Source organism: Alicycliphilus denitrificans, assembly GCF_044792555.1.
GTDB classification, from domain to species: Bacteria; Pseudomonadota; Gammaproteobacteria; order Burkholderiales; family Burkholderiaceae_C; genus Alicycliphilus; species Alicycliphilus denitrificans_A.
Window position 1 is genome coordinate 3659060 of the sequence record NZ_CP126238.1, and the last position, 56762, is coordinate 3715821.

At 65.5% G+C, this 56762-nt stretch carries 52 protein-coding genes (2 of these 52 running past the window's edge); 11 read left to right on the forward strand and 41 right to left on the reverse strand.

All coding sequences use genetic code 11. The features are described from left to right. Positions 1 to 1507, forward strand: partial view of a cation acetate symporter gene (locus tag P7644_RS17355; protein WP_404300486.1) — the 3' portion only. Its footprint begins 230 nt before the window's first position; 1507 of the gene's 1737 nt are visible here — the last part of the coding sequence; its start codon lies beyond the left edge, outside the window; the stop codon is at positions 1505 to 1507. Positions 1508 to 1632: 125 nt separating this feature from the next. Here P7644_RS17355 and P7644_RS17360 read toward each other — a convergent pair whose 3' ends face one another. The 12 genes from P7644_RS17360 to P7644_RS17415 form a co-directional block, all read right to left on the reverse strand. Next, positions 1633 to 2298: a 3'-5' exonuclease gene (locus P7644_RS17360; protein ID WP_404300487.1), complete on the reverse strand. Its 666-nt coding sequence runs from the start codon at positions 2296 to 2298 to the stop codon at positions 1633 to 1635. After that, positions 2295 to 4118: a DUF294 nucleotidyltransferase-like domain-containing protein gene (locus tag P7644_RS17365; RefSeq protein WP_404300488.1), complete on the reverse strand. Its 1824-nt coding sequence runs from the start codon at positions 4116 to 4118 to the stop codon at positions 2295 to 2297. The genes P7644_RS17360 and P7644_RS17365 overlap by 4 nt, the downstream gene beginning before the upstream one ends. Before the next feature lie 22 nt (positions 4119 to 4140). Next, a complete protein-coding gene (locus tag P7644_RS17370) occupies positions 4141 to 4782 on the reverse strand; it encodes a DsbA family protein (protein ID WP_404300489.1) in 642 nt (213 codons plus the stop codon). Beyond that, entirely contained in the window at positions 4779 to 5036 is a 258-nt protein-coding gene (locus tag P7644_RS17375; RefSeq protein WP_404300491.1) for a DUF1289 domain-containing protein, read from the reverse strand. The genes P7644_RS17370 and P7644_RS17375 overlap by 4 nt, the downstream gene beginning before the upstream one ends. Continuing rightward, a complete protein-coding gene (locus P7644_RS17380; RefSeq protein WP_404300492.1) occupies positions 5033 to 5530 on the reverse strand; it encodes a YbaK/EbsC family protein in 498 nt (165 codons plus the stop codon). Before P7644_RS17380 ends, P7644_RS17375 begins: the two co-directional genes overlap by 4 nt. A gap of 5 nt (positions 5531 to 5535) precedes the next feature. After that, positions 5536 to 6444 (reverse strand): hydroxymethylglutaryl-CoA lyase, encoded by a 909-nt coding sequence (locus P7644_RS17385; protein WP_404300493.1) that lies wholly within the window; start codon positions 6442 to 6444, stop codon positions 5536 to 5538. A 42-nt stretch (positions 6445 to 6486) separates the two neighbouring features. Continuing rightward, positions 6487 to 7407 carry a 2-hydroxyacid dehydrogenase gene (locus tag P7644_RS17390; protein ID WP_404300494.1) on the reverse strand — a complete coding sequence of 307 codons (921 nt, stop codon included), beginning with the start codon at positions 7405 to 7407 and terminating at the stop codon, positions 6487 to 6489. Between the two features lie 39 nt (positions 7408 to 7446). Then, entirely contained in the window at positions 7447 to 9468 is a 2022-nt protein-coding gene (locus P7644_RS17395; RefSeq protein ID WP_404300495.1) for an acetyl-CoA carboxylase biotin carboxylase subunit, read from the reverse strand. Next, entirely contained in the window at positions 9469 to 10188 is a 720-nt protein-coding gene (locus P7644_RS17400; protein ID WP_404300496.1) for a DUF4126 domain-containing protein, read from the reverse strand. 18 nt (positions 10189 to 10206) lie between these two features. Continuing rightward, positions 10207 to 10992 (reverse strand): enoyl-CoA hydratase/isomerase family protein, encoded by a 786-nt coding sequence (locus P7644_RS17405; RefSeq protein ID WP_404300497.1) that lies wholly within the window; start codon positions 10990 to 10992, stop codon positions 10207 to 10209. Between the two features lie 179 nt (positions 10993 to 11171). After that, positions 11172 to 12776 (reverse strand): carboxyl transferase domain-containing protein, encoded by a 1605-nt coding sequence (locus P7644_RS17410; protein ID WP_404300498.1) that lies wholly within the window; start codon positions 12774 to 12776, stop codon positions 11172 to 11174. Continuing rightward, on the reverse strand, positions 12773 to 14485 hold the full coding sequence (locus P7644_RS17415; RefSeq protein ID WP_404300499.1) for an AMP-binding protein: 1713 nt from the start codon (positions 14483 to 14485) through the stop codon (positions 12773 to 12775). The genes P7644_RS17410 and P7644_RS17415 overlap by 4 nt, the downstream gene beginning before the upstream one ends. Positions 14486 to 14629: 144 nt before the next feature. Here P7644_RS17415 and P7644_RS17420 point away from each other — a divergent pair, with 144 nt between their 5' ends. From P7644_RS17420 to P7644_RS17455, 8 genes are all read left to right on the forward strand, one after another. Beyond that, on the forward strand, positions 14630 to 15676 hold the full coding sequence (locus P7644_RS17420; RefSeq protein WP_404300500.1) for an AraC family transcriptional regulator: 1047 nt from the start codon (positions 14630 to 14632) through the stop codon (positions 15674 to 15676). 173 nt (positions 15677 to 15849) lie between these two features. Then, the gene (locus tag P7644_RS17425; protein WP_404300501.1) at positions 15850 to 17376 is read left to right on the forward strand and encodes an aldehyde dehydrogenase family protein; all 1527 of its coding nucleotides are present in this window, start codon (positions 15850 to 15852) and stop codon (positions 17374 to 17376) included. Between the two features lie 114 nt (positions 17377 to 17490). Beyond that, a complete protein-coding gene (locus tag P7644_RS17430; protein WP_404300502.1) occupies positions 17491 to 19638 on the forward strand; it encodes a TonB-dependent receptor domain-containing protein in 2148 nt (715 codons plus the stop codon). A 516-nt stretch (positions 19639 to 20154) separates the two neighbouring features. Continuing rightward, positions 20155 to 22149 (forward strand): sigma-54-dependent Fis family transcriptional regulator, encoded by a 1995-nt coding sequence (locus P7644_RS17435; protein ID WP_404300503.1) that lies wholly within the window; start codon positions 20155 to 20157, stop codon positions 22147 to 22149. A gap of 195 nt (positions 22150 to 22344) precedes the next feature. Further along, a complete protein-coding gene (locus P7644_RS17440) occupies positions 22345 to 22896 on the forward strand; it encodes a cytochrome b (RefSeq protein ID WP_404300504.1) in 552 nt (183 codons plus the stop codon). 148 nt (positions 22897 to 23044) lie between these two features. Continuing rightward, positions 23045 to 24064, forward strand: a complete 1020-nt coding sequence (locus tag P7644_RS17445) for a beta-propeller fold lactonase family protein (RefSeq protein WP_404300505.1) — start codon at positions 23045 to 23047, stop codon at positions 24062 to 24064. A gap of 80 nt (positions 24065 to 24144) precedes the next feature. After that, positions 24145 to 25332 carry a branched-chain amino acid ABC transporter substrate-binding protein gene (locus P7644_RS17450; protein WP_404300506.1) on the forward strand — a complete coding sequence of 396 codons (1188 nt, stop codon included), beginning with the start codon at positions 24145 to 24147 and terminating at the stop codon, positions 25330 to 25332. Between the two features lie 175 nt (positions 25333 to 25507). Then, positions 25508 to 26299, forward strand: a complete 792-nt coding sequence (locus P7644_RS17455; protein ID WP_404300507.1) for a quinoprotein dehydrogenase-associated SoxYZ-like carrier — start codon at positions 25508 to 25510, stop codon at positions 26297 to 26299. Between the two features lie 257 nt (positions 26300 to 26556). On the opposite strand, the gene P7644_RS17460 is transcribed toward P7644_RS17455, so the two are convergent. The 27 genes from P7644_RS17460 to P7644_RS17590 all read right to left on the reverse strand — a co-directional run bounded on the left by P7644_RS17460 (position 26557) and on the right by P7644_RS17590 (position 53163). Beyond that, on the reverse strand, positions 26557 to 26802 hold the full coding sequence (locus tag P7644_RS17460) for a DUF2274 domain-containing protein (RefSeq protein ID WP_404300508.1): 246 nt from the start codon (positions 26800 to 26802) through the stop codon (positions 26557 to 26559). Beyond that, positions 26799 to 28070, reverse strand: coding sequence for a TrbI/VirB10 family protein (locus P7644_RS17465; RefSeq protein WP_404300509.1), 1272 nt, complete (start codon positions 28068 to 28070; stop codon positions 26799 to 26801). Before P7644_RS17465 ends, P7644_RS17460 begins: the two co-directional genes overlap by 4 nt. A gap of 2 nt (positions 28071 to 28072) precedes the next feature. Next, a complete protein-coding gene (trbG, locus tag P7644_RS17470) occupies positions 28073 to 29065 on the reverse strand; it encodes a P-type conjugative transfer protein TrbG (protein ID WP_404300510.1) in 993 nt (330 codons plus the stop codon). After that, positions 29062 to 29766 carry a conjugal transfer protein TrbF gene (gene trbF, locus P7644_RS17475; protein ID WP_092699355.1) on the reverse strand — a complete coding sequence of 235 codons (705 nt, stop codon included), beginning with the start codon at positions 29764 to 29766 and terminating at the stop codon, positions 29062 to 29064. Before trbF ends, trbG begins: the two co-directional genes overlap by 4 nt. An 11-nt stretch (positions 29767 to 29777) precedes the next feature. Further along, the gene (trbL, locus tag P7644_RS17480; RefSeq protein ID WP_404300511.1) at positions 29778 to 31097 is read right to left on the reverse strand and encodes a P-type conjugative transfer protein TrbL; all 1320 of its coding nucleotides are present in this window, start codon (positions 31095 to 31097) and stop codon (positions 29778 to 29780) included. 12 nt (positions 31098 to 31109) lie between these two features. Beyond that, positions 31110 to 31865 (reverse strand): P-type conjugative transfer protein TrbJ, encoded by a 756-nt coding sequence (trbJ, locus tag P7644_RS17485; RefSeq protein WP_404300512.1) that lies wholly within the window; start codon positions 31863 to 31865, stop codon positions 31110 to 31112. Next, the gene (gene trbE / locus P7644_RS17490; RefSeq protein ID WP_404300514.1) at positions 31862 to 34294 is read right to left on the reverse strand and encodes a conjugal transfer protein TrbE; all 2433 of its coding nucleotides are present in this window, start codon (positions 34292 to 34294) and stop codon (positions 31862 to 31864) included. The genes trbJ and trbE overlap by 4 nt, the downstream gene beginning before the upstream one ends. A 15-nt stretch (positions 34295 to 34309) precedes the next feature. After that, the gene (locus P7644_RS17495; protein WP_003103993.1) at positions 34310 to 34582 is read right to left on the reverse strand and encodes a VirB3 family type IV secretion system protein; all 273 of its coding nucleotides are present in this window, start codon (positions 34580 to 34582) and stop codon (positions 34310 to 34312) included. Further along, complete coding sequence (locus P7644_RS17500; RefSeq protein ID WP_404300515.1) at positions 34579 to 34971, reverse strand: TrbC/VirB2 family protein; 393 nt, start codon at positions 34969 to 34971, stop codon at positions 34579 to 34581. Before P7644_RS17500 ends, P7644_RS17495 begins: the two co-directional genes overlap by 4 nt. Beyond that, positions 34968 to 36017 (reverse strand): P-type conjugative transfer ATPase TrbB, encoded by a 1050-nt coding sequence (trbB, locus tag P7644_RS17505; protein WP_404300516.1) that lies wholly within the window; start codon positions 36015 to 36017, stop codon positions 34968 to 34970. Before trbB ends, P7644_RS17500 begins: the two co-directional genes overlap by 4 nt. Further along, the gene (locus P7644_RS17510; RefSeq protein WP_404300517.1) at positions 36014 to 36478 is read right to left on the reverse strand and encodes a CopG family transcriptional regulator; all 465 of its coding nucleotides are present in this window, start codon (positions 36476 to 36478) and stop codon (positions 36014 to 36016) included. Before P7644_RS17510 ends, trbB begins: the two co-directional genes overlap by 4 nt. Next, entirely contained in the window at positions 36475 to 38484 is a 2010-nt protein-coding gene (locus P7644_RS17515) for a conjugal transfer protein TraG (protein ID WP_404300518.1), read from the reverse strand. Before P7644_RS17515 ends, P7644_RS17510 begins: the two co-directional genes overlap by 4 nt. 217 nt (positions 38485 to 38701) lie before the next feature. Beyond that, complete coding sequence (locus P7644_RS17520) at positions 38702 to 38932, reverse strand: EexN family lipoprotein (protein ID WP_404300519.1); 231 nt, start codon at positions 38930 to 38932, stop codon at positions 38702 to 38704. A gap of 24 nt (positions 38933 to 38956) precedes the next feature. After that, on the reverse strand, positions 38957 to 39871 hold the full coding sequence (locus P7644_RS17525; RefSeq protein ID WP_404300520.1) for a LysR family transcriptional regulator: 915 nt from the start codon (positions 39869 to 39871) through the stop codon (positions 38957 to 38959). Positions 39872 to 39888: 17 nt separating this feature from the next. Continuing rightward, positions 39889 to 40821, reverse strand: coding sequence for an electron transfer flavoprotein subunit alpha/FixB family protein (locus tag P7644_RS17530; RefSeq protein WP_404300521.1), 933 nt, complete (start codon positions 40819 to 40821; stop codon positions 39889 to 39891). Between the two features lie 13 nt (positions 40822 to 40834). Beyond that, positions 40835 to 41584 carry an electron transfer flavoprotein subunit beta/FixA family protein gene (locus P7644_RS17535; protein ID WP_404300522.1) on the reverse strand — a complete coding sequence of 250 codons (750 nt, stop codon included), beginning with the start codon at positions 41582 to 41584 and terminating at the stop codon, positions 40835 to 40837. A gap of 79 nt (positions 41585 to 41663) precedes the next feature. Beyond that, complete coding sequence (gene pcaF / locus P7644_RS17540; RefSeq protein ID WP_404300523.1) at positions 41664 to 42872, reverse strand: 3-oxoadipyl-CoA thiolase; 1209 nt, start codon at positions 42870 to 42872, stop codon at positions 41664 to 41666. A 13-nt stretch (positions 42873 to 42885) separates the two neighbouring features. After that, positions 42886 to 44934 (reverse strand): 3-hydroxyacyl-CoA dehydrogenase NAD-binding domain-containing protein, encoded by a 2049-nt coding sequence (locus P7644_RS17545; protein ID WP_404300524.1) that lies wholly within the window; start codon positions 44932 to 44934, stop codon positions 42886 to 42888. A gap of 8 nt (positions 44935 to 44942) precedes the next feature. Continuing rightward, positions 44943 to 46103: an acyl-CoA dehydrogenase family protein gene (locus tag P7644_RS17550; RefSeq protein ID WP_404300525.1), complete on the reverse strand. Its 1161-nt coding sequence runs from the start codon at positions 46101 to 46103 to the stop codon at positions 44943 to 44945. Positions 46104 to 46135: 32 nt separating this feature from the next. Further along, positions 46136 to 47104, reverse strand: coding sequence for a Bug family tripartite tricarboxylate transporter substrate binding protein (locus P7644_RS17555; RefSeq protein ID WP_404300526.1), 969 nt, complete (start codon positions 47102 to 47104; stop codon positions 46136 to 46138). An 89-nt stretch (positions 47105 to 47193) separates the two neighbouring features. Next, complete coding sequence (locus P7644_RS17560) at positions 47194 to 47661, reverse strand: VOC family protein (protein ID WP_404300527.1); 468 nt, start codon at positions 47659 to 47661, stop codon at positions 47194 to 47196. Positions 47662 to 47700: 39 nt separating this feature from the next. After that, entirely contained in the window at positions 47701 to 49317 is a 1617-nt protein-coding gene (locus P7644_RS17565; RefSeq protein ID WP_404300528.1) for an AMP-binding protein, read from the reverse strand. A gap of 220 nt (positions 49318 to 49537) precedes the next feature. Next, entirely contained in the window at positions 49538 to 50440 is a 903-nt protein-coding gene (locus P7644_RS17570; RefSeq protein ID WP_404300529.1) for a LysR substrate-binding domain-containing protein, read from the reverse strand. A 37-nt stretch (positions 50441 to 50477) separates the two neighbouring features. Continuing rightward, on the reverse strand, positions 50478 to 51134 hold the full coding sequence (locus tag P7644_RS17575) for a 3-oxoacid CoA-transferase subunit B (RefSeq protein ID WP_404300530.1): 657 nt from the start codon (positions 51132 to 51134) through the stop codon (positions 50478 to 50480). Further along, on the reverse strand, positions 51131 to 51832 hold the full coding sequence (locus P7644_RS17580; RefSeq protein ID WP_404300531.1) for a 3-oxoacid CoA-transferase subunit A: 702 nt from the start codon (positions 51830 to 51832) through the stop codon (positions 51131 to 51133). The genes P7644_RS17575 and P7644_RS17580 overlap by 4 nt, the downstream gene beginning before the upstream one ends. Positions 51833 to 51850: 18 nt before the next feature. Then, positions 51851 to 52171: a putative quinol monooxygenase gene (locus P7644_RS17585; RefSeq protein WP_404300532.1), complete on the reverse strand. Its 321-nt coding sequence runs from the start codon at positions 52169 to 52171 to the stop codon at positions 51851 to 51853. 35 nt (positions 52172 to 52206) lie between these two features. After that, complete coding sequence (locus P7644_RS17590; RefSeq protein WP_404300533.1) at positions 52207 to 53163, reverse strand: Bug family tripartite tricarboxylate transporter substrate binding protein; 957 nt, start codon at positions 53161 to 53163, stop codon at positions 52207 to 52209. A gap of 312 nt (positions 53164 to 53475) precedes the next feature. On the opposite strand from P7644_RS17590, the gene P7644_RS17595 reads away from it, so the two are divergent. Then, positions 53476 to 54402 carry a LysR family transcriptional regulator gene (locus P7644_RS17595; protein ID WP_404300534.1) on the forward strand — a complete coding sequence of 309 codons (927 nt, stop codon included), beginning with the start codon at positions 53476 to 53478 and terminating at the stop codon, positions 54400 to 54402. On the opposite strand, the gene P7644_RS17600 is transcribed toward P7644_RS17595, so the two are convergent. Continuing rightward, positions 54399 to 55319, reverse strand: coding sequence for a LysR family transcriptional regulator (locus P7644_RS17600; protein WP_404303245.1), 921 nt, complete (start codon positions 55317 to 55319; stop codon positions 54399 to 54401). The two genes, P7644_RS17595 and P7644_RS17600, sit on opposite strands and share 4 nt — an antisense overlap. 86 nt (positions 55320 to 55405) lie before the next feature. Beyond that, positions 55406 to 55564, reverse strand: a complete 159-nt coding sequence (locus tag P7644_RS17605; protein WP_404300535.1) for a hypothetical protein — start codon at positions 55562 to 55564, stop codon at positions 55406 to 55408. Between the two features lie 118 nt (positions 55565 to 55682). Here P7644_RS17605 and P7644_RS17610 point away from each other — a divergent pair, with 118 nt between their 5' ends. Further along, positions 55683 to 56762: the 5' portion of a CaiB/BaiF CoA transferase family protein gene (locus P7644_RS17610; RefSeq protein ID WP_404300536.1), read on the forward strand. 81 nt of this gene lie beyond the right edge of the window; only the first 1080 of its 1161 coding nucleotides appear in the window; it begins with the start codon at positions 55683 to 55685; its stop codon lies beyond the right edge, outside the window.

A 56762-nucleotide genomic window follows, 5' to 3' on the forward strand; every position in this document is an offset into this window, starting at 1 on the left:
CACGGGTTTTCAGAACGGCCTGGCGATTGCCGGCGACTACATGTCGGCCGCGTCCTTCCTGGGCATTTCGGCGGCCGTGATGGCCTCGGGCTATGACGGCCTGATCTACTCCATCGGCTTCCTCGTGGGCTGGCCCATCATCACCTTCCTGATGGCCGACCGGCTGCGCAACCTGGGCAAGTTCACCTTTGCCGACGTGGCCGGCTACCGCTTCGCGCAGGCGCCGATCCGCATGTTCGCGGCCTCGGGCACGCTGATCGTGGTCGCGTTCTACCTGATCGCGCAGATGGTCGGCGCGGGCCAGCTCATCAAGCTGCTGTTCGGCCTGGAGTACTGGATGGCGGTGGTCATTGTCGGCGCTCTGATGATGGTCTACGTGCTGTTCGGCGGCATGACGGCCACCACCTGGGTGCAGATCATCAAGGCCGTGCTGCTGCTGGCGGGCGTGAGCTTCATGGCCTTCATGGTGCTGGCCAACTACGGCTTCAGCCCCGAGGCGCTGTTCGCCAAGGGCGTGGAGGTGCGCACGCAGATCGCCGCCAACGCCGGCAAGACGCCCGAAGAGGCAGCCAAGGCCGGCCTGGCCATCATGGGCCCGGGCGGCTTCATCAAGGACCCGATCTCGGCCATCTCCTTCGGCATGGCGCTGATGTTCGGCACGGCCGGCCTGCCGCACATCCTGATGCGCTTCTTCACCGTGCCCAACGCCAAGGAGGCACGCAAGTCCGTGGGCTGGGCCACGGTGTGGATCGGCTACTTCTACATCCTGATCTTCATCATCGGCTTCGGCGCCATCACCATGGTGCTGACCAACCCAGAGATGGCCGACACCGTCAAGGGCGTGATCAAGGGCGGCGCGGGCACGGCCAACATGGCGGCGGTGCTGGTGGCCAAGAGCGTGGGCGGCAACATCTTCTACGGCTTCATCTCCGCCGTGGCCTTTGCCACCATCCTGGCCGTGGTCGCGGGCCTGACGCTGTCCGGGGCCTCCGCCGTGTCGCACGACCTGTACTCCACCGTGATCAAGAAGGGCAAGGCCGACAGCGCCGCCGAACTCAAGGTGTCGCGCATGACCACCCTGGCCCTGGGCGTGATCGCCGTGCTGCTGGGCATCCTGTTCGAGAAGCAGAACATCGCCTTCATGGTCTCGCTGGCCTTCGCCATTGCCGCCTCGGCCAACTTCCCGGCGCTGATCCTGTCGATTCTGTGGAAGGACTGCACCACGCGCGGCGCGGTGACCGGCGGCTTCCTGGGTCTGATCTCCTCCGTGGGCCTGACCATCGTCTCGCCCTCGGTGTGGGAGGCGACACTGGGCAATCCCGCGGGCTCGGCCCTGTTCCCCTACTCGTCGCCGGCCCTGTTCTCCATGACCATCGGCTTCGTCGGCGTGTGGCTGTTCTCGATCACCGACAAGAGCGCCCGCGCGGCCAAGGATCGTGCCGCCTTCCCGGCGCAGCAGGTGCGCTCGGAGACCGGCCTGGGCGCTGCCGGCGCATCGGGCCACTGAGCGATAATGGAAAGAGGGGCCAACAGGCCCCTGAAACCAAAACCGGGCCTCACAAGGGCCCGGTTTTTTGCTCTCTTAACAATAGCTGTCAGCGCATACAGACAGGACGTTTCAGCCTGTTTTAATCAAACTCCTCCGCGCAGGCGCCGCAGCTTGATGAAGGCCATGGCCGCCATCACCGCGTCGTTGAGCGCGTCATGCGCCTCGCGCTCGGGCAGTCCCAGATCCTGCATCAAGGTGGAAAAGCGCAGGTCTATCCCGGCATTGGCCTGCTGCTGGTAGGGCGGCAATTGCTTGAACTTGTAGTCGTAGTACAGGGCCGATACCTCGATCTTGGGCTGCGGCAGGCCCATCCCTAAGAGCGGCCAGATGGCGCGGTTGAGCATGGCCACGTCGAATTCGAGGTAGTAGCCCACCAGCGGGCGGCTGCCGATGAAGCGCATCAGCTGGCGCATGGCCTCATCCTTGGGCAGGCCGCCCGCCAGGTCTCTGCTGCGCAGGCGGTGGATGCGCACGCTGTCGGCGCTGACGCCTTTTTCCGGGCGAATCAGCAGCTCCAGGCGCTCGCTGGTCAGGATGCGCTCGCCCACGATGCGCACCGCGCCCACGGAGATGATTTCGTCGCTGCGCGTATTGAGCCCGGTGGTTTCGCAATCGAGCGCCACCCACTCCTCGTGCGGCGGCGGATCGAACATGGGGGCGAATTCGGGCTCGCCCAGGTGGTACACCAGCCACCAGCGGCGCAGCCGCTCCCACCACAGCGGTGCCAGCTTGCTGTAGTGCCGGCTCATACGGCGTCCATGCGCAGGCGCTGGTGCAGCAGGGCCTTGAAGCGCTTGACCACGGACAGCGTGTCCTTGAGCAGGTCGCGCTGCAGGCTGGTGAGCTTGGCCGGGTCGACGTTGCCGGTGACGCCGCGCTGCAGCTCCAGCTCGTCCAGGCCGGCCTGCAGGCGCAGCTCCATCAAGAAGTGCAGGCCTTGCAGCAGCTCCTGGCCCAGGGCCGCATCGAGCTGGCCCTCGGCCTGCAGTGCGGCAATGCGCTCGGCCGTACCCGTGGCGTTGATGCGCCGTGCCAGCGCCAGGCTGCGCACCCCATGGACGATGGGAAAGATGCCGGCCTTCTTCAGGTTGACGAGCGTGACATCTTCCAGCCCCAACAGCCGGCCCCACCACCCCGCCGGGCCGCCAAAGGCGTCGATGGCCAGGGCAAAGCGGGCCACCAGGGCGTCGTTTTCCGCGCCCAGCTGGAACAGCCGCTGGCGCACGGCGCTCAGCAACTGGGCGTCGCCGGCGACGGCATGGGCGTCCAGGAAGATGGCCAGGTGCATCAGGCTGTCGCCCTCGGGCTTGAACAGCCAGTCGCGCACCCTGTCGCCAAACTCGCTCACCGTGCCGCGCCAGGCCGGGTTGCTGAGCATGATGCGGCCCGGGCACTCGGGGTAGCCGAAGCCGGCCAGCGCCTGGGAGAAGCGTTCGCAAATCGCCTGCAGGTCGGCCGGCGGCTCGTAGCCGTCGCGCAACAGCAGGCCGTTGTCCTGGTCGGTCTTCAAGAGCTGCTCGCCGCGCCCCTCGCTGCCCATCACGAACAGGCAGCTGTTGGCCACGAGATCGCGCGGCGCAATCATCTGCCAGGCGCGCTCGAACAGGCGCGCATTGAGCTGCGCCACCAGCTGCGCCACCAGCGCAATGCGCGTGCCGCTGCGATGCAGCACGGCCACCAGGCGCGTGACCTGGGCGGCGGCCTGCTCCAGCGCAGCCAGGTCGCGCGCCTGCTCGATATGCACCGTGATCAGGTGCGACTGGTTGGCCAGGAAGCTGAACAGGTCCAGCGCCTCCAGGATGCCCAGCACCTGGCCGCCCTCGCCCAGCACCGCCAGCCGGTGCACGCGCGCGCGCAGCAGCAGGGCCATGGCGTCGCCCAGCTGGTCGCTGGCGCGCACGGTGACCAGCGGGTGGCTGGCCAGCTCGCCCACGGTGATCTGCGCCAAGGGGCGGCCGTCGAGGATGGCGCGCTGCAGCGTGGTGTTGGAGAAAAGCCCCAGCCCATCGGGCACGTCGGGCAGGCCGCTGACCAGCACGCTGGTGGTGCGCTGCTCCTGGAACAGGCGCACCACGGAGACGATGTCGGTGCCCGCATCGACCACATGCGCCGGGCGCAGGAAGGCCTGGTCCACGCGCGTGAGCGTGAGCGACTGCATCTCGTGCTGCTCGGCGCGCTGCGCCAGGGTGCTGAGCTTCTGCCCCAGGTCGGAAAACAGCAGCGCGCCAAAGTTGCGGTTGCGTGCGATCAGCTCCATGACGGTGGCGCGCGCCAGCTGGTAGGCGAGCAGCTCCTCGGCCACGGTGAAGCGGCTGCTGACGCGGCCCGCCACCAGCCCGCGGCCGTCGAAGCAGTCGTCCGGCCCATAGGTGGCCAGCACCTCGTCGCCCTCGGCCTGGGTGACATAGCCCTTGATGATGACGAACAGGTGCGCGGGCGCATCGCCCATGTCCAGCACCACGGCGCCCTCGGGGTAGTAGGCAATGTCCACGCTGCCCCGCACCAGCGCCCGCTCCTCGGCGCTGAGACAGTCAAACGGCGAGGCAGAAAAGTTGAAGGCGTTGGGCATGGGCAAGACTCCTGCCCGCGATTCAAGCGCCCAGGCCTTGCGGCACGCTTGCAGCGCGCTCCCAATGTTGCGCAAACCACGCATCGCCGTCCAGGCAGGCACGCAGCATGGGCAGGCTGTCCAGGCCCCAGAACAGGCGGCCGTCGACCTCGAACGCGGGCACGCCGAACACGCCGCGCGCGGCCGCGGCCTCGGTGTTCTCGCGCAGCAGGCGTTTGGCACGCTCGGGGGCGTCATCATCGGTGCGCAGCTGCTCGGCCAGCTGGGCGCGCAGCGCATCGAGCCGCGCCGGATCCAGCGCATCCGCCCCGCCCTGCCAGACATGGCGCAGGATGGCGCCGGCGACGAAGCGGTTGATGAGGCCGTCGTCGCTGCATTCCAGCGCCAGGCGCAGCAGCGGCAGCGGCGGGAACGGGTGGCGCGCCGGCATGTCCAGCCCCACGCCCAGGCTGTGGCCCAGCCAAGTGACATGGCGGTAGGTCCAGTCGCGTTTCGGCGCTATGCCCGCGGGGCCGGGGTTGGTGTGCTGTTTCAGCAGCGCACCCAGCAGCACGGGGCGGTAGCTCAGGCGGTAGGACAGCCCCTCCAGCCGCTGCGGCAGCTGCTCGAAGGCCAGCCAGGCGTAGGGCGAGACGAAGTCCAGATAAAAGGTAATTTCCTTCATGCCAGTTCCTCGGGAAGCGCCAGGCCGGCGCGGCGCAGGGCGGCGGCCCAGATGGCGCGGCGCTCGTCATTGTCCGCCTTCGACCAGGCGCGGATGTCGTCCAGCGAGCGAAAGCAGCCTTCGCAATGGCTGCGGTCGGGCGTCATGCGGCACACCGAGACGCAGGGCGATGGCACTGTTTCTTTTTCAGATAGAAATTGGCCTTTAGCGCTTATCTGAAAAGCGCGTGCAGCTAGCATTTGCATAGTACTCATAACTCTTTCACCACATCCGCCAGCGGGGCCCCCGTGAGCAGCTGCAGGTCCTGCGGGCGCAGCTGGAACACGCCATGGGGGTGGCCGGCCGCGGCCCAGACCACCTCGAAGCGCAGCAGCTCGCGGTCGATCAGCGTGACCGGTGGCTGGACGTGGGCCAGGGGCGAGACGCCGCCGATGGAAAAACCGGTGCGCGCCTTGACGAACTCGGCGTCGGCCCGGCCCGTCTTACCCACCAGCGCGTCCACCTTTTTCTCATCCACGCGCCGGTCGCCCGAGGTGATCACGAGCACGGCGGCGTCGTCCGCCTTGCGCCGGAAGATGATGCTCTTGGCGATCTGGCCCACGGCGATGCCCAGCGCGTCGGCCGCCTGCTGGGCCGTGCGGCAGGCGTCGTCCAGCATGACCGGTGCATGCGCATGGCCGGCGGCCTGCAGAGCGGCGGCCACGCGGCGCACGCCCTCGGGCAGCGCCATCAGTTCGGCTCCACACATGGCGCTCACCCCGCGCGCTTGTTCAGCAGCGCCACCGCCACGCGCGACTGGGGCTTGCGGCTCAGGAACTCGCTGATGTAGGCGCCGGCATCGACCAGCTTGTCCAGGTCAATGCCCGTGTCTATGCCCATGCCCTGCAGCATGTAGACCAGGTCCTCGGTGGCCACGTTGCCGGTGGCGCCCTTGGCGTAGGGGCAGCCGCCCAGGCCGGCGATGGAGGACTGGAAGTTCCACACGCCCAGTTCCAGCGCCGCCAGGGTGTTGGCCAGAGCCTGGCCGTAGGTGTCGTGGAAATGGCCGGAGATCTCGTCCATGGCGTAGTGCCGGGCCGTGGCCTCTATGGCGCGCTGCACCTTGATGGGCGTACCCACGCCTATGGTGTCGGCTACGTCCACGCGCTCTACGCCTATGCTTTTCATCAGGCCCGCCAGGTAGGCCACGCGCTCGGGGGCGATGTCGCCCTCGTAGGGGCAGCCCACGGTGCAGCTCATGGCACCGCGCACGGCCACGCCGGCGGCCAGCGCGGCCTGCACCACGGGGGCAAAGCGCTCGATGCTCTCGGCAATGCTGCAATTGATGTTCTTCTGGCTGAAGGCCTCGCTGGCGGCGCCAAAGACCACGATCTCATCGGGCTTGTCGGCGGCGGCGGCCTCCCAGCCCTTGAGGTTGGGCGTGAGCACCGAGTAGCGCACGCCGGCCTGGCGCGCGATGCCGGCCATGACCTCGTGGTTGTCGGCCATCTGCGGCACCCATTTCGGGCTCACGTAGCTGGTGACCTCGATCTCCTTGAGGCCCGCGTCCTGCAGGCGGTGCACCAAGGCTATCTTGACCTCGGCCGGCACGGGCGTTTTTTCGTTCTGCAGGCCGTCGCGCGGGCCGACGTCGATGATGCGGACTTGGGATGGATAAGGCATGGCGGCTCTCTTGATGAAGGTGAAGTGGGAGGGCGAATCGAATCAATACCCGCGCTCAAGGCTCACGACGCCGGCAATCGCCTCGCCGCGCGCCAGCGCCGCGATCTTGCCGGCTATCTGCGCGATGCTTTCACCCCGCAGCGTGCGCGCCGAGGTATGGGGCGTGAGCGTGATTTTCGGGTGCGTCCAGAACGGGTGACCGGCGGGCAGCGGCTCGGTGCGGAACACGTCCAGCGTGGCGCCCGCCACATGGCCGCCGTCCAGCAGGGCCAGCAGGTCTTCGTCCACCAGATGCGCACCGCGTGCCACGTTGATCACATAGGCGCCGGGCATGAGGCGCGAGAGCGTGCCCTGGTTCATGATGTCCCGCGTCTCGGGCGTGAGCGGCAGCAGGTTCACCAGCACGCGGCTGGCGGCCAGGAAGTCATTCAAGCCCTGGGCGCCATGAAAGCACTGCACGCCCGCGACCTGCCTTGGAGCACGGCTCCAGCCGCGCACCGGAAAGTCGAACTGCGCCACCGCGCGCGCCACGCGCTCGCCCAGCACCCCCAGGCCCATCACGCCCACGGGGAAGTCCCGGCGCTCGCGCGGCTTGCGGTAGCTCCAGCGGCCGGCGCGTGCGCCGGCCTCGTACGCGTCGAACTCGCGGAAATGGCGTATCAGCGCATGGCACACATACTCAGCCATCTGCACCGCCATGCCGGCATCGTCGAGCCGCACCACGCGCATGGCGGGCGGCAGGCGCAGTTTCAGCAGCGCGTCCACGCCCGCGCCGATGTTGAACAGCGCCTTCAGGCCCGGCTGCTCGTCGATGAACTGCTGGGGCGGTGCCCAGACCACGGCGTAATCCGCCTGGGGCGCGCCGGGTTGCCAGAGAGTGATGTCGGCCTGGGGCAGGGCCTCGGCCAGGCCCTGCAACCAGGGCTCGGCCTTGGTGTCGGTACAGCAAAAGGTGATCTTCATGGCACCTGAGCGTACCGCGCTTGGGCCTGGCGCGTGCGTTCAAGCGGCACAAAGCCTGAGCAGCTCTGCGCCTTCCGTCACCTGGTCGCCGGGCGCGTAGAGCAGCTCTGCCACCACGCCGTCGGCCGGCGCGGCGATGGTGTGCTCCATCTTCATGGCCTCCATCACCGCCAGCGCCTGGCCCTTGGCCACCTTGTCGCCGGCCTGCACGGCGAACGACACCACCTTGCCCGGCATGGGGGCCGTGAGGCGCCCGCCCTCGCTGGCTGCCTCGCCCGCATGGGCCAGCAGGTCCAGCGCCTCGATGCGCGTGGCGCCGCGCGGCGTGAACACATGGTCGCTCTCGCCCTGGGCGTAGACCATGGCCTGCGTGCGCTGGCCCGCATACTGCAGGTCCATGGCGCCGCCGGCCGCGGGTACAAAGGCCAGGGTTCCGCTCACCGCCCCCTCGCCCTCGCCCACCTGCAGGCCGTAGCCATCGCCCCGCGCGTAGGTCAGCCAAGCCTTGGCGTGCTGGCCGCCGAAGTCGAACTCGAAGCGGCGCCGGCACGGAACCAGCGAGCGCCAGCCGTCGCGCTGGCTGAAGGGGTTCGCGCCCTGCCCGGCCTGCTCGCGCAGCAGCTGGCTGGCCACGGCAGCGGCGGCGGCCAGCGGCAGGCCGACCTTCTCCTGGCCGAACAGCGCGGCCTCCTCGCGCTGGATCAGCGCGGTGTCGAGCCTGGCCTGCGTGAACGCGCCGCTTTGCACCACATGGCGCAGGAACTGCACATTGGTCGCCAGGCCCACGATATGGGTCTGGGCCAGCGCGCCGTCCAGCCGCGCCAGCGCCTGCTCGCGCGTGTCGCCATGCACGATGAGCTTGGCGATCATGCTGTCGTAGAAGGGGCTGATTGCGTCGCCCTCGCGCACCCCGTCGTCCACGCGCACCGTGCCGCGTGCAAAGCTGGTGCAGGCGGGCTTGCGGTAGACGTTGAGGCGGCCGGTGGCGGGCAGGAAGTTGTTGTCGGGGTTCTCGGCGCAGATGCGCGCCTCGATGGCGTGGCCGATGATCCTCAGCTCGTCCTGGCGCTTGGGCAAAGGCTGGCCGCTGGCCACGCGCAACTGCCACTCCACCAGGTCTTCGCCGGTGATGGCCTCGGTCACCGGGTGCTCCACCTGCAGGCGGGTGTTCATCTCCATGAAGTAGAACTTCATGGCCTCGGGCTGGTCGTAGCCGCCCGGCTGCTCCACGATGAACTCCACCGTGCCCGCGCCCACATAGCCCACGGCCTGGGCCGCGGCCACCGCCGCCTGGCCCATCTTCTGGCGCAGTGCCTCGGTCATGCCCGGCGCGGGGGCCTCTTCGAGCACCTTCTGGTGGCGCCGCTGCACGGAGCAGTCGCGCTCGAACAGGTAGACGCAGTTGCCTTGGCTGTCGCCGAACACCTGGATCTCGATGTGGCGCGGGCGCAGCACGTATTTCTCGACCAGCACGGCGTCGTTGCCAAAGCTGTTGCTGGCCTCGCGCTGGCAGCTGGCCAGCGCGGCGGCGAAGTCCTCGCTTTTCTCGACCAGGCGCATGCCCTTGCCGCCGCCGCCGGCGCTGGCCTTGATGAGCACGGGGTAGCCAATGGCGTCGGCCTCGCGCTGCAGCAGCTGCGGGTCCTGGTCCTCGCCCTGGTAGCCGGGCACCAGCGGCACGCCGGCCTTGGCCATCAGGCGCTTGGACTCGGCCTTCAGGCCCATGGCTGAAATAGCGGACGCGGGCGGGCCGATGAAGACCAGGCCGGCGTCGGCGCAGGCCTGGGCGAAGTCCTCGTTCTCGGACAGGAAGCCATAGCCGGGGTGAATCGCCTGGGCGCCCGTGGCCTTCGCGGCGTCGATGATGCGCTCCCAGCGCAGGTAGCTGTCCTTGGGCGCGCTGGCGCCGATGTGCACGGCCTCGTCACAGGCGGCCACATGCTTGGCCTGGGCATCGGCGTCGGAATACACGGCGACAGTCTTCACGCCCATGCGGCGGGCGGTGGCGGCGACGCGGCAAGCGATCTCCCCACGATTGGCAATCAGGATTTTCTGGAACATTCAGGCCACCTTGGCAGAAGCGGAAAACAGGGAGGAAACGCGCCGCAGCACGGCACGCAGGAACTTGAAAAGCACGGCCAGCAGCAGCGCCGATAGCAGCAGCGCCACCACCAGTGCGATGCCGAACGCCAGCGGATGCTGGGTGGCCAGCCAGACCACCCCCAGCACCAGGCCGTCCTCGAAGAAGGACAGCCCCCAGTTGGAAAACGGCTCGGGCGAGGTGTTGGCCGCCGCGCGCGCCGTCATCTTCGTGGCCAGCGCCGAGGCCGACAGCGTGCCGCCCAGCAGCCCCGCGGCCACGGCCATGCCGGCGTTGTCGGCGCCGAACACGCCGGCCGCCAGCAGCGCGCCGGCCGGCACGCGGATGAAGGCGTGCACCGCATCCCAGGCGCTGTCGAACCAGGGCAGCTTGTCGGCAAAGAACTCGACCAGCAGCATGAAGCCGCTGGCCATCAGCACCACGGGATGCTGCAGCATGGCCAGCCCCGGCGGCAAGGCCAGCCAGCCCAGCGCGCCCATGCCGCCCACCAAGAACACCACGGCATACAGCCGCAGGCCGCTGGCCCAGCCCAGCGCCGCGGCCAGGGCCAGCAGGCCGGGCATGTCCAGCTGCTGCGTGACGCGCGCCGCCCCTTCGGCCACCGCCTGCGCGGTGCCCGCGTCGACGTGCAGGCCCACGCTGTGGAGCCACTGCACGATCTGGGACCTGAGGGCGTCCATGGCGGCAACCAGCGGCGATCAGGCCAGCCAGGAAGGCTTGCGCTTTTGCAGGAAGGACTGCACGCCCTCGCGCCCCTCGTCGCTGGCACGGATGTCGGCGATGCCCGCCACCGTGGCGGCGATCAGGCCGGCGTTGATCTCGCGCTCGGCCACGTCCAGCACCAGCCTTTTGCAAGCGCGCATGGCATTCGGGCTGGCACCGGCCAGAGCCTTGACCAGGGCTTCCACCCGGGCGTCGAGCTGATCCGCTGCCACCACCTCATGCACGAAGCCGATGCGCAGCGCCTCGGCCGCGTCGAAACGCTCGGCCGTCAGAAAGTAGCGGTGCGCCGCACGCGCGCCCATGGCGCGGATGACATAGGGGCTGATGGTGGCGGGGATCAGGCCGATCTTCACCTCGCTGAGGCAATAGCCCGCCGTGTCCACGCTCACCGCCATGTCGCAGGCCGCGACCAGGCCCATGCCACCGGCGTACACGTCGCCCTGCACGCGGGCTATGGTTGGCTTGGGGCATTCGTAGATCACGCGCAGCATCTCGGCGAGCTTGCCCGCGTCGGCGATGTTCTCGTCACGCGTGTAGTCGGCCATGCGGCGCATCCAGTTCAGGTTGGCGCCGGCGCAGAACGCCGGGCCCTCGGCCGCCAGCACCACAGCGCGCACCTCGGCGCGCGCGCCCACCTCGGTGAAGGCGGCCGTGATCTCGGCGATGACCTCGTCGCTGAAGGCGTTGCGCACCTCGGGCTGGGTCAGGGTGATGCGCGCCACGGCGCCTTCATACGCGATGACCAGGTTAGGTTTACTCATGGTGTTCACCTCAAAAATTCAATGTACCAAGCGCCATCCACGGGCTATGAAACTGTCGCGGCCCAGGCCAGCGCCCCCGCGCAAGGGCCGCCCCGCCGCGCTGGGGGCGTCCCCCTCCCGCCTCGCGCAGCGAGGCGAGAGAGGGGGAAGGCGCGAAGCGACTCAGGGGGTGTTTCATTTCACATGCGGAACACGCCGAACTTCACCTCGGGGATAGGCGCGTGGCGCGATGCGGCCAGGGCCAGGGCCAGCACGCGGCGCGTGTCGGCCGGGTCGATGATGCCGTCGTCCCACAGCCGCGCCGTGGCGTAGTAGGGGTGGCCCTGCTTTTCGTACTGCTGGCGGATCGGGGACTTGAAGGCCTCCTCCTCCTCGGCGCTCCACTGGCCGCCCTTGAGCTCGATACCGTCGCGCTTGACGGTGGCCAGCACGCTGGCGGCCTGCTCGCCGCCCATCACGCTGATGCGCGCGTTGGGCCACATCCACAGGAAGCGCGGGCTGTAAGCGCGGCCGCACATGCCGTAGTTGCCGGCGCCAAAGCTGCCGCCGATGATGATGGTGAACTTCGGCACGTTGGCCGTGGCCACGGCCGTGACCATCTTCGCGCCGTGACGCGCGATGCCCTCGTTCTCGTACTTGCGCCCGACCATGAAGCCGGTGATGTTCTGCAGGAAGATGAGCGGTATCTTGCGCTGGCAGCACAGCTCGATGAAGTGCGCACCCTTTTGCGCCGACTCGCTGAACAGGATGCCGTTGTTGGCGACGATGCCCACGGCCATGCCCTCGATGCGCGCGAAGCCGCAGACCAGGGTGGCGCCGTAGCGCGCCTTGAACTCGTCGAACTCGCTACCATCGACGACACGGGCGATGATTTCGCGCACGTCAAAGGGCTTGCGCGTATCGACGGGGATCACGCCATACAGCTCGCTTGCTTCATATTTAGGAGCTACTGGCGCTTTATCGACAGGCGTTACAGGCTGATTTCTATTCAAATTACCCACGGCGGCGCGCGCCAGCGCCAGCGCGTGCAGGTCGCTTTGCGCCAGGTGGTCGGCCACGCCGGACAGGCGCGTGTGCACGTCGCCACCGCCCAGATCCTCGCTGCTGACGACCTCGCCCGTGGCGGCCTTCACCAGCGGCGGGCCGCCCAGGAAGATGGTGCCCTGGTTCTTGACGATGATGGTCTCGTCGCTCATCGCCGGCACATAGGCGCCGCCGGCCGTGCAGCTGCCCATGACCACGGCGATCTGGGCAATGCCCTGCGCGCTCATGTTGGCCTGGTTGTAGAAGATGCGGCCGAAGTGGTCGCGGTCCGGGAAGACCTCGTCCTGGTTGGGCAGGTTGGCGCCGCCCGAATCCACCAGGTAGATGCAGGGCAGGCGGTTGGCTTCAGCGATTTCCTGCGCGCGCAGGTGCTTCTTCACCGTCATGGGGTAGTAGGTGCCGCCCTTCACCGTGGCGTCGTTGCACACGATCATGCAGTCGATGCCGCTGACCCGGCCGATGCCGGCGATCAGGCCGGCGCCGGGGGCGTCGTTGCCGTACATGTTGAGCGCGGCCAGCGGCGCGATCTCCAGGAAGGGCGTGCCGGGGTCCAGCAGCATCTCCACGCGCTCGCGCGGCAGCAGCTTGCCGCGCGCCACATGCTTGGCGCGCGCGGCCTCGCCGCCGCCCTGGGCCACGTGCTCCACATGCTGGCGCAGGTCTTCGACCACGGCACGCATGGCGGCGGCGTTGGCCTGGAATTCCGCCGAGCGCGGATTGAGTTGGGATTCGAGAATCATGCGGTTTTGCCTTCCTGTAGGCCGAGCTCATCCTTCATGGTGTCTCGGATTTTGAATTTCTGGATCTTGCCGGTCACCGTCATCGGAAAGCCGGTGACGAAGCGGATGTAGCGCGGCACCTTGTAGTGTGCGATCTGACCCTTGCAGAAGGCGCGGATGTCGTCCTCTGTCGGACTGGTGCCGGGCTTGGCGATGATCCAGGCGCACAGCTCCTCGCCGTATTTCTCGTCGGGCACGCCCACCACCTGCACGTCCTGCACCTGCGGGTGGCGGTAGAGGAATTCCTCGATCTCGCGCGGGTACAGGTTTTCGCCGCCGCGGATCACCATGTCCTTGATGCGGCCGACGATATTCACGTAGCCCTCTGCATCCATGGTGGCCAGGTCGCCGGTGTGCATCCATCCCTCGGCGTCGATGGCCTCGCGCGTCTTCTCGGCGTCGCCCCAGTAGCCATGCATGACCGAGTAGCCGCGCGTGCACAGCTCGCCGCGCTCGCCGCGCGGCACGACGGCGCCGCTCTCGGGGTCGATGATCTTCACCTCCAGGTGCGGCTGCACCCGGCCCACGGTAGACACGCGCTTTTCCAGGGGCGTGTCGGCATCGCTCTGGCAGCTCACGGGGCTGGTCTCGGTCATGCCGTAGGCAATCGTCACCTCGGCCATGTGCATGTCGCCCTGCACGCGCTTCATGACCTCGATCGGGCAGGGGCTGCCGGCCATGATGCCGGTGCGCAGGCTGCTGAGATCGAACTCGGCAAAGCGCGGGTGGTCCAGCTCGGCAATGAACATGGTGGGCACGCCATGCAGGCCGGTGCAGCGCTCGGCCTGCACCGTCTCCAGCACCGAGAGGGGGTCGAAGCCGTCGTTCGGGTAGACGATAGTGCTGCCATGCGTAAGGCAGGCCAGGTTGCCCAGCACCATGCCGAAGCAGTGGTACAGCGGCACGGGAATGCACAGCCGGTCGGCGGGCGTCAGAAGCATGCACTCGCCGATGAAGAAGCCGTTGTTCAGGATGTTGCGGTGCGTCAGCGTGGCGCCCTTGGGGAAGCCCGTGGTGCCGCTGGTGAACTGGATGTTGATGGGGTCGCTGTTCTTCAGCGTGGCGCCAATGGCGTCTATGCGTGCATCGCCCGCGTCGCCGCGCGCCATCAGCTCGGAAAAACGCAGCATGCCGGGCTGGTCCTCGCCCTGCCCTGCGACATCGATCCAGACCACGGTGCGCAGCGTGGGCAGGCGCCTGGCGGCCAGCAGGCCGGGCCGGCACAGCGCGAGCTCGGGCGCCAACTCGCGCAGCATGCCCAGATAGTCGCTGGTCTTGAACTGCGGCATGGTCACCAAGGCCTTGCAGCCGACCTTGTTCAGGGCGTACTCCACCTCGGCCGTGCGGTATGCCGGGTTGATGTTCACCAGGATCAAGCCCACCTGCGCCGTGGCCAGCTGCATCAGCACCCATTCGGCGTTGTTGTGCGACCAGATGCCGATGCGGTCGCCCGGCGCAAGGCCCAGGCCCAGCAGGGCGCTGGCCAGCCGGCGCACCGCCTGGTGCAGGCCGGCATAGCTGTAGCGCTGGCCCTGGTGGCGGCTGACCAGGGCCTCGTGATGAGGCTGGCGGCGCGCCATGCCGGCGAAGAAGTCGCCGATGGTGGCCTCGATCAGCGGGGCGTCGGTGGCGCCACGCGCATAGCTGGCCGATGGGTTGGCAAGGTCCATGTACTTGATCTCCTGGGCTGTGCAAGGGCGCATGCGCGCCCATCCGGCAATGGGCTCAAAGCATACGCCGCAGGCCGTCGGGGACAAACACCGATAAGGGCCACCAAGGTTGCAAATTGCGCCAGACCTATGCAGACTCGCACCATGCCCCGAACCGCCCAGCCTGCACCCGCCAGCAGCACACCCAAGGCCGCCACCCCTATGGCCTTTGCACAGGCCATCGTGCGCGCCTACACGGTGCGCGGCATGGATCCCGCAGGAGCCTTGAGCCAGTCACAAATCACGCCAGCACAACTGCAGGATACCAAGGCCTGCATCACCAGCGGGCAGATGGAGGTACTGTCCGCCGCCGCCATGCGCGAGCTCGACGACGAAGCCCTGGGCTGGTTCTCGCGCCGCCTGCCCTGGGGCAGTTACGGCATGCTGGCGCGCGCCTCGCTCAGCGCGCCCACGCTGGGCCTGGCGCTGGCGCGCTGGTGCCGCCACCACGCGCTGCTGACGGACGACATCCTGCTGCAGCTGACGAGCGAGGGCGAGCACACCCGTCTGGCCATCACCGAGCGGCGTGACCTGGGCGAGCTGCGCGAGTTCTGCCTGGTGTCCATGCTGCGCAATGCGCTGGGCCTGGCCAGCTGGTTCATCGACTCACGCCTGCCGGTGCTGGCGGCCGAATTCCCCTTTGCCGCGCCGCCGCACGCGCCAGCCTATGCCGTGCTGTTCAGCGGCCCCACGCGCTTTGGCGCGCCGCATGCGGCCGTGCAGTTCGATGCGCGCTACCTGGCCCTGCCGCTCACGCGCGACGAGGCCGCCATGAAGCAGATGCTGCAGCACGCGCTGCCGCTCACGGTGCGCCAGTACCGGCGCGACCGCCTGCTGGTCGCGCGCGTGCGCCAGCTGCTGGCCACGGCGCCGGACGCCGCACACAACGCCCAGCTGCTGGCCGAGCGGCTGCATGTGTCGCCGCGCACGCTGCACCGCCAGCTCAAGGAGGAAGGCGCGTCGCTGCAGGTGCTCAAGGATGAGGTGCGCCAGGGCCGCGCCATCGAGCTGCTGCGGCGCACGCCCCGCCCCATCAAGCAGGTGGCCGAGGCAGCGGGTTTTGCCAGCGAGAAGAGCTTTATCCGTGCCTTTCGCGGCTGGACGGGTCAGTCGCCGGCAGATTTCCGGCGCCAGGCGCGCGCGCCGGCTTGAGCAGCATCGCGGTGTCACAAGCCTGCACACCATTGGCCCAATCTGGAGCATCCGGCGCCATGAACTGTGACACGGCGCCCGTCCGCCCCCCTGTGCAAGCGGGTTGGCACGAAGCTTGATTACTCCTTGCACAGCCGGCCCATCTACCCCGGCCCACCCTCAAGGAGACCCAAATGGACATGTTTGAACTCAAGCGCTTCAACCTCGATATCGCTTACCCCTATCGCCAGAAATACGACAACTTCATCGGCGGCAAATGGGTGACACCGGTGGCCGGGCGCTACTTCAACAACGTCTCGCCGATCACCGGCAAGCCCTTTTGCCAGGTTGCCCAGTCCGACGCCGCCGACGTGAACCTGGCGCTGGACGCGGCCCACGCCGCCCAGGCCAAGTGGGGCAAGACCTCGGCGGCCGAGCGCTCGGGCATCCTGCTGAAGATCGCCGACCGCATGGAGCAGAACCTGGAACTGCTGGCGATTGCCGAGACCATCGACAACGGCAAACCGCTGCGCGAGACCATGGCCGCCGACCTGCCGCTGGGCATCGACCATTTCCGCTACTTCGCCGGCTGCATCCGCGCCCAGGAAGGCACGATCTCCGAGATCGACGCCAACACCGTGGCCTACCACTTCCATGAGCCCATGGGTGTGGTCGGCCAGATCATTCCCTGGAACTTCCCCATCCTCATGGCCTGCTGGAAGCTGGCACCGGCCCTGGCCGCAGGTTGCAGCGTGGTGCTGAAGCCCGCCGAGCAGACGCCGGCCTCCATCATGGTGCTGATGGAGCTGATTGCCGACCTGCTGCCCCCGGGCGTGCTGAACATCGTCAACGGCTACGGCAAAGAGGCAGGCGAGGCCCTGGCCACCAGCAAGCGCATCGCAAAAATCGCCTTCACCGGCTCCACCCCGGTGGGCCAGCGCATCCTGCACGCCGCCGCCGACAACCTCATCCCCTCCACCGTAGAGCTGGGCGGCAAGAGCCCCAACATCTTCTTTGCCGACGTCATGGACGCCGATGACGAGTTCTTCGACAAGGCGCTGGAGGGCTTTTCCATGTTCGCGCTGAACCAGGGGGAGGTCTGTACCTGCCCCTCGCGCATCCTGGTGCAGGAATCGATCTACGAGCGCTTCATGGAACGCGCCGTGGCCCGTGTGCAGGCCATGAAGCAGGGCCACCCGCTGGACAAGAGCACCATGGTGGGCGCACAGGTGTCGCAGCAGCAGCTCGACCGCATCCTGGGCTATGTGGACATCGGCCGCCAGGAAGGCGCCCGGTGCCTGACGGGCGGCGAGCGCCTGCGCGCCGGCGGCGAGATCAACGACGGCTTCTTCGTCAAGCCCACGCTCTTGTACGGCCAGAACGACATGCGCGTGTTCCAGGAGGAAATCTTCGGCCCCGTGGCCTCGGTGACGACCTTCAAGGACGCAGAGGACGCGATCCGCATCGCCAACGACACCGAGTACGGCCTGGGCGCCGGCGTATGGAGCCGCAATGGCTCGGTGGCCTACCACATGGGCCGCGCCATCCAGGCCGGCCGCGTGTGGACCAACTGCTACCACCTGTACCCCGCGCACGCGGCCTTCGGCGGCTACAAGAAGTCGGGCATCGGCCGCGAGACGCACAAGCTGGCCCTGTCCAATTACCAGCAAACCAAGAACCTGCTGGTCAGCTACAACCCCAAGGCGCTGGGCTTCTTCTAAACGCCCCGCCACCCGGCCCCGCTCACGGGTCGGGCCTTTTCATGGCAGGGCCAGGCCAGTGAGGGACGGTTGCGCCCTGCTCCTTCTTCACCGCATTGGAGCGAAGGATCTTCCATGCATGTCGCCCGCTTATGCCCAGCCACCGGCTGGCCCCTGCGCCTGTCCACCCTGGCCAGCCTGATGCTGCTGGCGCAGGGTGCAGCCGCGCAATCCGGCGCTGCCGCGGCGCCCCAGGCCCTGCCCGATGTCACCGTGCGCAGCACCCTGGTGCAGTCGCCCCTGGATTACGCCCCGGCCTCGGTCACCATCGTCGATGGCGACAGGCTACGCGACCGCCAGTGGCAGGTGAACCTGTCCGAATCGCTGTCCGGCACGCCCGGCCTGCTGCTGCAAAACCGCCAGAACTACGCCCAGGATCTGCAGCTGTCCATACGCGGCCACGGTGCGCGTTCCATGTTCGGCGTGCGCGGCGTGCAGATCTTTGTGGACGGCATCCCCGCCACCATGCCCGACGGCCAGGGTCAGACGAACAACATCGACCTGCAATCGGTGGAGCGCATCGAGGTGCTGCGCGGGCCCTATTCAACGCTGTACGGCAACGCCTCGGGCGGCGTCATCAACGCCTATAGCGCGCGCGGCGAGGGCAGCCCCAGCATCGACAGCAGCTTCGCCATGGGCAGCAACGGGCAAAAGCGCCTGGGCCTCAAGGCCCAGGGCGAACGCCAGGGCGTGGGCTATGTGGTCAGCGCCAGCCGCTTCCTGACCGATGGCTACCGCCCGCAAAGCGCGGCCGACAAGAACCTGTTCAACGCCCGCCTGGACACCGATCCCAGCGAGCACAGCCACCTGATGCTGGTGGCCAACCATGTGAACGTGGATGCGCTCGATCCCGGCGGCGCCGCCCCCGCCGAGTGGGCGGCCAACGGCCGCGCCGTGGCGCCGGGGCCGCTGAACTTCAACATGCGCAAGAACATGCGCCAGAGCCAGGTCGGCCTGGCCTACGACTACCGCGTGGACGCCAGCAATGCGCTGCGCCTCATGGTCTATGCCGGCCAGCGCAGCATCACCCAGTACCAGTCCACACCCGTGGCGGTGCAAGCCCCCGCCACCAGCGCCGGCGGCGTGATCGACCTGGGGCGCGACTATGGCGGCCTGGACCTGCGCTGGGCGCACAGCACCGAGGCGGGCGGCAGTCCCCTGAGCCTGGTGCTGGGCCTGACCGCGAACCTGGTGGAGGAAGACCGCCAGGGCTACGACAACTTCCTGGGCAGCCAGCTGGGCGTGAAGGGCAAGCTGCGCCGCGACGAGCGCAACACGCTGAGCAACGCCGACCCCTACCTGCAGGCCAGCTGGGCCTTCGCGCCGCACTGGAAGCTCGACGCCGGCCTGCGCTGGAGCCACGTGAAGTTCGTCTCGCGCGACCATTACATCGCCCCCGGCAACAGCGACGACAGCGGCGACACGCGCTTTCGGCGCTGGCTGCCCATGCTGTCGCTGCAGCGCGAGCTGAACGCGGGCACCCAGGTCTACGCCTCGCTCGGCGGCGGCATGGAGACGCCCACCTTCAACGAAATCTCCTACCGCCCCGGCGGCCTGCCGGGCCTGAACTTCGGCCTGCAGCCCGCCACCTCCACCAGCGCCGAGATCGGCCTGCGCCAGCGCTTTGCCGGCGAAGCACTGCGCGGCCAATGGTCGGCGGCGCTATTTCACACCAGCACCAGGAACGAAATCGTCACCGCAGAGAACATCGGCGGGCGCAGCAGCTTTCGCAATGCCGGGCGCACGCGCCGCCAGGGCGCGGAGCTCGCGACCCAGCTGTGGCTGGCGCGCCAGTGGCAGCTGAACGCCGCGCTCACCGTGCTGGACGCCAAGCTGCGCGATGGCTTCTGCAACTCCGCGGGCGCCAGTTGCGTGCCCGCCGGCAAGCGCATCGCCGGCACGGCCCGCACCCAGGCCGCCATCGGGCTGGACTGGCGCCCCCACGGCGACTGGCGCCTAGGAGCCGATTGGCGCCATGTCAGCGCCATTGCCGCCAACGACAGCAACAGCATCGAGGCCCCCAGCTACGGCGTGCTGGCCCTGAGCGCCGGCTACACCCGGCAATGGGGCCCGTGGAAGCTCAATGCCTTTGCGCGCATCGACAACCTGGCGGACAAGAAATACGTCGGCTCCGTCATCGTCAACGAAAGCAATGGCCGCTACTACGAGGCCGCACCGGGGCGGCAATGGATGGCGGGCATGAGCCTGGGGTATCAGTTCTGATGCGCCCTCATGCCAGCTTGATGACTATTATTTTCATAGCTGTTAACGTTTCACACACAAGGGCTAGTGGCTATTTTTCTTTGTATCGACCACAAAAAAGACTCGCCATGGCCCAACCTGCGGGGGCGTGCATGGGCACGGCCTTCATCCCCACCCTACTGCCCAAGGGCGTGGTAGAAGACATTGAACAATCGGCATAGGGTGCCTCCCTTGTAGGAGGCACCCTCACACCCCTCACACGCGCCCCGGTGCTGTCCCAGTTTGCGCCACGGCGTGCCATCGGACGCAGCCCATGGCCGCAGACATGTCACAGCATGGAGCACCACGCGGCACAGTTTGGGCATATTTCTTGCTACAACCCTACAGAGGTTCCGGGTTGCCAAGCACCCATACCATCTGGACAATTTTGGCTCTTGCCAACGAGCAGACAGCCACCCCTTGAGCACATGCCAACCGGGCAAGGGGAGACCAAGAAAGTCCACTGGAACAACGTCCTTCCAGATCCAGGAGACAAACATGGACACCACGCTGGGCCGGCCGGCCCACATGACCGTGCAAGCACCGTCGGAGCCAGACGCTCACACCGTCATCGACGAGGCGCACCAGCGCTCCAAAGCCTTTGGCGTGTCCACCGACGACCAGCCCGATTTCACGACCCTGGCGCTCAGCCATTTGAAGACCGTCCTGGAAGAGAACCGCTTCCTTTTTCAACATGCCGTGCCGGTGATGGAGACACTGTACGGGCAGATCGCCAACACCCACAGCATGGTGCTGCTGAACTCGGCCCAGGGCATGGTGCTGCACGCCATGGGCGACAACGACTTCCTGGAAAAGGCCAACCGCGTGGCCCTGGTGCCCGGCATGGACTGGAGCGAGAAGACCAAGGGCACGAACGCCATCGGCACGGCGCTTTCCGCCCAGCAGGCCGTCACCGTGCATGGCGACCAGCATTTCATGAGCGCCAACCAGGCGCTGACCTGCTCGTGCGCGCCGATCCTCGACCCCTACGGGCAGATCGTCGGCGCGCTGGACGTGACGGGCGACCACCGCAGCTACCACCAGCACACACTGGCGCTGGTGCGCATGTCGGCGCAGATGATAGAGAACCACATGTTCGCGGGCAGCTTCCCGAAGGCGGTGCGCGTGCATTTCCATTCGCGTCCGGAATTTTTGGGCACGCTGGTCGAAGGCATTGCGGCCTTCACGCCCGAGGGGCGCTTTCTCTCGGCCAACCGCAGCGCGCAGTTCCAGCTCGGCATGTCGTTCGGCGCCCTGCAGGCCCACACCTTTTCCTCGCTGTTCAACCTGCCCATGTCGGCGCTGTTCGAGCTCTTCGGCAGCTCCAGCAGCGCACCTCGCCAGCTGTGCCTGCACAACGGCGTGTCCGTCTGGTGCCGCACCGAGATCAAGCCCTCCGGGCCCTGGGCCACGCCCATCGTCTCGCCGCTGGCCGGGGGCGATGCAGTCCCGGCGCGCAGCACCGCGGCGCGCAAGGCACAGCTGTCCTCGCTGCAATACCTGGACACGGGCGACGCGCAGCTCTCGGCCGTCATCACCAAGCTGCGCAAGGTGGTCGATCGCGACATTCCGGTAATGATCCTGGGCGAGACCGGCTCGGGCAAGGACCTGCTGGCGCAGGCCATACACAACGATTCGGCGCGCGCGCGCCAGCCCTTCGTGGCCGTCAACTGCGCCTCCATTCCCGACACGCTGATCGAGGCCGAGCTCTTCGGCTACGAGGAAGGCGCCTTCACCGGCGCGCGCAAGAAGGGAGCGGCCGGCAAGATCCTGCAGGCCCATGGCGGCACGCTGTTCCTCGACGAGATCGGCGACATGCCCAAGCACCTGCAGGCGCGGCTGCTGCGCGTGCTGCAGGAGCGCAAGGTCAGCCCCCTGGGCGCGGCCAAGGAGGTGGAGGTGGATGTCACCGTCATCAGCGCCACGCACAAGAACCTCAAGGAGCTGATCGCGCGCGGCGACTTCCGCGAAGACCTGTACTACCGCCTGAACGGCCTGGTGGTGCGCCTGCCCGCCCTGCGCGAGCGCAGCGACTTCGAGGCCGTGGTGAAGAAGCTGCTGCACTCGCTGTGCGAGAGCTGCGCCAACATCACGATTGCGCCGCAGGTCATGGAGCTGCTGCAGGCCTACCACTGGCCGGGCAATGTGCGCCAGCTGCACAACCTGCTGCGCACGGCGGCGGTGATGGTGGACGATGACCGCACCATCCGCATGCAGCACCTGCCCGATGATTTCCTCGACGAGCTGCGCGCTCCCATGCGCCCCATGGCCGCCACCCCCGTGCAACAGGCAGAACCGCCCCTGATGCCCAGCGTGGGCGCGCCAACCGTGGCGGACGACAACCACAGCCTGCAGGACGTGACCATCAACGCCATGGCACAGATATTGCGGCTGCACAAGGGCAATGTGTCGGCAGCGGCCAAGGCGTTGGGCGTTTCGCGCAACACCATTTACCGCAAGAGAAACCTGCTGCCGCCCGATCTGCTCGATTGATGGGCCCCACCTGGGCCGCTTGTGCAGTGTTTGATGCTTGATGGAACCCATAAAACCGATGAATTTTTGGTCTGGGCAAGGCGCAAACCGCAGCGATAGCCATAGCTATCGCGAGGATTTGCAACGCCGCCCAGGCCGAAAAGGCGCGGTTTTATGTTCCAGATAGCGTCGAACACTGCACTAGGGAGGTTTTCCATGCAGCCGCTCCGATACGACCGTTTTTCCGTCCTCCTGCATTGGCTCATGGCCGTGCTGATCGTGGGGCAGATCGCCCTGGGCCTGTGGATGACCGGGCTGCCCAAGGACGGCAGCGGCCTGCGCGCGGCGTGGTTCAACGTGCACAAGTCATGGGGCATGGTGCTGGGCCTGCTCATCGCCGTGCGCCTGGCCTGGGCGCTGCTGCGCCCGCGCGTGGCGCCGCCGCCCGCGGCCCGCCCCCTGCAGGCGCTGGCCGCGGGCACCCACCGGCTGCTGTATGCGCTGATGCTGGTCATGCCCTGGTCGGGTTTTTTCGGCTCGGTGTTTTCCGGCTATCCCATCCGGTTCTTCGGCATGCCGCTGCCCAAGCTCGCCGAACGCTGGGACAGCGCCAAGGAACTGCTCGGCAGCGTGCACCAGTGGTCGGCCGCGGCCCTGATGCTGCTCATCGCCCTGCATGTGCTGGCCTTCCTGTACCACCAGTTCATCGTGAAAGACGCCTTGCTGCAGCGCATGCGATGGTCCGGCACGGACCGGACCACCCCATAGGCATGGAACTTGTATGCCCGCAGCCACACGGGCACGAACGCGCAAGCGGTGCGCTGGCGGCGGTGAACACCTGTTCCACAGTGAAACACTTTCTGTGCCCCCCCTGCGGCGCATGCCCGTGCCCTGCAAACCAACCGGAGACATCTTCATGGCAAGCACAGCCCCGCCGCCGAACCACCGGCCACACCGCCTGCGAACGCGGGCCTCGGCCCTGCTGGCACTGGCAACTCTGGCATCCGCCCTGGCGGCACATGCCGCAGGCGTGCCTGACAGGGTCTACGTCTCCAACGAGAAAGACCACAAGCTGCAGGTGTTCAACACCCGGGGGGACCGCCTGGGCGAGATCGACATCTGCCAGCGCCCGCGCCACATGATGTTCCTGCCCGGACACGCCCAGATCATCGTCAGCTGCGGCGACAGCGACCAGCTGGGCATCGTCGACGTGGCCACGGGCAAGCTCACCGGCACCGTGCCGGTGGGCGAGAGCCCGGAAATCTTCGACCTCAGTCCCGACGGAAAGATCGCCTACGTGTCGATCGAGGACAACAACGTCCTGGCGGCCTACGACATCGCAAGCAAGAAGCCCCTGTTCCAGGTGCCGACCGGCAAGGAGCCCGAGGGCGTGCTCGTCACGGCCGACGGCCAATTCGCCTACGTCACCTCGGAGGCAGCCGACGCGGTGTACCTCATCGACCTGGCGCAGCAGAAAGTCGCCAAGACCATCAAGACCGGCAAGCGCCCGCGCCGCCTGGTGCTGCGAGCCGGGGCCAACGAGCTGTGGGTGACGAACGAGCTGGAGGCCTCGGTGGCCGTGATCGACACCACCAGCCAGCAAGTCAAGCACAAGATCGCCTTCACGGTGGAGGGCGTGCCCGCGACCGACATCACCCCCGTGGGCATGGCCGTCAGCCCCGACGGCGCCAGCGTCTGGGTGGGCCTGGGCCGCGCCAACCGCGTGGCGCGGGTGAACGCGGCGGACCAGACCGTCACGCACCAGGTCCCCGTGGGCAGGCGCGCCTGGGGCCTGGCCATGCACCCCGACGGCAAGACGCTGTATGTGGCCAACGGACTGTCGGACGAGCTGACGCTGGTCGACACGGCGGCGGCCAAGCCACTGCGCACCGTGCCCACGGGGCGCACGCCCTCCAGCGTGCTGGTCGAGCCATGAGGAATGCGCCCCCACGCTCCACCGCTGCGCGGATCGCTGCCCCCCGGGGGGCCGTTTTTTCATCTTGGGGCGGCCCGGCGATGAAAAAGGCGCTGCACCTCATAGGTGTCTGCACTGTGTTGGCCTGCTGCCCGCCGCTGCAGGCCGCCGCCGCGCGCAAGGTGACGCTGGCCGTCATCTCCGTGGCCGACGACGCGCGCTATGCCAAGCGGCGCGTGGAGCTCGCCTACCCCGGCCAGCCCCAGGGGCGGGCCCTGCAGGGCGTGGAGCTGGCGGTGCAGGACACGGCGCTGGAGCTGCAGGAGGCCGGCGTGGAGCTGAGTGTGCGCGACATGGTGCTGCCCAGCGCGGCCGGCCTGCCCCAGGCGCTGCAGGAACTCAAGGCGGCCCAGGTCGGGCACATCGTCGCCGACCTGCCCGAGGGGCCGCTGCGCGAGCTGGTGCATGACGCCCCCGCCATCCTCGGGGAGGTGATGATTTTCAACACGGGCCTGCCCGAAGACAGCCTGCGCGCCGACGACTGCGCCGGCAGCCTGCTGCACACCGCCCCCAGCCGCCAGATGGAGGCGGACGCCCTGGCCCAGTTCCTTGCGGTGCGCCAGTGGCGCAAGCTGCTGGTGCTGCAGGGCGCGCAGCCCGGCGACGCGCCGCTGGCGACGGCCTGGGCCCGCGCGCTGCAGCGCCACGGCCTGGAGGCCGTGCAGACGCGGCCCTTCAAGCTCAGCGGCGAGGCGCATGAGCGCGACCTGTCCAATGTGCGCAAGCTCACCAGCGAGCCCGGCTACGACGTGGTGGCCGTGCTGGACAGCGACGGCGAATTCGCACGCGGCGTGCCCTATGCCACGCAATGGCCGCGCCCGGTCGCCGGCACGGCGGGCCTGGTGGCGCAGGCCTGGCACCCGCAGTGGCAGCGCTATGGCGGAATGCAGCTCAACCGGCGCTTTCGCAAGCACGCTCAGCGCCCCATGCAAGGCCAGGACTGGTCCGCCTGGATGGCGGGCAAGGCCGTGGCCGCCGTGCTCGTGGACGGCCCCCAGGCCACGGTGGCGCAGCAGCTGCGCAAGCTGCGCGGCGGCGCGGTCTTCCTCGATGGCTTCAAGGGCCAGCGCCTGTCGTTCCGCGCCTGGGACGGGCAGTTGCGCCAGCCCGTTTTGCTGTCCCACGGCGACGCCGTGGCCGGTATGGCCCCCATGGGCGAATGGCTACGCACCAGCGAGGCGCTGGACACCCTGGGCATGGATGCGGCCCAAAGCACTTGCAAAAATTAAGCAAAAAAACCCTGATTAGGCACATGCCTCAGATCACCATCATTCCGGCGAAAGCCGAAATGACGTGGCGTTTGTTGACCGAGTGCTGTCTGAGATATGTCGCTAATTAGACAAAAATGGCTCTAGCCCTTGTCCATCAAGCGTTAGAAGCTATGAAAAACGAAGGAAACCGGCCATGGCAAAGCGCCGCGACGTACTGCTGACAGGGTTGTGGGGCATGGCGGCCCTGCCCGCGTGGGCCGCTGACGACCCCACGGGGGGCGACCCCCTCGGCTCCATGCAATGGCCGGATCTGCGCCGGAAATACGCGCAGGACGCCCCCTTGCGCTTCACCGACGCGGTGCTGGTGCGCACGCCCGCATTCGCCGACGACGCGCTCAACGTCCCGCTGCAAATCGACGCCAGGGCCCTGCAGGCGGTGGGCGGGGGCATCGCGCGCATGGTCGTCATCGCCGACCGCAACCCCATCCGCGAAGTCCTGGCGTTCGAGCCGCTGCAGGCCCTGCCCCTGCTGGCGTTCCGCATCCGGCTGGAGCAGGCCTCGCCCGTACGCTGCCTGGTGCAGACGCGCGACGGGCATTGGCACGTGGGCGGGGCCATGGTGCAGGCCGCTGGTGGCGGATGCACGGTACCCGGCGTGACGCGCGCCGACGGCTCGTGGAGCAAGACGCTGAACCAGGTGCATGCGCGCTTCTTCAGCAACCTCGCCGAAGGCACGCGGCGCCTGCGGGTGCAGATCATGCACCCCATGGACACCGGCCTGGTGGCGGGCGTGCCCGCGCTGTACATCGAGCAGCTCGAACTCCTGGACGCGGCGCAGCAGCCCTGGTGGCGCATGCAATTGCACGAGCCGGTTTCAGAGAACCCGTTGATCACCCTGGAGATGCCGCTGCAGGGCCCCAAGACGTTCCGCCTGCTCGGCCAGGACAACAACGGCAACCGTATCGATGCGCAGGTGCCCGCATGAAAAATGTCCGTTGTCAAGCCTTTGATGCAGACTTGCAGCGAAGCAAAAGGTCATATGGGGCAATAGGTTAGAAAAGATTCTGGCCACTGCGGGCTCTTGCCACCTTTTGAGCTAGGTGCCACATGGGCGCTTCGCGGCAGCAAACGCAGGGGCATCGCAGCAGGCAAGATCGTAGCGCCAGCTTGTCGCCATCCTCGTCCACAAGCGAAAGTGCAGCCCATGGGCTGCGCTTTCGGCGTGGTGCGATGGCCAGGTCATCAGGGCTGTTTCGGTGGGACAACCTTGACCGTCGTTCCTTTCCTGAATCCACGATCCCCAGCCATGAAAGCATCGAGCATGTGCGGGATCAACGTAGCCGCATCGACCGCTTCGCCATAGGTCTGCGCGTGCAGCGCTGCATAGCGGTCGAGATCTGTTTTCAGACGGGCTGGACATGTGAAGGTCATCTTCGTGGAATCCAAGCGGGGAAGCGGCCCCAGGCGGAGTTTCTTCGTCGTGCTCATCGAGTTCTCCCGAGTTGATAGAACATCGGCTGATAGGGGCGCAACACCAAATCGCGGGCCACGACCAGCCGCACCGGCAGACCCGGACGTGCCGTCAGCGTCGGCTGGATGTTCATGTTGCGCCGGGTGATCTCCTGGCCGACCTGGTTGATGCTGTCCTGGGCGCTGTCGCGCCCGGCGATGACGATGCGGTTACCGTCCTGGCGGTTCTCCGGCGCGGCCAACTCGGCGCCGATGCCCAGCAGCGTGGTCAGCGCCGCGCCCGCGAAGACGCGGCCCCAGTGCCAGTCCACGTCGTCTTCCAGGCCCGCATAGCCGGCCGGATCGGTGCCCACAAGGTTGTCGAGTGTCAGCGATGACGTGTCAGGCAGGATGACCCGGTTCCACACCACCTGCACGCGGCTCTGCCCGTAGCTCACCTGGCTGTTGTAGCGCCCGAGGATGCGCGATCCCTGCGGGATCAGCAGGAACTTGCCCGTGGCCGTGTCAAAGACCGGCTCCGTCACCGTGGCGATCACGTCGCCCGGCAAGTCCGACTTGATACCCGTCACCAGCGCCCCCGAGATCACCGTGCCGGCCATGACCTGATACGGCGACGCAGGCGACTTCAGGTCGCCGGAATTGCGGGTTTCCGTGGAACCGGCTTTCAGGAACGCCTCTTTCTGATCCTGCCCGTTCTGCGTGGTGGCCGGGTCAGCGCGCGGCGCTGCCGTCGAGGCCGGCCCGGCGGCGAGCGGATCGAAGGCAGCAAGCGTGCTTGCAGCACCAGGTGCCTCTGGCGCCGCCTGCGCCACCGTGGCGGCGGCTTGACCTTGGCGACCCGAGCGGAAGAACACCGACGAAGCCGCCGCAGCCTCTGCCTCCTTGCGCAAGGCGTCGTTCGGATCGTGGCCGGGGGCTGCGTAAGCGGCTACGGTCGGCTGCTGCGAATTCACGATGGCCGGGCCGAGGTCTCCCGGCAGCGGCGGCCCGAGCTCCGGCACCTTCGGCAGCTTGGAGTAGTCGGCCGGCAGGCCGTCCAGCCCTTCGGACTTCGAGATGCGATCGACGTTGTAAAGCTCGGTCTGCTCACCTGCGCCGCGCCGGTGCGGCTGCAATGACCAGATCGTGGCCCCAAGCACGGCGACGGACAGACCGCCGACGAGGACAGCCAGTGTGCGCCGGTTCAGGCGCGTGACCGCGCGCGGCTGGGCGCGCAGCGCCACCGCCTCGGGCGTCACCTTGCCCGCCTGCGGCGTGGCGAGGTTGGGTGTGTCGTCCTGGCTCATGGTCAGTTCCTCCGCGCTACGCCATCCGTGCGCTCGATGCGCACCACATCGCCCTTGTTGGCACCGAGGCGAAGTTCGGCGGCGCCGAACAGCCGATCCACGATGTAGTACGGTGAGCGGAAGCGGTAATTGACCAGTTGTCCGTCGCCCTCCGGCCCGATCACAAACAACGGCGGCAGCTCGCCCTGGGCGATGCCGGCCGGGAACTGGATGTAGACCTTCTCTCCGTCATCGAAGGCGCGCAGCGGCTTCCACGGCGGATTGCTGCCCCTGATGTCGTAGCGGAAGCGGATCTTCTCCAGCGACAGGCCGGCATCCACCGGTGCAGCGGCGCTGGCGGCCTGCGCCTGGCGCTGCAAGGCCAGCATCTTGCCCTTGGGATACTCCCAGGACACCGACGCCATCCACGTCTTCTCGGTCGAGGTCAGCTCCAGCAGGTAAGTGCGACGGCTGGTCGTGATGACCAGATTGGTCTTCAATCCCGAGCGGATCGGCTTGACCATCACATTGACCCGCAGCGCATCGCCGCTGCCGCTCAACGTGTCGCCCACGATCCAGCGCACCGTGTCGCCTGCCGCTACCGTCACCAGTTCCTCGCCCGGCTGTAGCGCGATCACGGTCACGCGGCCCAGGGCCGCGTAGACCTGATAGAGCGCGCCGTCCGTAAAGGGCCAGACCTGAATCGCATTGACGTAGCCCTCTCGCGTGGGCGCGACGCGGGCCTCGGTGTTCGCCCGCGACACGCGCACCTTCTCGTCGGTCGGCTCCGGCGCGGGCTTGACGTCTTCTGCCTGGGGTGCTGGCTTCAACTGCGCCGGCATCGGCAGCACCTCAGGCATGGCGACCACCTCCACCGGCGCAGGCGGCTCGGGCAGCGGCTGGGCCTGCACCGGCTCATCGAGCGAGATGGCCGGCGGCGGCTTGCCCTGGCTGGCGCAGCCCGCCAAGGCGGCGAACATCAACGGCACAGTGGATTTACGGAAAAGATCATTCATGGCTTTGCTCCTTCATTCGCTTCCAGCTCACGGCTCCACGACAAGCCGTTGACGTAAATGCCCAGAGGGTTCTTGCGCACGCGCTGCTCGGTGCGCGGGGTTTGCAGCACCGTGGAAATCACCGCGTTCCAGCGCTCGGTGCGGTCCAGCGCACCGTTCACAAAGCGCGTCTCCGTCCAGCGCACGTTGAAGGATTGCTCGCTGGCGCGGGTCACGCTGCTGATCTGCACCGTCACCGACTCCTTGCCGATGCGCGCGAACGGATCGTTCACGCGGGCGTACTCGTTGAGCACCACCGCGCCCTTGTCGGTCGTGTAGTCGTAGGCATCGAGCCAGTTCTGCCGCACCACCACCGGGTCGATGGACAGTGAGCGCACCAGGCCGATGAAGCGGCCCAGGTGGTAGGCCACCTGGGCATCGCTGGGCCGGTACGGCGTGGCGGCTTCGCCCACGGCGCGCACCTGGCCCGCGTTGTCCACCTCGATGACGTAGGGCGTCACGATGGACTGCGCCGAACGCCAGACCAGCCCGCCTGCCATCAGCACGGCCAAGGTGAGACAGCCAAAGGCCATGAAACGCCAGTTCTTCGCCTGCACGCGGGCCGAGCCAATGCGCTCGTCCCAGACCTGAGCAGCGGATTGGTACGGTGTGGCAGGCTGCGGTGTGTCGGCATAGCGCACCTGCGGTCGTTTGAATCGCATGGGAGTTCTCCTTATGAATCGGAATCACGCAGGCTTGGCCCCTGGCTGGAGCTGCCACCGTCGCCGCCGCGCAGCGCGTGGGCGGTGGTCGTTGCGGCGTGGGTAAGCTGCTGTCTGCGATGCAGGCGCTGGGCCCAGGCGGGCTGTTCAGCCGCTGCGGGCGAATCTGCGGCACCCGCGCTGGACACCGATGCCTCATCAGGTCGGAATGCCGAGGCCATGCGCTCCTTCATTGAGCGCGCTCCATCCGCCACCTTCTGACCTGCAGCCTGCGCGCCGGCTTTGGCCACGTTGCCCACACCCGCGGCGGCGTCCTTGATGCCGCCCCCTGCGGCAGTGGAGCCTTCAGCGAAAGCAGCCTTGGCACCACGCGCACCGCTGGCTGCAAGCCGCGCTGCGCCAGGAGCCATGCGTGCGCCGGCGGCCACCGCGCCAGCGGTGCCGGCAGCAGCGGCGCCAACGCCAATGGCGGCGCCTGCCGCACCCAGCGTTGCTCCAGCCATGGCTCCAGCACCAAGCTGTGGCCCACCAGATACCAGCCCGGTGGCGATGCCAGGCCCAAAGATGCCCAGTGCAAGCATGGAGAGCGAGGCCAGCATGATGACCAGTGCCTGGTCAATGGAGGGCTCGGCCCCTGCGGGAATGTTGAACTCCGAGAAAAGCCCGGTTCCAATCCCCACGATGACCGCCAGCACCAGCACCTTGATGCCCGAGGACACCACGTTGCCCAATACCTTCTCCGCCAGGAAGGCGGTCTTGTTCCAGAGGGCGAACGGCACCAGCACGAAGCCCGCGAGCGTGGTCAGCTTGAACTCGATCAGCGTCACGAAGAGCTGCACTGCCAGCACAAAAAAGCACAGGATGACGATGCCCCAGGCGAGGAACAGCACCACGATGGAGGTGATGTTGACGAATACCTCCGGGAAGCCGGCCATCTGCCTGATTTGGTCAAGGATGGGGGCTGCCGCGTCGATGCCGGTCTTGGCGAGGCGGCCCGGCTGCAGGAAGTTGCCTATGCTCAAGCTGGAGCCGCTGGCCGTCAGGCCCAGCCCGGCGAAAGAGCGGAACACGACGCCCGCCAGCGTGTTGAAGTTTCCGATGATGTAGGCGAAGGCACCCACATACAGCACCTTGCGCAGCAGCCGGGCGATCACGTCCTCACCCTGGCCGCTGGCATGGCCCAGCGCCCAGAACAACCCGGCCAGCGTCATGTCGATGACGATCAGCGTGGCGGTCAGGAACGCGACTTCGCCCTGCAGCAAACCAAAGCCCGAGTCGATGTAGCGCGAGAAGGTATCGAGGAAGCGGTCAATGACCGCAACGTCGTTCATGGCTCGGCCCTGTCAAGGGCTGTAGAAGTTGACGGTCTGCGGCGTATACGGCGTGCCCGAGCCCAGGAAGCGCCGCGTGACTTCCCGCCCGCGCTCGGTGGCCGCCGCCTGCCGCGCCAGTTCCAGCGACGCGGCGCGATCCTGCGTGATCTGCAGCCGCTGGGTCTGGATCGCCTGCTTGGCCTGCAGGGCCAGCAGCTGGTTCATGGCCTGCATTGCCTGCAATGCGCCTACGGCCGATTGGCTCTTGCCCACCAGGTCGGCCAGCACGCCTTCGTCGTCGCTCAGGTTCTGCGAAGCCTGAGCCTGCATCTGCATGGTGGTCTGCAGCCCATTGAGCGTGTTTTTCCAGCGTTCCTGGGCATCGCGGTACATCTGGTCGCCGCTCACCGTGGCCGCGTACTGCTCGGGATACAGCCGCTTGAGCTCCTTGTCCAGGTTCGCCACGTCGTAGGCCAGCCCCTTGGCCTGCTCGATCAGCCGCTGCGTCAATGCCAGGTTGTTGCGCAGACGGTTCACCACGCTGAACGGCAGGCTGGCCAGATTGCGGGCCTGATTGATCAACATCTGGGCTTCGTTCTGAAGCTGCTTGATCTGGTTGTTGATCTGCTCCAGCGTGCGGATCGCCGTCAGCGTGTTCTGCACCAAGTTGGTCGGGTCGAACACGATGTCGCCCGCGCCGAACAAGGCATGGGCGGGCTGCACGGCGCCGATGGCGAGCGTGCAGGCCACGGCCAGGGCGGCGAGCTTGGAGGTATGGGGTTTCATGGCGATTTCTCCTGTAGTTGCGAGGAAGGAAAAGAAGGCAGCAGGTCGGCCGCCCAATCGAGGCCGCGATGGCGCAGCCAGGCGCCCGTGAAGCCGGGCACGCCGGCGTCCAGCAGCACGCGATCTATGTCGCGCTGGTCTTGCGGCGTGGAAGCGCCCGCAAATGCCAGCGCCGCCGGCCCCAGGTCGAGGTCGAACAGGCGGTTGCCGAGGCGGGATTGGTAGTAGTAGTCGCGCTTGGGCTGCGCGGTGGCGACGATTTCGATCTGCCGCCTGTTGAGGCCGAAGCCCTCGTAGATCGTGCGAATCTGCGGTTCGGTGGCCTGCGGGTTGGGCAAGAAAATCCGACTCGCGCAGCTCTCGATGATCGCGGGCGCGATGCTCGAATCCTTGATGTCCGCAAGCGACTGCGTGGCGAAGATGACGCTGACGTTCTTCTTGCGCAGGGTTTTCAGCCACTGGCGGATGCGGGCCGCAAACACCAGGTCATCGAGGAACAGCCACGCTTCGTCGAGGATCAGCAGCGTCGGTGCGCCGTCGAAACGCTCATCGAAACGCGCAAAGAGGTAATGCAGCACGGCCATGACGGCGGCCTTGCTGTGCATCAGCTCCTCCATCTCGAAGCACTGCACGTCGGCCATGCCCAGCCGGTCGTCGTCGGCGTCCAGCAGCTTGCCGTGGGCGCCACCCAGCACGTAGGGCGACAGCGCCTGCCGCAGCGTGTTCGATTGCAGCAGCACGGAAAGGCCCGTCATCGTGCGCTGCTCCACCGGCGCACCGGCGAGACTTCCCAGCGCCGACCAGATAGCCGCCTTCTCGTCGGGGCCGACTGCCACGCCTTCGTGCAACAAGCGGCCTTCGATCCATTCGGCGGCCCACGTGCGGTAGCCCTCACGGTCGATGCGCGCGAGTGGCTGGAAGGCGATTTCTCCATCCGACCCCAGGTCGTAATGCTCGCCGCCCAGGCCCAGGACGGTGGCGCGCATCGAGCGCCCCATGTCGAAAACGAAGATGCGCGAGCCGGGGTAGCGCCGGAACTGCATTGCCAAGGTGGCGAGCAGCACCGATTTGCCCATGCCGGTCGGCCCGGCCACCAGCGTATGGCCCACGTCGCCGATGTGCGTGACCAGCCGGAACGGCGTCGCGCCATCGGTGCGCGTGACGATCAGCGGCGGGCCGTCGAGGTGGTCGTTCTTCTCCGGCCCAGCCCATACCGCCGACACCGGCATCAGGTGCGCCAAGTTCAGCGTCGAGACGATGGGCTGGCGCACGTTGGCGTAGGCGTTGCCGGGGAGCGAGGACAGCCAGGCATCCACGGCATTGAGCGTTTCAGGGATGGTGACGAAGCCCCGACCCTGGATGACGCGCTCCACCATGCGCAGCTTCTCGTCTGCGACGGCAGCGTCCTCGTCCATGACGGTGACGGTCGCCGTCAGATAGCCGAAGGCGACTTGATCGCCGCCCAGCTCCTGCAAGGCAGCGTCGGCATCGGCGGCTTTGTTGTTGGCGTCGGTATCGACCAGCGGGCTTTCCTGCTGGAAGATCGTTTCGCGCAGCAGCGCGATGACGTTCTTGCGCTTGGCGAACCACTGGCGGCGCAGGCGTCCCAACTCCCGTTCCGCCTCGGCTTTGTCGAGGCAGAGAAAGCGCGTACTCCAGCGGTATGCAAAGCCGAGGCGGTTGAGGTCGTCCAGAATCCCCGGCCAGGTCGAGGTTGGGAAGCCCCGCACCGACACCACCCGCAGGTGCCGGTCGCCCAGCATGGGCGCCAGGCCACCGACCAGCGGCGAGTCGGTCAGCAGCGCGTCGATGTGGAACGGCACCTCTGGCACCGCCAGCGAATAGCGCCGCGTCGAGATGGTCGCGTGCAGGTAGGTCAGCGTCTGCGCGTCATCGAGCCACTCAATTTCCGGCATCACGCCGTCGAGCAGGTCAAAGACGCGATCCGTTTCCGCCACGAAGGCTTGCAGCCGCTCGCGCCAGTCCACGCCATTCGTCGGCGTGTTCTCGTAGAGCATCTTGGCTGCACGGGCGCGGGATTCTTCCGGCGGCAGGTAAAGCAGCGTCAGGTGATAACCGCTCTCGAAGTGATTGCCCGATTCCTCGAAGGCGGCCCGGCGTTCTTCCTCCACCATCCATGACAGCGGCTCTGGAAACTCCGAGTGCGGATAGTCGGCAGCGGGACAGCGCTCGGCTTCAATGAACAGCGCCCAGCCCGATCCCATGCGGCGCAGCGCGTTGTTCAGCCGCGCCGACGTGGCGATCAGCTCGCCTTGCGTCGCGCTGTCGAGGTCAGGCCCGCGAAACCGGGCCGTGCGCTGGAAACTGCCGTCCTTGTTCAAGATGACGCCCGGCGCGACCAGCCCGGCCCAGGGCAGCCAGTCGGCAAGCAAGGCCGGGCGCTGGCGGTATTCGGCGAGGTTCAGCATCGCGGCGTCCTCCCCTCACACGTCCAGCAGCGGGCGGTGCTTGATGTGCCGGGCGAAGACCTGCATGAACTGCGGATCGACGCGCGCACCCCACACCGCCAGCGAATGGCCGACGATCCAGAGCACCACGCCGGGAATCCACAGTTGCAGGCCCAGCCCGACAGCGGCGGCCAGCGTGCCGTTGGCGATCGCCACGGTGCGCGGCGCACCGCCCAGCAGAATCGGCTCGGTCAGCGAGCGATGCAGCGGCACCTCGAAGCCGTCCGCGAAGGTGTCCGGGGCACTCATACGACGGCCCCGCCGGAGAAGCTGAAGAACGACAGGAAGAAGCTCGAAGCCGCGAACGCGATGGACAGACCGAAGACGATCTGGATCAGCTTGCGGAATCCGCCGGACGTGTCGCCGAACGCGAGCGCGAGGCCCGTGGCGATGATGATGATGACCGCGACGATGCGCGCCACCGGCCCCTGGATGGACTCGAGGATGGATTGCAGCGGGCCTTCCCACGGCATCGAGGAACCGGCGGCCTGCGCGGTTCCTGCCAGGAACAACAGCAGCGCGGCCAGCAGCAGCCCTTGCCCCGCAGGGCGTGCCAGGCTGCGCATCCGTGCCAGGCCGGTCAGATGAGAAAGCGGATTTACGGAAATACGGAAAGCAGGAACGTGCATCTGCGTCATGGCAGTTCTCCAAGGTGGTTGAGGGACGGGGAAGAAAAGTCGGACTGCGATGGCAGCTCGGGAAACGGCATATCCATCGCGTCCGCCAGTTGGTAGCCCACGCCGTCGAAGCCGACGACGCGGGCGATGCTCTCGATGCGACGTTTGCGCCCGCGCCCGGCGATGTGGATCACCACATTGACCGCCTCGGCGATCAGCGCAGGGGGCGGATTCACCGCCACTTCGAGAATCAGTTGCTCCAGGCGCAGCAGCGCGCCGAGCGCGGAACCGGCGTGGATCGTGGCGATGCCGCCGGGATGGCCGGTGCCCCACACCTTGATGAGATCCAGCGCCTCGGCGCCGCGCACTTCACCGACGACGACGCGATCCGGGCGCAGGCGCATGGACGAGCGCACCAGCTCGGTCATCGACACCACGCCGGCGCGCGTGCGCAGCGGAACGTGGTCGCGGGCCGCGCATTGCAGTTCCACTGTGTCTTCGAGCACCAGCACGCGGTCGCCGGTGGCGGCGATTTCGGCGAGCAAAGCATTGGCGAGCGTGGTCTTGCCGCTACTGGTGGCGCCGGCGATCAGGATGTTCTGGCGCTCGCGCACAGCCCGAACGAGAAAGCCAGCCTGGGCGCTGGTCATCATCCCGTCGATGACGTACCGCTCCAGCGGAATCACGCCGATGGCGCGCTTGCGCAGCGCGAAAGCCGGCCCCGGCGCTGCCGGCGGCAAGATGCCCTCGAAGCGTTCGCCAGTTTCGGGCAACTCGGCGGACAGCAGCGGCTGGCCGCGATGGACTTCTGCGCCAACGTGGGCCGCGACGAGGCGGATGATTCGCTCGCCATCGGCCTCGGGCATCTCCACACCCATTGGCGCGCGACCCGACGACAGGCGATCCACCCAAAGGGTGCGATCGGGATTCAGCATCACCTCCACCACGTCCGGGTCTTCGAGCGCGGCGGCGATCAGCGGCCCCATCGCCGTGCGCAGCATCTGGATGCGGCGGTCGAGCGACGTGGCGGTCATGGACTGCCCTTCAATGGGAATACGGGCGCTCATGACGCACGCTCCTGCGCTTGCGCGGCTGCCGCCGCGCCTTCCATCCGCATGGGGTCGGGATGCAGTTCCTCCACCACGTCGCGCACCAAGCTGCGGCCCCGCAGCAGGTGGCGGCCAAGCTGCTCGGTGAACTGCTCGAAGCGCGCTTTGCCCTGCGCGCGTGCCGCGTCTTGGTGCGCCTCGGGAACCGGCGTGCTCACGGTCAGGTAGTAGCGGATGAACAGCGCCAGCGTTTCGATGGCGATGTTCTGGTCGCGCTCCATGCGCTCTGCCTGGCGCGACAGGCGATCCAGCCGCTTGGCGATGGCCGCCTCGCGCTGGTCGGCCGCATCGGGCGACAGCCACGATGCAAGCGCCGCCGCGACGATGGACGACTTGGACACGCCTTTCTTGGCGGCCAGCTCGTCCAGGCGCTTGGCGTGTTCCGGCTGGATGAACAGGTTGAGGCGGTAGTGGCTCATAGCTCGATTCCGTCGTTGGGGTCGAGAGAAACCAGCCGGGCCGTGCGCTGCATGGCTGGATCAAGCTGGCGCGGAAGGGGAAGCGGCAGGTCGTCGTCGTCATCGAGCAGCCCAAGGTCGGCCACGGGCGCGGCCAGCTCGGGGTCGTAGGCGACGGCCTCCGTTAGCTCGGGATGGCGGCGCGGGCCGCCATCGTCGGCCGTACCCAAGTTCTCCAGGCCATCGGCGGATGCCGTGGCCGGTGCGGCGGGCACGGCAGGAATCGCCAGCCCGCTCCAGTCGTCCGGCCGCGACGGCGGCGCGTCGGCGTACTGTCCGTCCGCCAGCGCGGGCGGCGGCAGCACGCGATGCTTGAAATTGGCGTCCGCGTAGTAGCGCAGCTTCTTCGCCTTGATCGGCGCGACGCTGGACACCATCACCACGGCCTCGTCAGGTGGAAGCTGCATCACCTCACCCGGCGTCAGCAGCGGGCGAGCCGTTTCCTGGCGCGACACCATCAGGTGCCCCAGCCACGGCGCGAGCCGGTGGCCCGCGTAGTTGCGCTGCGCGCGCAGCTCGGTGGCCGTGCCCAGCGTCTCGGAGATCCGTTTGGCGGTGCGCTCGTCGTTGGTGGCGAAGGTCACGCGCACATGGCAGTTGTCCAGAATCGAATGGTTTTGGCCATACGCCTTGTCGATCTGGTTGAGCGACTGCGCAATGAGGAAACTGCGGATGCCGTAGCCCGCCATGAAGGCCAGCGCCGTCTCGAAGAAATCGAGCCGGCCCAGCGCAGGGAACTCGTCGAGCATCAGCAGCAGCTTGTGGCGGCGCGCGATGCCGTCGGAGCCATCGAGCGATTCGGTCAAGCGCCGCCCGATCTGGTTGAGGATCAGGCGAATGAGCGGCTTCGTCCGCGAAATGTCCGAAGGCGGCACCACCAGGTACAGCGATACGGGGGATTCGGCTGCGATCAGGTCGGCGATGCGCCAGTCACAGCGCGAAGTGACTTCGGCCACCGTGGGATCGCGGTACAGGCCCAGGAAGGACATGGCGGTGGACAGCACGCCCGAGCGCTCGTTGTCGCTCTTGTTGAGCACTTCCCGGGCGGCAGATGCCACCACCGGATGCGGCGCATCACCGAGATGCGCCGTGGTCATCATCCGGTGCAGGGTCAGCTCGAACGGGCACGCCGGATCGGACAGAAAGTTGGCCACGCCACGCAACGTCTTGTCCTCGCCGGCGTAGAGCACATGCAGGATGGCGCCGACCAGCAGCGCATGCGAAGTCTTCTCCCAGTGATTGCGCTTTTCCAGCGCGCCTTCCGGGTCCACCAGGATGTCTGCGATGTTCTGCACGTCGCGCACCTCATGCGCGCCGCGCCGGACTTCCAGCAGCGGGTTGTATGCCGCTGACTGGCTATCTGTCGGGTTGAACAGCAGGCAGTGGGAGAAGCGCGAGCGCCAGCCGGCGGTAATGCTCCAGTTCTCGCCCTTGATGTCGTGAATGACGGCGGACGCGGGCCAGGACAACAGCGTGGGCACAACCAGGCCAACACCCTTGCCCGAGCGCGTGGGCGCGAAGGTCAGGACGTGTTCGGGACCTTCGTGGCGCAGATAATGGTGATCATGCTGGCCGAGGAACACGCCGGCAGGCTGCGTGAGGCCCGCCTTGCGAATGTCATCCGCGTTCGCCCAACGGGCCGAGCCGTAGGTCGTGACCAGACGCGATTGCCGCGAGCGCCAGATCGACATGCCGATGGCGACCACCACCGCCAGTAGGCCGCTGCCGCCCGCGATGGTGCCGCCGGTATCGAACACGCGCGGCGCGTAGGCATCGAAAACGAACCACCACTCAAACAGCTTCCACGGGTGATAGATCGGTGTGCCGAGAAGATCGAACCAGGGCGAGCCAAGGCGTAGCTGGTAACCCAGGGCGGCGGCTGTCCATTGCGTGGCGCTCCATACGCCAGCGATTACGATGCCAAACACAACGGCAATCTGACCGAACAACACGTTCGTACCTTGCATTGACTGACCTCCCATGACGGCACAGGAATGTGCCGCTGCCATGAGGATCAAGCTGAGCGTGCAGGCCAGTCAAAGACCGTTGTGGCAGCAATTCAGACGGAAAAAGCCATACTTATTGCTGCAGCAAAGACAATAAAAAAGCCGCAGGCGCGAGCGCTCTGCGGCGTAGGGAGGTAACAGCGGGAACTTCGTCGACGTGATGCAACGGCGGGATGGATTATTGGGTCTTCTTCTGCTCCGGCCTGTCGCCGAAGAAGCGCCGTTCGGCGGCTGCGGCTGCGCGCAGGCAGAGTTCGTCGCCGACCTTCGAATGATCCTCCTTGCACAGGCGCTGGATTTCCTTGATGCGGGCGGGGTTCGCCATCAACTCATCCACGGTATCCGTAGGCTTGGCGGGGCCGCAGGCGGTCAGCAAGGCGGTCATGGTCAGCAGCAGGATTCTGTTCATGATGATCATCCTTTCCAAGACAGTTCATGAATCACCAAGAGGGCTATCGCTTTCGTCTGTGCCCATAGAGGCCACACGAGCGATGAAGCGAGCCAGAATCTCGGATGGTTCTGCATCACGGTGAAGCAGATAGGTGGTGAGCATGGGTGGAGTGCCCTGCAGACGCCTGGCCACAACGCCCAGTTCCCGGCTAGATGCGATATGGGCCGATCCGGCTAAGCCAAAAGCGATTCCTGCGGCCACCAGAATCATCATCGCGCCGAAGGTAGCTACGCGCTGGGCAACAATGGGCTCTTGATTTTGTCGGCGCAGGAACCGTTCGACCTGCAGAGCGTGGCCCGCGCATATTGCTGGATCGCCTAGCACCAACGGATAGCGCAGGACCTCCTCCAACGGGATTCGGCTATGGGCCAGCGCGGTGTGGCGTGCCGGTACCGCCACCATCAATTCGTCTTCCCAGGCCGGAGTCGCCACGATACCGTCGCCCACCTCCTCAGCCATCGAGAATCCGACGTCGTAAAGGCCATCGTGCAGGCCCTGGATCTGTTGGTCAAAAGAAACCTCGAACAGCCGGATGTCAATTTCCGGCTCTTCCTCACGGCATCGCGCCAGCAAGACAGGCAGGCGCGATGGGGGCACGCCATCCGACAAGGCGATCCGCAGTTGACCATGAAAGCCCCTAGCGGCGGATTGGACGCCGTCGCGCGCCTGCTCCAGTGACGCGAAGATGCGGGGTACCCGCTCCAGGAATGCCTTGCCCGCATGGGTCAATCGGGTGCTGCGCGTGGTCCGCGTGAAGAGCGCGGTTCCAAGCTCCTCCTCCAACTCCCTGATAGTGCGTGATAAGGGAGATTGGTCGATATGCAGCCGCTCTGCGGCACGGCCGAAGTGCAGTTCTTCAGCAACAGCCATAAAGCAGCGCAAATGCCGAAGCTCCATGCTGTATCCAATACAACTTAAATACCCTTGACCAGTTCCGGTAAGGCCTGGAACAGATCCGCCTCCAGCCCATAGTCCGCCACCGAGAAGATCGGCGCTTCCGGGTCCTTGTTGATCGCCACGATCACCTTGGAGTCCTTCATGCCCGCCAGATGCTGGATCGCTCCCGAGATGCCCGCAGCGATGTACAGTTGCGGCGCCACGATCTTGCCCGTCTGCCCCACCTGCAGGTCGTTGGGCGCATAGCCCGCATCCACCGCCGCCCGGCTGGCACCAATGGCCGCGCCCAGCTTGTCGGCCAGCGGCGTCATGACTTCCGTAAACTTCTCGGCCGAGCCCAGCGCGCGGCCGCCCGAGACGATGATCTTGGCCGCCGTCAGCTCGGGACGGTCGCTCTTGGTCACTTCACGGCCCACGAAGCTGCTCTTGCCGCTGTCGGCCGCCGCCGCTGCGGTTTCCACAGCCGCGGAGCCACCGCTGGCCGCCGCCACGTCAAAGCCTGTGGTACGCACGGTGATGACCTTGACGGCATCGCCCGATTGCACGGTGGCAATGGCGTTGCCCGCGTAGATGGGGCGCTCGAAGGTGTCTGCACCCACCACCTTGGTGATGTCGCTGATCTGCGCCACGTCCAGCTTGGCCGCCACGCGCGGCGCGGCGTTCTTGCCCGAGGCGGTCGAGGGGAACAGGATGTGGCTGTAGTTGCCGGAGAGGGCCAAAACCTGGGCAGCCAAGTTTTCGGCCAGGCCGTCCTTCAGGCTTGCACCGTCGGCATGGATGACCTTGGAGACGCCGGCGATCCTGGCCGCGGCCTCGGCGGCCGCGCCTGCGTTCTCGCCAGCCACCAGCACGTGCACGTCACCTGCGCAGGCCGCAGCGGCCGTGACGGTGTTGAGCGTGGCGGTCTTGATTGAAGCGTTGTCGTGTTCTGCAATAACGAGTGCGGTCATTTGTCGTATTCCTTTAGATCACTTTGGCTTCGTTCTTCAGCTTGTTGACCAGGGTCGCCACATCGGGCACCTTGACGCCGACGCCGCGCTTGGGCGGCTCGGCTACCTTCAGCGTCTTCAGGCGCGGCGCCACGTCCACGCCCAGCTCTTCAGGCTTGACCGTGTCCAGCTGCTTCTTCTTGGCCTTCATGATGTTGGGCAGCGTCACGTAGCGCGGTTCGTTCAGGCGCAGGTCGGTGGTGATGACAGCGGGCGTGGACAGGCTCAGGGTCTCCAGGCCGCCGTCGACTTCACGCGTCACGCTGATCTTGTCGCCGGCGACTTCGACCTTGGAGGCGAAGGTCGCCTGGGGCAGGTCCGCCAGGGCCGCCAGCATCTGGCCGGTCTGGTTGGCATCGTCGTCGATGGCCTGCTTGCCCAGGATGATCAGGCCGGGCTGCTCCTTGTCGACCAGGGTCTTGAGCAGCTTGGCCACTGCCAGGGGCTGCAGCTCTTCATTGGTCTCGACCAGGATGCCGCGGTCGGCGCCGATGGCCATGGCTGTGCGCAGGGTTTCCTGGCACTGGGCCACGCCGCAGGAGACGGCGATGACTTCGGTGGCAACACCTTTTTCCTTCAGGCGCACGGCTTCCTCGACGGCGATTTCGTCAAAGGGGTTCATGCTCATCTTCACGTTGGCGATGTCCACACCTGTGCCGTCCGATTTGACGCGGACCTTCACGTTGTAGTCCACGACACGTTTGACGGGTACAAGGATTTTCATAAAAAAGATTTCATTAGAGAAACAAAGAAGGACTGCACATTCAGACGTAACTTGCCAGAAATGCAGTCGCAATAATCGATCACACTCGCTCAAGAACGACGGCAATGCCCTGGCCCACGCCGATGCACATGGTGCATAGCGCGTAGCGGCCACCAAAGGTATGCAACTGGTTCACGGCGGTGGTGGCCAGGCGTGCGCCCGAGGCACCCAGCGGGTGGCCCAGCGCAATCGCGCCGCCCCACTGGTTGACGCGCCGGTCGTCGTCGGCGATGCCGAGGTCGCGCAGCACGGCCAGGCCCTGGGCGGCGAAGGCCTCGTTGAGTTCGATCACGTCGATCTGGTCCAGCGTCAGGCCGGTCAGCTCCAGCACCTTGCGTACGGCGGGCGCCGGGCCGAAGCCCATGATGCGCGGCGCCACGCCGGCCGTGGCCATGCCGACCACGCGGGCGCGTGGCGTCAGGCCGTATTGCCTGGTGGCTTGCTCGTCGGCCAGCAGCAGGGCGCAGGCGCCGTCGTTCACACCGCTGGCGTTGCCGGCGGTCACCGAGCCATCGGGGCGCACCACGCCCTTGAGCTTGGCCAGCGCTTCGATGGTGGTGGCGCGGGGGTGCTCGTCCTGACTCACGACGATGGGGTCGCCCTTCTTCTGGGCGATGGACACGGGCACGATCTCTTTCGCCAGGTAGCCGGCGGCAATGGCTGCGGCGGCCTTCTGCTGCGAGGCCAGCGCCATGCGGTCCTGGGCGGCGCGCTCAATCTTGAAGTCGTCGGCCACGTTCTCGGCGGTCTCGGGCATGGAGTCCACGCCGAACTGCGCCTTCATCAGCTTGTTGACGAAGCGCCAGCCGATGGTGGTGTCGTAGACCGCGTTGCTGCGGCTGAAGGCACTTTCGGCCTTGGGCATGACGAACGGCGCGCGGCTCATGCTCTCCACGCCGCCGGCGATCATCAGGCCGGCCTCGCCGGCCTTGATGGCGCGCGCGGCCGAGCCCACGGCATCCAGGCCCGAGCCGCACAGACGGTTGATGGTGGCGCCGGGCACGTCAATGGGCAGGCCGGCCAGCAGCGACGACATGCGCGCTACGTTGCGATTGTCCTCGCCGGCCTGGTTGGCGCAGCCGTAGAGCACGTCGGTCACGGCTGTCCAGTCCACGTTGGGGTTGCGTTCCATCAGGGCCTTGATGGGCACGGCGCCGAGGTCGTCGGTGCGCACGCCGGCCAGGGCGCCACCGTAGCGGCCGAAGGGGGTGCGCACGGCGTCGCAGATGAAGGCTTGGGAAGTGTTCATGATGGTCTTTGAATCAGGTGGAAAGTAGCGGGTCGAGATTGCCCAGGGTGAAGCCGAAGCCGGCCTCGTCCGCCAGGCGCTGGAGGTCGTGTTCAAGCTGGGTGCGATCCTGCTGACGCGCCCAGAACACCGGGCCGCCCTCCCAACGGGGGAATCCATAGCCTTGCATCAGCACCACGTCGATGTCGCTGGGGCGGGATGCCACACCTTCGGCAAACAGCAAGGCGGCCTCGTTGACCATAGCGAGCAAAGCCCTACGCTGGATCTCTTCGGGCGCAAGCGTCCTTCGAGTGATGCCGCGCTGCGCGCTCGCCTGCTCGATCACATCGCGGACGGCGGCATCGGTGGTCTTCACCTGCTTGCCGTCCACATAGGCGTAATAGCCTGCGCCCGTCTTGCGCCCCAGGCGTCCGGCCTCGCACAGCTGATCCAGAATGGACACGTAGCGCTCACGCGGATCACGCGTCGCCGCCTGTGCCTTGCGCATGCGCCAGGCAATGTCGAGGCCGGAGAGATCGGCCACGGCGAACGGCCCCATCGCAAAGCCCAGCCCCGTCAGCGCAGTGTCCACGTCCTCGGGCCAGGCGCCGTCCTCGAGCATGAACTCGCACTGGCGACGGTAGGCATTGTAGATCCGGTTGCCGATGAAGCCGAAGGCATTGCCGGTCAGCACCGGCATCTTCTTCAGGGTGGCGCCCAGCGCCATGCCGGTGGCCAGCACGTCAGGCGCGGTCTTGGCGCCGCGCACCACCTCCAGCAGTTTCATCACGTTGGCCGGGCTAAAAAAGTGCAGTCCCAGCACGTCCTGCGGACGCGCCGTCGCTTCGGCGATTGGATCGATGTCCAAGTAGGAGGTATTCGTCGCCAATACCGCACCCGCCCGGGCATGGGCATCGATCTTGCGGAACACCTCCTGCTTGACGGCCATATCCTCGAACACGGCCTCGATCACCAGATCGGCTTGCCGCAGGCCTTCCCATTCCAGGCTGGTTTGCAGGCGCGCCTCGTTGGCGGCGGCAACTTGAGCGGCCATCTTGCCCGCGGCCACGCGGTCGCGGTAGTGGTCGGCGATTCGCTGGCGGCCGCGCTCCAGCGCGGCGGCGTCCTGCTCCAGCAGCAGCACGGCCAAGCCGGCATCGAGCGCTGAGATGGCGATGCCCGAGCCCATGGTGCCGGCACCGATCACTGCGATGGAACGAACCTCCCGCGCCGGTGCCCGCAGCGCCGCCGGCAGCTTGGTGGCTTCGCGCTCGACCTTGAACTGGTAGCGCAGCGCTTGCGCCGCCGTGGTGGGCACCAGGGCCAGGAACAGTTCGCGCTCCTTCTTCATGCCTTCGTCGAACGGCAGCGCGCACGCGGCCAACGCATCGAGCAGCGCGCCATACGCGGGTTGCACCTTCTGGCGCGCGCTGAGTTTGGCACGTTGCGCGTCCACCGCGGCCTGGACTTCAGCGGCGTCCAACTGGCCATCGCGTGCGCGGGGGTAAGGCTGTCCATTGCCTGCGAGCTTCGCCACCAGTGCGGCGGCTGCGCCCACCACGTCGCCGGCGACGACGTCATCGAACAGGCCAGACTGCGCCAGCTGACGCGCGCCCTGGGGCTGACCGCCGGACATCAACGCATGCGCAGCAGCCATGCCTATGAGGCGAGGCAAGCGCTGCGTGGCGCCCGCACCGGGGATCAGGCCCAGGGTGATTTCAGGAAGTCCAACACGGGCCTTTTCATGCGCTACGCGACCATGGCAACCGAGCGCCAACTCCAGCCCTCCCCCCAGGGCGACGCCGGCAATAGCAGCCACGACGGGCTTGCTGCTGGCCTCAATCCGAGCGATGACCGTGCGCAAGATGGGCTCCTGCAGCTGGCGCGGCGTGCCAAACTCGGTGACATCCGCTCCCGCGGAGAAGGCCTTCTCGTTGCCCGTCAACACGATGCCGCGCACGGTGGCATCGGCCAGTGCGGCGTCCAGTTGTTGCACGATGGCCTCGCGTAGCGCATGGCATAGGCTATTCACGGGCGGGTTGTTCAAGGCAATGACGGCAATGCCGTTGCGAATATCGAGCATGACTTACCTCACTCGGTCTTCATCAACTGCTTGCCGATGACCATCTGCTGGATCTGCGTGGTGCCTTCGTACAAGCGCAGCAGGCGCACATCGCGGTAGAAGCGCTCGACCGGGAACTCGTTGATGTACCCCGAGCCGCCGTGGATCTGTACGCCCCGGTCGGCCACACGGCCCACCATCTCCGTGGTGAACATCTTGGTGCAGGAGGCCTGCATGCTCACCTCCGGATCACTGACCCCAAAAGGCTTGGCGTCATAACGTTGCGCCGTCTGCTGCACCAGCGCCCAGCCAGCCAACAGCTCGGCCTGGCTGTCGGCCAGCATGGCCTGAACCAGTTGGAAGTCGCCGATGCGCTGGCCAAACTGCTTGCGCTGCTGCGCATACGCCACGCTCTCGTGCAGGATGCGCTGCGCCATGCCGCAGGCCAGGGCTGAGATGTGCAAGCGGCCTCGGTCAAGCACCTTCATCGCTGTCTTGAAGCCCTTGCCCGGCACACCGCCAATGATGTTGGCAGCCGGAACACGCACGTTCTCGAGAATAACGTCGCTGGTACGCGTGCCTTTCTGTCCCATCTTCTTGTCGGGCTTGCCCAGTGTCAGGCCCGGTAGACCCGCAGGCACGATAAAAGCAGAGATACCGCCAGCGCCCGCCCCCCCTGTACGAGCCATCAGCGTGAAGGCGCCGGCGCGAGGTGCATTGGTGATGAAGCGCTTGGTGCCGCTGATCAGATAGTCATCGCCGTCGACTACCGCCTTGGTCTTAAGCGACGCGGCGTCCGAGCCTGCATCCGGCTCGGTCAGTGCGAACGAGATGATCAACTCACCGCTGGCAATGCGCGGCAGGTACTCGGCCTTCTGCTCGGGCGTGCCGTCCATCAGGATGCCCTGTGAGCCGATGCCGATGTTGGTACCGGCCACCGAGCGGAACGCCAGCGCGGTCTGGCCAAGTTCGTAGGCCACCTCGCACTCCTGGGCCATGGACAGGCCAATGCCGCCGTACTCTTCGGGAATCGAGATGCCGAACAGGCCGAGCTCCTTCATGTCGGCCACGATGTCGGCCGGCACTTCATCGTGCTCTTCCAGATGGTTCTCGGCGGGGACTAGCCGCTCGCGCACGAAGCGTTGAACGCTGTCTTTGAGCAGTTGAAACGTTTCTTGATCAAGTGCCATGGAGTTATCCTTTCAACCAGCCTGTGCTGAGCTCACTCTTTGCGTGCGCCGGAGATCCGGACCAGCTTTTCGATCACCGGTCCAGTGGCCTCATAGTTCTTGCGAAAATCCGCAGCGCTACCACCGACGGGGTCAAGCCCCAGGGCCTTAAAGCGCTCCAGCATCAACGGAGACCGAGCAATCTCACGGGCCTGCTTTTCCATTTCTTCCAAAATTGGCGTGGGAGTATGGGCCGGTGCCGCCAGGACGAACCAAGCCATGGTTCGCAGTTCTGGCTCGGAAAATCCTTGCTCCTTCATTGTGGGTACATCAGGCAGCGCGGCGAGGCGCTCGTCCGCAAGCGCGGCGATGGGTCGCACCTTGCCGCTTTGAATAAATGGGAGCATCGGCGCAAGGGTTCCCATTCCCCACGGAACGACACCCGCCGCGAGGTCTTGCGCAAAAGGCGCTTCGCTCTTGTACGGCACATGAACCATACCCAGCTCTCGACTTTCGTTGAGATATGCCGCAGCAAGGTGCCCGGCCGATCCGGTGCCGATGGAACCATAACTAAGCTTGCCCTTGCCCTGTTGTGCCCAGGCGACGAACTCTTTCATGTTCTTGACGGGGACATCCTTATTGACGACCAAGATCAGGTTGTTCGCGGCGATCTCGGACAACACGGCAAGATCGTGGGTGACGTCGTAGGGCACCTTGGCGTACATGTGGCGCGCGTAGTAGATGGGCGCGGAGTAGGAGAACAGCAGCGTATAGCCGTCGGGCGCCGCGCGTGCCACTGCCTGCGTGCCGATCATGCCCGACGCGCCCGTCTTGTTGTCTACGATGACGGTTTGCTTCAGGCGCTTGCCAAGTTCTTGCCCCATCGCTCGTGCGAGGATGTCGGTGCCGCCGCCTGGGCCCGCCGGCACGACGAGGGTGATAGGCTTGCTGGGATAGTCTGCACTCCATGCCAAACCGCAGCAAGCAAGGATGAACATCGAAACGAGAGATTTGATTTTCATGGCTGTTCCTGGGTGTCACCGCGCGCACCTGTCCTGGCGCCACGCGGCCGACGAATCATTTGAAAGAGTTTGAGGCGTCGAAGGCGCGCTTACTTGCCCTTGGCGACACCGTAGTACTCGAGGACCGCCGGGTCACGGCTGACACCGGCCTCGAATACTTCAAGCAGCACGTCATCCGGGGCCTTGACCATGAAATAGCCCCCGCCGAAGTGTTCACGAACAGGATTGGGCAAATCCACCCCGCCAGCCTTCATGCGGTCATAGAGATCACGCAGGCCGACCACCTGCATTCCGATGTGGTGCACCGCATTGCGACCCAAGTCTCGCGGCGGTTGTTCGTATAGATGCATCGCACCAATTCCGATCTTCATGAATACGTTGCGTGCACCACCGTAGTCACCATCCCAAGCCACCCGCGCATCAAACCACTTGGTATAGAACTCAATCGTCGCATTGATGTCGGACGCGAACAGATGAATATGCTGGAGGTGATAGCGGTCGTCGAGCCCGTATGGATGGCTTGGGCTCGGCTCTCGTTGTGCAGGTTGATGAGTCATGTCGTCTCCTTGGTTAACGTGGATGGGTGGTGGCCTGACTTACTTGTTCCAGCGCTTTTGGTCGCGCACGTCATACAGGCCTGGCATGTCTGGTTGGAAGCCCTGGGGGAAAATGCGGTGCTTCTGGACTTTCTGCGTGCCGGTGATGGGCAGTTCGTTCACGAAGTAGACCCAGCCTGGCGGCTTGTAGTAAGCCAGTCTTTCGGCGGCGAATCGATGCAGCGAAAGCGCTAGGTCACGATCGCGCGGCACATCTCCCGCGGGGATGACACATGCCAGCACTTCCTCGTCACGCAATGCGTCGGGAACGGCGGTCACGGCCACCTGCTTGACCAGCGGGCAGGCTGCCAATACGGCCTCAACCTCGGCACTGGAGATGTTTTCTCCGCTGCGGCGCACGATGTTCTTCTTGCGATCGACGAAGGTAAACAGCCCGTCATGCGAGCGGGTGCATAGGTCGCCACTGTGGAACCAGCCATCCTCCCAGGCCTTCTCCGTCGCCTGCGGATCACCCAAGTAGCCGCTAAAAAATCCATAGCGCGGGTTCTCCGCGCTGTGACGGACCACGAGTTCCCCCGTCTCGCCATCAGGCACTTCCTGGCCATGGTCGTCGACCACGCGAGCCTGCAGACCTTGCAACGGACGCCCGCAGGCGCGGGTGTGGATCTGCCGGGGCTCCCGGTCAACACACATGAAACGGCCGGTTTCGGTCATGCCCCAGACTTCGATCAGAGGGATGCCGAAGCGCTGCTCGAAGCGTTCATGCAGTGTGGGGTCCACGCCCGCACCAAAGGCCACTTTCACGCCAGAGTGCTGGTCTCGCTCAGTCTCCGGCTGGCCGAGCAAGGCAGGCACCATGATCCCGAGATACTTGAAGCGGGTGACGCGCGCATCCGCGATGTCATTCCACCAGTTCGTTGCGCTGAAGCGCCCCGACATGACATAGCACGACCCCGTGACGATGGCCGACCCCAGCGTGTTGACCATGGCGTTCATGTGATACAGCGGCAAAGGATTCATCTGGCGCTCTGCGCCCACCTCGAATGCCAGATGAGGAGGCAGACGCAGGTTGTAGAGCGCTGCTTCCTGGGTATAGACATTCGTCAGCACACATCCCTTGGGCCGCCCCGTGGTGCCCGAGGTATAGAGAATCGCTGCTGGACGATCCACGGGCCGCGTGACGGGTTCGTGAGCATGCCTTGGCCTCCAGAGCGACTCCAGCCCTTCGGGTCCATTAATGCTCAGCGCCAGTTCGCGGCCAGTGGCACTGACGCACTGTGCGAGCAACGGCTGCAGCGACGGAAGGCACACCACAGCCGAGCAATCGGAGTGTCCGAGTTGATAGGCTAGTTCGTCGACCGCCAGATCAGTGTTTAATGGAACGATGCAGACCCCGAGGCCGTTGAGCGCCAGATAGTGGTACACGAACTCGGGCCGCGACTCGAAGGCCAGGGCCACGCGATCACCCTCCGTGATGCCTTGAGCGGCATACTGGGACTTCAGCGTTTGCACGCGTGTGAAGGCGTCGCCGAAGCTTGTTTCCCGTTCAGTCTCCCAGCTATCTGCCAGACGCCTGGGAACTGCCAGGAAGGGATTTTTTTTAAAAGTCTGTGCTTGCAGGCAAAAGAGGTCGTACAGACTATTCTGAAGCTCCATGTGTCGTCTCCGTTTCAAGGCATTCGGCCTTCGCAGCGCCGCGGATGGACATCCGCTCCACGATTGCGGCGCAAACCAAGGAATGGGGTAGCTGTTGAAGAGACTGTAGAAGCGGGGTCGCGACTTTTTTTCCCAAAGCGATTCCCGCATGGAATAGGCGTGAAAGCTTCAATACGCAGCGCCCGCGGAAGAGGTACGCCTCGGCTGGCACTGGGGCGGGTCAGGCCGGCAAGTTGCTGCGCGCTTGCGCCTCAAGCCGGTGGCGGATATCCATCACCACGCCAACCGAGGGCGCTCGGCGCCGATAATAGATCACCACGTTTCCGAGCAAAGCTGGTAAATCGACGTCCAGGGCCCCTAGTCCTTCCTTGGACAGTGGGTGCAGAGCCTGCTCCGCCAATACGCCGATCAAGTTCCCTTGCAGAATGAATGGCGTCAGCAGCGTGGCCGATGCGTCGGACTCAATGCGTACGTTGAGCGGACCCAGTTCCGCATCGGAAAACATGCGTTCGATCTCTGCTCTGAGCGTGACACCTGACGGCGGCAACAACCAGCCCATTTGAGACAGTTGCTGCAAACTTGGCCGGCGGGCAAGTAGTGGGTGGCCTGCACGAACTACTAGCTGGTAGCGCTGGTGTCCAACCAGTGCGCAGGCGACGTTAGGCGCGACATGCTGGACCCCAAAACACAATGCCAGATCAAGCTTCCCATCCTCTACCAAGCGCACCAGCTCCGCAGAATGCTTGACAGTCAACTGGATCTGGGCGGCCTTGGATTTTGCTAGCACCTCGGACAACACGGGCGTGGCCACGCTGTGCAGCAACGCGGGCACGACGCCCAATCGCACCGATCCGCGCAGTGCGGCTGCTTCGCTCACCATGTCACGCCGGGTCGCGGCAGCGAGATCCGCCAACTCGATAGCGCGCTCATACAGAGTTCGGCCTGCAGGGGTCAGCGCGATGACTCCTGCACCTCGCTCCATGAGGGCCATGCCGAACTCGTCTTCAAGCTTGCGCACGATCTTTGTGACGGCCGATTGGCTCAAACCAGACCGCTGTGCCGCTCTTTGAAAACTACTAGTTTCATGAACGGCACGGAATATCTCCAGATCTTCAAGACGCATGGAACAAGCATTTCCTCGGTAGACATCGCTACGAACGTCAGACTTCCCTGAGTTCGAACGGCAGTCCAACCAACCTTTCCAACTCGGAGAGCTCCATGCCGTCCACCGCATCGATCAGTTTCAAACCTTGGGGCGTGCATTCAAAGGTGCCCAGGTCGGTGTACACGCGCTTGACGCAGCCAAGGCCGGTCAGAGGGTAGGTGCAGCGCTCGACTAGCTTGCTGCCCCCCTGCTTGGTCAGCAGGTCCATCATCACCCAGGTCTGCTTGGCCCCCGTGGCCAGATCCATAGCCCCGCCCACGGCAGGAATAGCGCCAAACTCTCCCGTGCTCCAGTTGGCCAGGTCCCCCGTAGTGCTGACCTGGAATGCTCCAAGCACGCAGATATCAATGTGTCCGCCGCGCATCATCGCGAAGCTGTCTGCATGGTGAAAGAACGCGCCGCCGGGCAGCAGCGTCACTGGCTGTTTGCCGGCATTGATGAGGTCGTAGTCCTCCTCGCCTGCGGCCGGTGCTGGTCCCATGCCCAAGATGCCGTTTTCACTGTGCAGAATGATCTCTCGACCATGCGGCAGATGGTTGGCCACCATGGTGGGCTGACCGATACCCAGGTTGACCACGGCACCATCGAAAATATCCTGCGCGATGCGGGCGGCCAACTGGTCTTTGGTACGACGTTGATAAGACATGCTCATGCCTCCTTCCTGAAGCCGCCGGCTTCAGTGGCCACGCGTTCGATCTTCACAATGCGGCTTACGAAAATGCCGGGCGTGACAATGCTCTCCGGGTCCAGGGCGCCCAGTTCGGCGATCTCGTGCACGGTGGCCACGGTCTTGCGGGCCGCTGTTGCCATCACCGGGCCGAAGTTGCGCGCGGCCTTGCGGTAGCTGAGGTTGCCCCAGCGGTCACCGCGCTCGGCCTTGATCAGGGCCAGGTCGCCGTGAATGGGGTACTCTAAAACATACGGCTTGCCGTTGATAACGCGGGTCTCGCGATCACCTGCGAGTTCGGTGCCGAAGCCAGTGGGGCAGAAGAAGGCGCCGATGCCCGCGCCAGCCGCGCGCAGGCGCTCGGCTAGATTGCCCTGCGGCGTCAACTCTAGTTCAACCTTGCCTGCGCGGTACAGTTCGTCGAAGACATAACTGTCGGCCGAGCGCGGGAAGCTGCAGATGATCTTGCGCACCAGCCCGGCCTTGAGCAGTGCCGCGATGCCTGCTTCGCCGTTGCCGGCGTTGTTGCTGACAATGGTCAGCTCGCGCGGGCCGAGCTCGATCAGCGCCGCGAGCAGTTCGTCGGGCATGCCAGCGGTGCCGAAGCCGCCGAGCAGCACCGTGGAACCATCATCGACATGGCCGATCGCCTCGGCCGTACTCTGCACAATCTTGTCGATCATCACTACCTCGTTCGGGCTTTATTCCGGCTGGGGCGCCGTATGACGCTCGCTGCGCAGGTGAGCGTCGTAGGTGCGGGATTCGTACGATTGCAGAATTGGCCTTCTCTTTTTCGAAAACTCGACGTAGTGTGGCGCATTGATATGGCGCTTCACGCTTTCGATGTCCTCCCACATCTCGAAGACAAACATGTCGTCCTCGTTTTCAAGGCAAGGATAGTGGGAATACGCCAGGTTGCCGGCCTCCTTGCGGGTATTGAGAACATTGTCCGAAACGAAGGAAAGCAGTTCAGCTCTCTTGCCCGGCTTCAACCTGTACTGGACGGAAATGATGATGGTCATGCTTTTTTGCCCCTGAATGGGAGTTGGTGGGCCGATCAGTTCGGTTGGATCCCGCTGTCGTCAATCACCTTCTTCCATCGCTGGAGATCGTCGGCCAGGAATTTCTGCAGCTCCGCGCTGGTGCGCGGCGCGGGAATGACCAAGTGATCCCGGGCGAAAGCCTCGCGGATGTTCTTGCTCTGGCGAAGCCCCTCGAAGGCCTTTTGCAAGGTGTTGCGCACGTCCTGGGGCACGCCCGCGGGAACGGACAGCGAATACCACATCGAAGTCTTCATGCCGGGAACCGTCGCGCCGATGGTCTCGACGCCCGGCATGTCCTTGAGGCGCTCGTCGGTCCCCACGGCCAGGGCTGTGACCTTGCCCGACGTGATGTACGGCAGGGCCGTGCCCAAAGCATTGATGCTGATGTCCACATTGCCTGCAAGTACCGCGTTCATGGCCTCGCCGGCGCCCTGGTAAGGAACGGGTGTCATGTCGAAACGCAGCTCGTTCTGAAGCTTGTTCATCGGCAGCGTCAGGGGGCCGGGAGCGGAGACGGCGGAGTAGTTCAAACCGCCTGGCTTGGTGCGGGCCAGCGCCGCCATATCGCGCAACGACTTCAGCCCCAGTTGAGGGCGTGCGACCACGACGATGGGGGTCTCCGCCAAAATCGACAAGATCTCCAGATCCTTGGCCGGGTCATACGGCAGTTTCTTGCGCAGCAGCGGATTGATGGATAGGGGGGTATTCGGCGTGAACAATATCGTGTATCCATCGGGCGCGGCCTTGGCCACGGCCTGGGTGCCGATGATGGCGCTCCCGCCGCCTTTGTTCTGCACTACCACCGATGTCTTCAGCGTGGTCGTCAATTCGTTCGCAATGCGGCGCGCCATGATGTCGGCAATGCCGCCGGCGCTATAGGGCACCACGATTTGAATGGGGCGTTCGGGATACGCGGCATGGACTGCTAAGCACATCAATGCCGACATGGCAATGGACAAACGTTTCAGCATGGAATGATTTCTCCTTTCGATTTAAGCCTATTCCGATTCAAGCGATAGCCGCCCACCCCGGGAATCTCTCAATGAAGTTTGAGCGACAAGTGACTGCGGTACTTTCAATTCAAAGCGCGATAGAACAGGCAATATTGTGTTGAGTCGCCTGCGGATATACCAATACCGATTGAAGCAGCATCCATTCGACGGACGAATCGATCGTCCAAGCCATGTCCGATGGCTCGGGCCGGCCCAACGCACACAGATGCTTTAGAGTGCACCGGTTGAAGGGCCGGCGTTTAGCGCGGCAAGGGCAGAAAAGGAGGCAATATGGGATCGGACGCAATCGAGCTACGTCACCTACGATTTTTCGTGGCACTGGCCGAGGAGCTGAACTTTGGACGGGCGGCTGCTCGGTGCCATGTGACACAACCGCCCTTCAGCGTCGCCATTCGCCAATTGGAGCGCTACCTGAGCGTTGCGCTTGTACTGCGAAGCAGCCGGCAGGTGACCCTGACGCCTGCTGGTGAAGCGTTGTACAGCCGAGCGCAGCGTCTGCTGACGCAGGCCAATGATGCCTACATGCTCGCGCTCAGCGTGTCGGAAGGTAAAAGGGGCAAGCTGCGCGTCGGCTTTCATGCCTCCATGCTCTATCAAGGGTTGCATCGCATGGTTGCAGCAATGGAGCGGGAGGAGCCGCTGGTGGAGGTTCAATTGCTGGAAATGCCCACACAGGAACAGGTTCACGCGCTTCTCTCGGGAGACATCGATGTGGGTTTCGGTCACTCGACCGTCGTGCCCGAAACACTCGCATCGGTCCCCATCCTGAACGAGCCCTTCGTCGTCTGTGTTTCACCAGGCCACTCCGTGTTATCCGAGCCTCGCTTTCGTCTGGACATGCTCAAAGAAGAGGGTTTTATCTGCTTTTGGCGTGAGGCCTCGCCGGCCTACTTCGACCGAATCGTATCCCTGTGCGTCGAGGCAGGCTTCACGCCTAAAGTGCGGCATCAGGTCCGTCAGTGGACGACCGTCGTTGCCATGGTGAGCCAGGGTATGGGCGTCGCGATCGTTCCTCGCTCGCTTATGCATTCAGGTCTGAAGGCTGCTTTCATCCCTCTGAGTAGTGGCGCGGTTTCACCCTTGCAATGCATGTGGTTGAATGGAATGGAACAACCTCTGGTCATCAGCTTGGTCAAGTACGCCAAGGCCCATCTACAGTCTGTTGCGGCCGATTGCGAAATCCAATCGACGCCTTAAACACGTGGAGGCCCGCTGAAGCGCTGAAGCAACGTGTCCATGTGTTCAATGAAGGCTCCTGCTGCAATCGACGGTTTCAAACCCCGCCGGGTTAGCAGAGACAGTTCGTGTAGGTAGGGGGTTTTCTCCTCGATGTCCAAGACCTTCAGCCCAAGATCAAAAGCGTACTGCCGCGCATAGCCGGGAATCAGTGTCACGCTCGCACCACCCTTGACCAAGCCCAGTGCAGTCGCAAGCGTTCCTGCTTGGATGGTTGATCGAAGTTCAAGCCCTTGCGCCTTAAGAATGCGATCGACTGTGCGGCGAGTGCTGTAGACGCTTCTCAGCGTGATGTGTTCCAGATCGGAAATGGCTCCCCATGTGACCCACTTCTTCCCTGCCAAAGGATGCTGGGGAGCGCAGGCCAGTGCCAGAGGTTGGGCATAGACAACGCGTGCCAACAACTGAGGATCCAATTCCGACGCCGAGACCGAGACCAGACCGAAGTCGCACTTCCCAGTTCGCACGTAGTCGATAGTTTCGTCCGTTGACAGCTCATAGAGATCCAGGTCGATGTCCGGGTGGGCCGTATGGAACTCCTGAATCACTGGCTTCAAGAGCCCGTACATCATCATGGGAGAAGCTGCGATGCCAACGGATCCTCGGTCCAGCGTTCGCAGCGCTGAAAGCCTGCGAGCGGCGATGCGCATCGTGTTGAGCACTTCCTGCGCGCACTCGTACAACTCGGCCGCACCGTCAGACGGAACGACACGTCTTGTGGTCCGCTCGAACAGGGGCAATCCCAACTCGGACTCCAGCTCGGCGCACAACTTGCTGACCGCCGATTGCGTCATATGCATGTCTTCCGCGGCGGAGGTGAAGCTGCGCCGCTCATACACGGCGCAGAACACTCGAAGCTGCCGCAAGGTCACGTTCATTCTCATGGGGATAGCACCTCGTACGCGCGCATTTTGTGTTCCTTGACTGGCTGCCGTTTCGTTCAATTATCCGTTGTGAGATGGATTCACCCTCCGAACATATTCATTCCAAATGGGACTTGGTCGATGAAATTAAGTGGTTTGTTGGTCGATTCAACGTGAGACATGATCGCCACCAATCCCCCTTCTGGGGACGAGAAAAGGAAGCCACAAGATGAGTTCGGTCCTCTCAGTTCGTCGGCCATGCTGTGCAGTGCCAGTAGTCGGCCTCGAACCACACACGCGCGAAGAGCATCGCCGCATCGTGCAGGAACAAAAGCGTATTTGGACTGCAGGAGCGCAGGCCACAAGGGTGAAACCGCAATGAGTGATCGGCAAACCTTGCCCCTAGAGGGAATCCGGATCCTCGACCTCACCTCGGTGATCATGGGGCCCGTATGCACGCAGATCCTAGCCGGCTACGGTGCGGATGTGATCAAGGTCGAGCCGCCCGAGGGGGACATCATGCGTCACGCCGGAGCGAAGCAGGAACCAGGCATGGGGGCGATGTTCCTGCACTCGAATCGAGGCAAACGCTCCATCGTGGTGGATCTCAAGGTGCAGCAAGGACAGGCGACCATTCGTGAGCTGCTGCAAGGCGCCGATGTTTTCGTTCACAACATCCGGCCTGCGGCGATTGAGCGCATCGGCTTGGATCAGGCCAGCGTCCGTGCCCTTTGCCCGAACATCATTTATGCGGAGCTCACGGGATACGGAATTACCGGCCCCTACGCGGGCCGCCCCGCGTTCGATGATGTCATCCAGGCCGAATCCGGTTTGGCGTCGCTGTTCTCCCTGCAGTCGGGCGGCGCGCCCGCCTACCTTCCTGCGTTGATCGCGGACCGGTTGACGGGTGTGACCGCCGCGCACAGGGTCTTGGCCGCGCTGGTGCATCGAGAGCGTACGGGCGAAGGCGGCTACCTCAACGTCGCCATGTTCGAGACCATGGCTGAATTCGTGCTCTCGGATCATTTCGGCAAGCGCACCTTTGATCTTACGAGCGGGGACATAGGCTACAGCCGGCTGCTCACGCCGTACCGCCGACCCTACAAGACGGCCGATGGCCATATCGCCGTGATTGTCTACAACGACAAACACTGGAAGAGCTTCTTTGACGTGATTGGCGATCCCGAGACCTTTGCGCTCGACAGCCGCTTCCAGACGGCCGCGGCGCGTGCTGACAGCTACGACCACATCTACCGTGTTGTCGAAGAGGTTTTGGCCAAGGAAACCACCGCGCATTGGCTGCAAACCCTGACGGCGGCGGAGATACCGTGCGCGCCCGTGAACTCCGTTGAGCATTTGCTCGATGACGAGCACCTGCGCAGCACCGGCTTTCTCCAGAAGCACGAGCGCGACGGTAGGGTCGAATGGGCCGCCAGCGCACTGCCTGGCATCCGGGCC

Excerpts from the sequence above, each read along its gene's own strand:
- P7644_RS17360 (WP_404300487.1), bottom strand. The coding sequence starts at position 2,298 with ATGAGCCGGCACTACAGCAAGCTGGCACCGCTGTGGTGGGAGCGGCTG.
- P7644_RS17365 (WP_404300488.1), bottom strand. The coding sequence starts at position 4,118 with ATGCCCAACGCCTTCAACTTTTCTGCCTCGCCGTTTGACTGTCTCAGC.
- P7644_RS17370 (WP_404300489.1), bottom strand. The coding sequence starts at position 4,782 with ATGAAGGAAATTACCTTTTATCTGGACTTCGTCTCGCCCTACGCCTGG.
- P7644_RS17375 (WP_404300491.1), bottom strand. The coding sequence starts at position 5,036 with ATGAGTACTATGCAAATGCTAGCTGCACGCGCTTTTCAGATAAGCGCT.
- P7644_RS17380 (WP_404300492.1), bottom strand. The coding sequence starts at position 5,530 with ATGTGTGGAGCCGAACTGATGGCGCTGCCCGAGGGCGTGCGCCGCGTG.
- P7644_RS17385 (WP_404300493.1), bottom strand. The coding sequence starts at position 6,444 with ATGCCTTATCCATCCCAAGTCCGCATCATCGACGTCGGCCCGCGCGAC.
- P7644_RS17390 (WP_404300494.1), bottom strand. The coding sequence starts at position 7,407 with ATGAAGATCACCTTTTGCTGTACCGACACCAAGGCCGAGCCCTGGTTG.
- P7644_RS17395 (WP_404300495.1), bottom strand. The coding sequence starts at position 9,468 with ATGTTCCAGAAAATCCTGATTGCCAATCGTGGGGAGATCGCTTGCCGC.
- P7644_RS17400 (WP_404300496.1), bottom strand. The coding sequence starts at position 10,188 with ATGGACGCCCTCAGGTCCCAGATCGTGCAGTGGCTCCACAGCGTGGGC.
- P7644_RS17405 (WP_404300497.1), bottom strand. The coding sequence starts at position 10,992 with ATGAGTAAACCTAACCTGGTCATCGCGTATGAAGGCGCCGTGGCGCGC.
- P7644_RS17410 (WP_404300498.1), bottom strand. The coding sequence starts at position 12,776 with ATGATTCTCGAATCCCAACTCAATCCGCGCTCGGCGGAATTCCAGGCC.
- P7644_RS17415 (WP_404300499.1), bottom strand. The coding sequence starts at position 14,485 with ATGGACCTTGCCAACCCATCGGCCAGCTATGCGCGTGGCGCCACCGAC.
- P7644_RS17420 (WP_404300500.1), top strand. The coding sequence starts at position 14,630 with ATGCCCCGAACCGCCCAGCCTGCACCCGCCAGCAGCACACCCAAGGCC.
- P7644_RS17425 (WP_404300501.1), top strand. The coding sequence starts at position 15,850 with ATGGACATGTTTGAACTCAAGCGCTTCAACCTCGATATCGCTTACCCC.
- P7644_RS17430 (WP_404300502.1), top strand. The coding sequence starts at position 17,491 with ATGCATGTCGCCCGCTTATGCCCAGCCACCGGCTGGCCCCTGCGCCTG.
- P7644_RS17435 (WP_404300503.1), top strand. The coding sequence starts at position 20,155 with ATGGACACCACGCTGGGCCGGCCGGCCCACATGACCGTGCAAGCACCG.
- P7644_RS17440 (WP_404300504.1), top strand. The coding sequence starts at position 22,345 with ATGCAGCCGCTCCGATACGACCGTTTTTCCGTCCTCCTGCATTGGCTC.
- P7644_RS17445 (WP_404300505.1), top strand. The coding sequence starts at position 23,045 with ATGGCAAGCACAGCCCCGCCGCCGAACCACCGGCCACACCGCCTGCGA.
- P7644_RS17450 (WP_404300506.1), top strand. The coding sequence starts at position 24,145 with ATGAAAAAGGCGCTGCACCTCATAGGTGTCTGCACTGTGTTGGCCTGC.
- P7644_RS17455 (WP_404300507.1), top strand. The coding sequence starts at position 25,508 with ATGGCAAAGCGCCGCGACGTACTGCTGACAGGGTTGTGGGGCATGGCG.
- P7644_RS17460 (WP_404300508.1), bottom strand. The coding sequence starts at position 26,802 with ATGAGCACGACGAAGAAACTCCGCCTGGGGCCGCTTCCCCGCTTGGAT.
- P7644_RS17465 (WP_404300509.1), bottom strand. The coding sequence starts at position 28,070 with ATGAGCCAGGACGACACACCCAACCTCGCCACGCCGCAGGCGGGCAAG.
- trbG (WP_404300510.1), bottom strand. The coding sequence starts at position 29,065 with ATGAATGATCTTTTCCGTAAATCCACTGTGCCGTTGATGTTCGCCGCC.
- trbF (WP_092699355.1), bottom strand. The coding sequence starts at position 29,766 with ATGCGATTCAAACGACCGCAGGTGCGCTATGCCGACACACCGCAGCCT.
- trbL (WP_404300511.1), bottom strand. The coding sequence starts at position 31,097 with ATGAACGACGTTGCGGTCATTGACCGCTTCCTCGATACCTTCTCGCGC.
- trbJ (WP_404300512.1), bottom strand. The coding sequence starts at position 31,865 with ATGAAACCCCATACCTCCAAGCTCGCCGCCCTGGCCGTGGCCTGCACG.
- trbE (WP_404300514.1), bottom strand. The coding sequence starts at position 34,294 with ATGCTGAACCTCGCCGAATACCGCCAGCGCCCGGCCTTGCTTGCCGAC.
- P7644_RS17495 (WP_003103993.1), bottom strand. The coding sequence starts at position 34,582 with ATGAGTGCCCCGGACACCTTCGCGGACGGCTTCGAGGTGCCGCTGCAT.
- P7644_RS17500 (WP_404300515.1), bottom strand. The coding sequence starts at position 34,971 with ATGACGCAGATGCACGTTCCTGCTTTCCGTATTTCCGTAAATCCGCTT.
- trbB (WP_404300516.1), bottom strand. The coding sequence starts at position 36,017 with ATGAGCGCCCGTATTCCCATTGAAGGGCAGTCCATGACCGCCACGTCG.
- P7644_RS17510 (WP_404300517.1), bottom strand. The coding sequence starts at position 36,478 with ATGAGCCACTACCGCCTCAACCTGTTCATCCAGCCGGAACACGCCAAG.
- P7644_RS17515 (WP_404300518.1), bottom strand. The coding sequence starts at position 38,484 with ATGCAAGGTACGAACGTGTTGTTCGGTCAGATTGCCGTTGTGTTTGGC.
- P7644_RS17520 (WP_404300519.1), bottom strand. The coding sequence starts at position 38,932 with ATGAACAGAATCCTGCTGCTGACCATGACCGCCTTGCTGACCGCCTGC.
- P7644_RS17525 (WP_404300520.1), bottom strand. The coding sequence starts at position 39,871 with ATGGAGCTTCGGCATTTGCGCTGCTTTATGGCTGTTGCTGAAGAACTG.
- P7644_RS17530 (WP_404300521.1), bottom strand. The coding sequence starts at position 40,821 with ATGACCGCACTCGTTATTGCAGAACACGACAACGCTTCAATCAAGACC.
- P7644_RS17535 (WP_404300522.1), bottom strand. The coding sequence starts at position 41,584 with ATGAAAATCCTTGTACCCGTCAAACGTGTCGTGGACTACAACGTGAAG.
- pcaF (WP_404300523.1), bottom strand. The coding sequence starts at position 42,872 with ATGAACACTTCCCAAGCCTTCATCTGCGACGCCGTGCGCACCCCCTTC.
- P7644_RS17545 (WP_404300524.1), bottom strand. The coding sequence starts at position 44,934 with ATGCTCGATATTCGCAACGGCATTGCCGTCATTGCCTTGAACAACCCG.
- P7644_RS17550 (WP_404300525.1), bottom strand. The coding sequence starts at position 46,103 with ATGGCACTTGATCAAGAAACGTTTCAACTGCTCAAAGACAGCGTTCAA.
- P7644_RS17555 (WP_404300526.1), bottom strand. The coding sequence starts at position 47,104 with ATGAAAATCAAATCTCTCGTTTCGATGTTCATCCTTGCTTGCTGCGGT.
- P7644_RS17560 (WP_404300527.1), bottom strand. The coding sequence starts at position 47,661 with ATGACTCATCAACCTGCACAACGAGAGCCGAGCCCAAGCCATCCATAC.
- P7644_RS17565 (WP_404300528.1), bottom strand. The coding sequence starts at position 49,317 with ATGGAGCTTCAGAATAGTCTGTACGACCTCTTTTGCCTGCAAGCACAG.
- P7644_RS17570 (WP_404300529.1), bottom strand. The coding sequence starts at position 50,440 with ATGCGTCTTGAAGATCTGGAGATATTCCGTGCCGTTCATGAAACTAGT.
- P7644_RS17575 (WP_404300530.1), bottom strand. The coding sequence starts at position 51,134 with ATGAGCATGTCTTATCAACGTCGTACCAAAGACCAGTTGGCCGCCCGC.
- P7644_RS17580 (WP_404300531.1), bottom strand. The coding sequence starts at position 51,832 with ATGATCGACAAGATTGTGCAGAGTACGGCCGAGGCGATCGGCCATGTC.
- P7644_RS17585 (WP_404300532.1), bottom strand. The coding sequence starts at position 52,171 with ATGACCATCATCATTTCCGTCCAGTACAGGTTGAAGCCGGGCAAGAGA.
- P7644_RS17590 (WP_404300533.1), bottom strand. The coding sequence starts at position 53,163 with ATGCTGAAACGTTTGTCCATTGCCATGTCGGCATTGATGTGCTTAGCA.
- P7644_RS17595 (WP_404300534.1), top strand. The coding sequence starts at position 53,476 with ATGGGATCGGACGCAATCGAGCTACGTCACCTACGATTTTTCGTGGCA.
- P7644_RS17600 (WP_404303245.1), bottom strand. The coding sequence starts at position 55,319 with ATGAACGTGACCTTGCGGCAGCTTCGAGTGTTCTGCGCCGTGTATGAG.
- P7644_RS17605 (WP_404300535.1), bottom strand. The coding sequence starts at position 55,564 with ATGGCCGACGAACTGAGAGGACCGAACTCATCTTGTGGCTTCCTTTTC.